The sequence below is a fragment of the Streptomyces sp. P17 genome, from assembly GCF_032436805.1.
GTDB lineage: Bacteria > Actinomycetota > Actinomycetes > Streptomycetales > Streptomycetaceae > Streptomyces.
In genome coordinates this window covers 1-53489 of sequence record NZ_JAVRBF010000053.1, presented here as the reverse complement: position 1 = coordinate 53489, position 53489 = coordinate 1, and the positions used below count along the sequence as shown (strand labels likewise).

The following is a 53489-nucleotide window of genomic DNA, read 5'->3' as shown; positions in this document are numbered from 1 at the left end:
GGAAGGACGTGTGGTGGGCAGCCGGGCCGTCCAGCTGTCCTGGTCCGCGGCGAAGGACGACCGGGGTGTGGCGTCGTACGACATCCATCAGGGCGGTACGAAGATCCACAGTGTGAGCGGGAACCAGACCGCGACCGTGGTGACGGGACTGCGCCCGGGCACCCGCTACACCTTCACGGTCCGCGCCCGCGACGCCGCCGACAACGCCTCACCGGCCAGCACGCCGGTACGCCTGACCACCCCGGGCACCGACGAAGGCCGCGGCACCGCACCGTCCGGCTTCCGCGCCACCACCCACCGCGGTGACGCGGACGGGGCCTACTACATCGACCTGAGCTGGGTCCCGCCGCGCACGGACGGGGTCGTCACGGAGTATCAGGTGCACCTCGACGGGAAGGCCGCCACGTCCGTGGTGTTCGCCGGGGACGCGCCGCGCGAGAAGGCCACCTACAGCTTCTACGCGGGCAGCGAGGCGGGGGTGAGCCATCGGGTGCGGCTCCGGGCGCGGCTGCCCGACGGGACCTGGGGCGGATTCTCGGCGGAGCGGACGGTGACGACCGGCGAAACGGAACGGTGACACAGCCCCTCGCATGGGCCGGACGATGGAATCCGTCACCTGCCCGGGGGCCGTCCGCATGCGCGGCGGGCCAAGGGGACGTTGGCTGCCCCTGAGGCAGCACGGGCGTTCCCCGACCCTCGGCGGCGCAAGGGATGTACCGCCAACCGTGCCGCCGGAGGGCAGTCCACATGCGCAACTCATCGCCACTTCTCCGCTCCGGGCTGACCGTGGCGGCCGCCGCCGCGCTTCCGCTCGTCCTGACCGCCCCGACGGCCTCCGCGCAGTCCGGGATCTCGGTGAGCACCAGCGGCAACACCGTCTCGGTCACCACCAGTGCCTGCAACCAGACCGACTCCGCCGGCAGCTGGGGCACCGCCTCACTGCTCACCAGCAGCCAGACGAACTTCGCCCAGGGCCGCCAGGTGGCGCTGTCGGGCACGACCAGCCAGCAGTCCGCCGCCTGGTCGGGCGTCAGCCCGGGCACCTACACCGTCATCGTGCAGTGCGCGTTCAACAGCCAGACCGCGGGCACCCAGGCCGTGGTCGTCTCCGCGGCCTCCACGCCCACCATCTCCGCGACGGCCTCGCCCTCACGCGGTGTCATGGGCGGTCTGGGCGGCGCCGCCAAGGACTACGGCACGCTGACGCTCGCGGCGGGCGGAAGCCTGCTCGTGATGGGCGCCGGGGCCACGGTCTGGTTCCTGCGCCGCCGTGCGAAGCCGTACCGGCTCTGACGCGGGCGGGCATGCCACCCGCCGCTGATCGGCTCTCGACCCCGAAAGGCGTGCCAGGGAGACTGGCTGATCTCAGGCCGCACACAAGGGAGTCGTGATGCAGGTAGCCGTGGTCACGTTCGACGGGTTCAACGAACTCGACAGCTTCATCGCCTCCGCGCTGATCAACCGGTGCCGCAAGGACGGACTGGAAGCCTTCATCACGACGCCGACGCCAGTGGTCACGTCGATGAACGGCGTCGAGGTGACCGGGCAGCGCCCGATGGAGTTCGTGACCGAGGCCGCGGTCGTGCTGATCGGCAGCGGGGTGAAGACGCGGGACGTGGTCGCCGACGACCGGCTGATCTCCCGGCTGCCGCTCGACCCCGCGCGGCAGTTGATCGGTGCGCAGTGCTCCGGCGCGCTGGTGCTCGCCCGGCTGGGGCTGCTGAACGGCATGCCGGCATGCACGGACATCAAGAGCCGGCCCTTCGTCGAGGCGTGCGACGTCACCGTGCTGGACGCGCCGTTCCACGCCGAGGGCAACATCGCCACGGCCGGCGGCTGCCTGGCGTCCCAGTACCTCGCGACCTGGGTCATCACGCGGATGCTCGGCGAGGACGCCGCGCGTGACGTCCTCGACTACGTGGCTCCGGTCGGTGAGAACGAGGAGACGGTCGAGCGCGCCCTGCGCGCCGTCCACGTGGGCGAGTCCGCGCTGCGCTGACCTACTGGGCCTCAGCGCCGGAAGACGGCAGCTCGGCGAACTCCTCCAGCGCGTGTGCGAGCCACCGCGTCCAGAAGGTCTCCAGATCGATGCCCGCCCGCAGCACCAGATGGCGCAGCCGGTCCTCGGGGCCGTCCTTGCCGGGCGGGAAGTCGCGCTGCTCGATCTCCTCGTACTCGGCCAGCTGCCGCCGGTGCAGGTCGAGATGGCGGCGCAGATCGGCCTCGATGCCCTCGGTACCGACCACGGCCGCCGCGCGCAGCCGCAGCAGCAGCGTGTCCCGGTGCGGCTTGGGCTCCTGGGAGGCGGCGCTCCAGCGGGCCAGTTCGGCCCGGCCCGCGGGCAGGACCTCGTAGCTCTTCTTCTGACCGCGCGCCGGCTGCTCGGACGCGAGCGCGCGGATCAGCCCTTCTGCCTCCAGTTTTCCCAGCTCGCGATAGATCTGCTGATGCGTCGCCGACCAGAAGTAGCCGATCGACTTGTCGAAGCGACGAGTCAGCTCCAGCCCCGAGGACGGCTTTTCGAGCAGGGCGGTGAGGATCGCGTGCGGGAGTGACATGACGTCATCCTAGGGACGCCCCCTACAGGGCGGCCGCGACCTCCGTGCCCTGCTTGATGGCGCGCTTGGCGTCGAGTTCCGCGGCCACGTCGGCGCCGCCGATCAGGTGCGCGCTGCGCCCTGCGGCCACCAGCTCCTCGTACAGGCCGCGGCGCGGCTCCTGGCCGGTGCACAGGACGATCGTGTCGACCTCCAGGACCGTGCTCTCCTCGCCCATGGTGACGTGCAGCCCGGCGTCGTCGATCCGGTCGTAGCGCACGCCCGGGACCATGGTGACGCCCCGGTGCTTGAGCTCGGCGCGGTGGATCCAGCCGGTGGTCTTGCCGAGTCCCGCGCCGACCTTGGTGGGCTTGCGCTGGAGCAGATGGACGGTGCGCGGCGGGGCGGGCCGCTCGGGGGCCGCCAGACCGCCGGGGCCCTCGTAGGACATGTCGACGCCCCACTGGCGGAAGTACGTCTCGGGGTCCTCGCTGGCCTTGTCGCCGCCGTCGGTGAGGAACTCGGCGACGTCGAAGCCGATGCCGCCGGCGCCGAGGATCGCGACGCGGTCGCCGACGGGCGCCTTGTCGCGCAGCACCTCGAGGTAGCCGACGACGCTCGGGTGGTCGACGCCGGGGATGTCGGGGGTGCGCGGGGTGACGCCGGTGGCGACGACGACCTCGTCGTAGCCCGAGAGGTCCTGGACCGTCACCCAGGTGTTCAGCCGGATCTCCACGCCGTGCGCGGCGAGCTGGTGGCGGAAGTAGCGCAGGGTCTCGTCGAACTCCTGCTTGCCGGGGACCTGGCGGGCGACGTTGAGCTGGCCGCCGATCTCGCTCGCGGCGTCGAACAGCGTGACGTCGTGGCCGCGTTCGGCGGCCAACACCGCGCAGGACAGGCCCGCCGGGCCGGCGCCGACGACCGCGACGCGCTTGCGCAGCCGGGTCGGGGACAGGATCAGCTCCGTCTCGTGGCAGGCGCGCGGGTTGACCAGACAGGAGGTGATCTTGCCGCTGAAGGTGTGGTCGAGGCAGGCCTGGTTGCAGCCGATGCAGGTGTTGATGGCCTCGGGACGGCCCTCGGCGGCCTTGTTCACGAAGTCGGGGTCGGCGAGCATCGGGCGGGCCATCGAGACCATGTCCGCGTACCCCTCGGCGAGCAACTCCTCGGCGAGCTCGGGGGTGTTGATGCGGTTGGTGGTCACCAGCGGGAGGGACACCTCGCCCATGAGCCGTTTGGTGACCCAGGTGTAGGCGCCGCGCGGCACCGAGGTGGCGATGGTGGGGATCCGGGCCTCGTGCCAGCCGATACCGGTGTTGATGATGGTGGCTCCGGCCGTCTCCACGGCCTTCGCGAGGGTGATCACCTCGTCGAGCGTGGAGCCGCCGGGGACCAGGTCCAGCATGGACAGCCGGTAGACGATGATGAAGTCCTCGCCGACGGCCTCGCGCACCCGGCGCACGATCTCGACCGGGAAGCGCATGCGGTTCTCGTACGAGCCGCCCCAGCGGTCGGTGCGGTGGTTGGTCTGGGCGGCGATGAACTCGTTGATGAGGTAGCCCTCGGAGCCCATGATCTCGACGCCGTCGTAGCCGGCCTGCTTCGCGAGCCGGGCGGTGCGGGCGTAGTCCTCGATGGTCCGCTCGATGTCGGCGTCGGTGAGCTCGCGCGGCGGGAAGGGGCTGATCGGGGCCTGGAGCGGGCTCGGCGCGACCAGGTCCTGGTGGTAGGCGTACCGGCCGAAGTGCAGGATCTGCATCGCGATCCGGCCGCCCTCGCGGTGCACGGCCTCGGTGATGACCCGGTGCTGCTCGGCCTCCGCCTCGGTGGTGAGCTTGGCGCCGCCCGGGTAGGGGCGGGCCTCGTCGTTGGGGGCGATACCGCCGGTGACGATGAGACCGACCCCGCCGCGGGCGCGCTCGGCGTAGAACGCCGCCATGCGCTCGAACCCGTTCTCGGCCTCCTCCAGTCCTATGTGCATCGACCCCATGAGGACGCGGTTGGGCAGCGTGGTGAAGCCCAGGTCGAGCGGGTTCAGCAGGTGCGGGTAACGGCTCATCGGGCCCCTCCGTGCGCGGTGTCGTCCTCCCTGTTGTAGAGGACCGCACCCGGTTTATGCAACTAGTTGCACAAAAGGAGAGACCCAGGTCACCGGCTTTCGAGACGGACGTGCAGCTCACGCTCCTGGTCACCGGACGCCATGCTGAGGTCGTGCACCGTGAACAGGTCGTGCAGGGTCGTGCGGAAGCGGTCGATCGCCCAGTAGCCACCCTGCACATCGGCCTCGACGGACGCGGACAGCCGGCCGCTGGGGTGAGCACCGGGGTGCGGCTCGGAGACGTCGAACGTGCCCAGCCACACCGTCGGCCGGGTCTCGTGCCACTCCTGGGGTACGTCGTCGGAGCACCGGTCCGAGTCGAAACACGCACACAGGGTGTCGAACACGATCCGGGCATCCTCCTTGCTGCATCCGCTGATCTCCACGGAGACGGATTCCGGGTGCAGTCGCTCACTGGCCATCGTTGTCGCTCCTCTCAGGGCGGCGCCGCGTCACGGCGCCGGGTTCCCCCGCGAGACCGTGTCGCACTCCCAGAAAACCACTACATTCCGGGATGTACAGCCCCGCGGCCCCACAGCCCCGAGAGGAGCGACACCGACTCAGCTGCGCGTGAGGCGATAGGTCTTGCTGTCGGTGAGGATGCAAAAGCCCGGCGACAGGACGATCACCCGCAGAGTGCCGGTCCGGCGGTCGTAATCGACGCCCTCCGTTTCGAAGGAGCCCGAGCAGCCGCTGCGCAGCGGAAGCTGACGCAGAGCGGTGACATGGCCCGTGACGTCGGAGCTGCCCGGCTGGGCGGACAGGTCGATCTGGAGCAGCGGCTTGGTCATGCCGAAGAGGGTGCCGTCCGGGTCGTCCGACGAGCAGAGCAGCGTGGTCGGGCCCGAGAAGTCGCAGCCCTGTACATCCCGTACGGCGTGGTCCAGACGGACGGTGGAGGTCTGTGGGAGGTTCGCCGACGGGGACGTGCTCGGGTTGACGCCCGGGGTCGGGAAGACCAGCAGGCGGTTCATGGTGCCCCACTCCCCCGCCAGCATCCACTGGCCGCCGGGCGCGACGGCGACCCAGGAGTTGTTGAGCGCCTCGCCGCTGCTGAGCGTGTGCACGTACTCCGACCAGGCACCGCCCGGCGCCTGCACGCGGAACATCTTCGCGGTGCCGGAGTCGGCCTGGTAGGGCTCGATGTAGTAGCCGTCGTAGGAGGCGTCCGGGTCGCCGACGTGGTTCCAGCCCCGGCTGCTCACGCTCGCCGGGATGGTGCCGATGCCGGTGTAGCGGTTGGGGCTGTTCGCCGGAACCTCCACCGAGGTCAGGCCCTGGCTCTCGGTCAGCGGGTCGGCGCGGTCGGAGCCGGCCTCGGTCCAGGTGTCGGCGGCGAAGGCGGGCGGGGCGGTGGACAGGACGGCGGCACTGGCGAGGGCGACGAGGCCGGTCAGGAGGGCATGACAACGTTGCCGGGCACGCAGGGGCATGGGCCGACTCCTCAGTGGGGGGTGGGGTGCGGGTGCTCGGCGGACAGTCTGGCGTGACGCGATGGTCATGTACAGACCAACAGAGAAACGACAGTGGTCGTCTTCGTTGCGCTTCCCCGCACGCCCGCCCTTGTGTTGAGGGATGGTGGAGGTGAGCGACGCGAGAGGTCGCGGAGACGGTTGAGCGCGGTAGAACAAGGGGAGTCGGCACGGGGGACGGCGTGCCGCGCGAAAAGGGCGAAGGCGGTGCGTGGGATGACTGCAGCCGGATCTCCCGTGGCCCGGGGCGACGAGCCGGTGCCGGGTCACGAGCCGGTGCGCCCTTCCGCGCCCGGTGAGGCGCCGACGCCCGCGGCGCCGCCGGGTGACGCGCCGGCGCCGGTGTCCGCGCCGGGCCAGGAGCCGGCGCCGGTATCCGCGCCGGACCACGAGCCGCCGTCCGTATCCGCGCCGGACCACGAGCCGCCGTCCGTATCCGCGCCGGACCACGAGCCGCCGTCCGTATCCGCGCCGGGCCACGAGCCGCCGTCCGTATCCGCGCCGGGCCAGGAGCCAGCACCGGGCTCCGCGCCGCGCGGCGAGCCGGTGCGCGGGCCCGTGCGCCCCAGCGGGCTGCTCGATGTGCTGGGCGTGGCCTCCGTCGTCCTGGACACCGAGGGCAGGATCGTGCTGTGGAGCCCCCAGGCCGAAGAGCTCTTCGGCTACCCCGCGCGGGAGGCGCTGGGCCGGTCCGCCGTCAAGCTGATGATCCACGAACAGCACTTCGACCTGGTGGTCAAGCTGTTCGCCGATGTCATGGAGACCGGGGAGAGCTGGGCCGGGGCCTTTCCCATCCGGCACAAGGACGGCAGCACCCGGCTGGTGGAGTTCCGCAACCAGCGACTGCTGGACGACCGGGGCGATGTCTACGCGCTCGGTCTGGCCGCCGACCAGTCGACGGTGCGCCGGCTGGAGCGGGACGTCGCGCTCTCCACACGAATGGTGTCGCAGTCACCGATCGGGCTGGGCGTCCTGGACACCGGTCTGCGGTACGTCTCCGTCAACCCGGCGCTGGAGCGGATCAACGGCGTACCCGCCTCGGAGCATCTGGGCCGTACCATCCCCGAGATCCTGCCGGACGTCGACGCTTCCGCGCTGGAGTCCGCGGTGCGGCGAGTGCTGGAGTCCGGGGTGCCGCTGGTCGACCAGTCCACCGTGGGACGCACCCCGGCCGATCCGGACGAGGACCATGCCTGGTCGGTGTCCATGTACCGGCTGGAGGACGCCCTGGGGACCGTACTGGGGGTGGCCTGCTCGGTCGTGGACGTCACCGAGCAGCACCGGGCCCAGGTCGAGGCCGAGGCCGCGCGCCGGCGCCTCGCCGTCATCGCCGACGCCTCCACCCGTATCGGCACGACCCTCGAACTGGACCGTACGGCGCATGAACTCGCCGACGTCGCCGTCCCGGAGCTCGCCGACATCGCCGCCGTCGATCTGCTGGACGCGGTGGTGGAAGGCAGACGCAGCAGCCTCGGTCCGGCGGAGTCCGCCGTGATCCGCGCCCTCGCGGTCCAGGCGGCGCGGCCGTCGGAGGCCCTCGACGCCGCCGATCCACCCGGGCAGATCGCCCGGTACGCGCCCGACCGGCTGGTCACCCAGTGCGTGCGCACCGGCGAGGCGGTGATGGTGCCCGAGGTCGAGCCCGCGGACCTGCCCCGGATCGCCCGCTCCCCCGAGGCGGCCGAGCGGCTGGCCCGCGCGGGGGTGCACTCGTATCTGGCCGTGCCGCTCATCGCGCGCGGCGAGGTGCTGGGCGCCCTCGACCTGAAGCGGATCGACAACCCCCTGCCCTTCGGCGACGACGACCTGCTGCTGGCAAGGGAGTTGGCGGCCCGCGCGGCGGTGCAGATCGACAACGCCCGCTGGTACCAGAACGCCCGCGACACCGCCCTGACCCTCCAGCGCAGTCTGCTGCCCAGCCATCCGCCGATGACGGGCGGCCTGGAGGTCGCCTCCCGCTACCAGCCCGCGGGCGCGACAGCGGAGGTCGGCGGCGACTGGTTCGACGTGATCCCCCTGGACGGCGGCAAGACCGCGCTGGTCGTCGGCGACGTCATGGGCAGCGGGGTCAACGCCGCCGCGACCATGGGCCGGCTGCGCACCGCGAGCAACACCCTGGCCTCCCTCGACCTCGATCCGGCCCGGCTGCTGGAGCACCTGGACAGGACCACCGAGGGCCTGGACCACTCCATCGCCACCTGTGTGTACGCCGTCCACGACCCGCATCTGCGGCAGTGCAGGATCGCCAACGCCGGGCACCTCCCGCCGGTCCGCGTCCGCGACGGACACGCCCCCGAGCTCCTCGAACTCCCCACCGGGGCACCGCTCGGCGTGGGCGGAGTGGAATTCTCGACGACCACCGTGGCGCTGGAGCCGGGAGACCGGCTGGTGTTCTACACCGACGGCCTCGTCGAAACCCGCCAACACCCCCTCGACGAACGCCTCGACGCCCTCCTCCACCTCCTCGACGGACCCGACCGCCCTCTGGAGGAGGTCTGCGACCTCCTGCTGCGCACGCTGCACCAGCCGGACAACTCCGACGACGTCGCTCTGCTCATCGCCCGTGCCGTGACGCCTGATTAGCTTCACTCCGTTACCGGCTTCTTACCGCCCCCAGCCCAGAATCACAGCGAGGCGTGGCACCGGACGGCCGGGCCGCCGTGGCCGAGGGAGCGAGCCATGAACACATGTGCCGGACACACCTGAGGTCCTCACCAACGGGCCGGAACCGGACCGCCCGCGCGGCCTGTGGCGACGGCGGTCCGCCCGCGTGCGCACCCTCACCGCGGCGACCACGATCGCCGTCCTCGCCCTCGGCGGCACCGTCGCCTACGCCGCCGCCTCGGGCAACGGAGACGGCTCTACGACGCCCTCCGCGTCGGCGTCGTCGGACGCACCGGGCCGTCCCGGTGAACGGCACCACCGTGGCCCGTTGTTCGGCATGGGCGGTGGCGCCGTCACTGGTGAGGCCACCGTCAAGGAGGGCGACAGCGACGCTTGGATCGTGCGCGTCTGGCAGCGCGGCACCGTCGAGGGGGTGGACGGCGAGCGGGTCACCGTCCGCAGCGAGGACGGCGCCGAGTGGACCTGGACGGTCGACTCGGACGCCACGGTCCACAAGGAGGGCGACTCCGGCGGCCGGAAGGACGGGGACGATGTGTATCCGGCCGGCACCCGGTCCGACGACGGCGAGCGCACGGCCGACCATGTCCTCGCGGGCACGTGGGAGAAACGCGACCCCGGCGACCGGCGCGACAAGCTGCCCTGGCACGACGACGAGGACGGCCCGAAGCCCGCCCCGCCCTGGAACGACGCGGCCGCCTGACGCTACGGCACCGTGCCCACCACCACGTGGGCGTACCGCTCCTCGCACTTGGCCAGACGGGGCGTCAGCCCGCCCCGGGTGAAGGCCGCGGCGGCGGCCGCTGTCTGGCGCTCGCTCGTCTCGACGAGCAGGCATCCGCCGGGCGCCAGCCATCGCGCCGCCTCGCGCGCGACCCGGCGCAGCAGGTCCAGGCCGTCCGTGCCGCCGTCGAGGGCGGTCAGCGGTTCGTGGTCGCGGGCCTCGGCGGGCAGGAGGGGGACCTCGTCGGTGGGCACGTAGGGGACGTTCGCGGCGAGGATGTCGATACGGCCGCGCAGGGCCGCGGGCAGCGCCCGGAACAGGTCACCGGCGTGGACCTGGCCGCCGTACGCGGCGACGTTACGGCGGGCGCAGCGCACCGCGGCCGGGTCGATGTCGGCGGCGTGCAGTTCGACCGTGCCCAGCGCCGATGCCAGGGCCGCGCCGACGGCTCCCGAGCCGCAGCACAGGTCCACCACCACGGAGGCGTCCGGGACTTGGGCGAGGGCCTGCTCGACCAGGAACTCGGTACGGCGCCGGGGCACGAAGACGCCGGGTTCGACGATGATGTGCAGTCCGTGGAACTCGGCCCAGCCGAGCACGAGTTCAAGGGGGTGACCGGCCGCGCGCCGGTCCACCATGGCGGCGAGCTCGGCCGGGGAAGCGGCGGCGGTCAGCAGCAACCGCGCCTCGTCCTCGGCGAAGACACAGCCCGCGGCACGCAGCGCCGCGACGACGCCGTCAGATGAGAAGGAGAGGGAAGACAAAGGGGGCCTTTCGGGATCCGAAGGGCGCTCCCGCGGTCACCGACGACCGGCGACCGCGCCGACACGCGAGGAGAGCACCCGACCTGGCACAGCGGTAATGGGTCTCGCCTCCTCGGTTCGGCACGTCCGGGACGATCCGCGGACGGCCGTCAGCCTACCCAGTGATCACTGCCGATGTCTGCCGAGTTGTACTCTGCAACCATGAGTGCGAGGGGCGTTTCGGACCCAGCCGTGGAGACCATCCAGCGCGAGATGACGGCCTTCGCCCGCCGGGCCCGTGCCTCGGCGGGGCGGATGCACCCGGAGCTGTCGCTGGTGTCGTACACCCTGCTCGGGCATCTGGAGGAGAGCGGGGGCTGCCGGGCCACCGATCTCGCGGCCCACTACGCCCTGGACAAGTCCACCGTGAGCCGCCAGGTGGCCGTCCTGGAGCGCGACGAGCTGATCGGGCGGAGCCTCGACCCGGATGACCACCGGGTGCAGGTGCTGCACCTGACGGACGCCGGGCGGCGGCTGCTCGCCCACGTCACCGAGCGGCGGCGGGAGGTCGTACGGGAGCGGCTGGCCGACTGGTCGCAGGAGGATCTGGAGCGGTTCGCCGGGTATCTGGTGCGCTACAACGCCGGTTAGGCGGCCGGCTCCAGAAGGTCGTCCGGGATCCGGGTGCCGAGGAAGACGGTGGTGCGGCGCTCGCGGAAGCCGAGGGACTCGTACAGCCGGATCGCGCCCGTGTTGGTGGCGCCCGTGTGCAGGAAGGGCCGCTCGCCGCGCTGCTGGATGCCGTGGGCGACGGCGAGCACCAGCCGTCCGGCCAGGCCCTGGCCGCGCACGGCGGGGTCGGTGCAGACCGCGCTGATCTCCGTCCAGCCCGGCGGGCGCAGCCGCTCCCCCGCCATGGCGACGAGGGCACCGTCACGGCGTATGCCCAGGTAGGTGCCGAGTTCGAGGGTGCGGGCCAGGAACGGTCCCGGTCGGGTGCGGGCGACCAGGTCGAGCATCTCGGGTATGTCGTCCGGGCCGAGGCGGACCGCCTCCGGGTCCGGTGCGCCGGCCACGTCCTCGCCGACGAGCTGCACACCCTCGGCGCGGAAGACGGTCTCCCAGCCCTGGGGCGTCGGGCCCCGGAAGCCGATCAGCAGGGCTTCGTTGCCGGGGCCGGCGAGAGCGGCGACGTCCGCCCAGTCGGCGGCCTCCGGCTCGTCGGGCAGGGCCACCCAGGGCGACACCTCGACGGGGTAGCGCAGCACCCGTCCGCGGCGCTCGGCGAAGCGGGCGTGTGGGCCGGTCAGCGCGGCCAGGGCCGGATTGTCGAGGACCCGGTCGTACGCCTTGGACATCTGCTCCCTCTCTCTTCTCCACCGACACAGAAGCCAAGCAAGATCGACCGACGGCTATTCCCGCACATGCCGGCCAGTACGGTTGAATGTGCAACGTACTGATCACGGCCGTCGCGCACGGCGGTCTGGAGGCACCACCCGCAATGAACGTCACCCGAGGCTTCACCGGACGCCCACGCGTCCAGAACCCCGGCCTGCCACCGGGCCAGTACGACGCGGGCGACGACTGGCCCGTCCTGTCCGCCGAGGTCACTCCGGACCTCACGCCCGGGGAGTGGACGTTCCGCGTCGACGGCCTCGTCGAGGAGCCCCGCACCTGGACCTGGGACGAGGCGCACGCGCTGCCCCCGTCGCGGTACGAGGGTGACATCCACTGCGTGACGAGCTGGTCGAAGTTCGGGGTGCGGTTCGGGGGCGTATCGCTGGACGCCTTCCTTGATGTGGTCCGGCCCCATGACTCCGCCACTCACGCCGTGGCCTATTCCCACACCGGGTACACCACGAACCTCCCGCTCGCGGACCTCACCGGCGGGCGGGCCTGGATCGCCTGGGAGTACGACGGGCAGCCGCTCGCCCCCGAGCACGGTGGCCCGGCGCGGCTGCTGGTGCCGCATCTGTACTTCTGGAAGAGCGCCAAGTGGATCGCGGGCATCCGGCTCCTCGACCACGACGAGCCGGGTTTCTGGGAGCAGAACGGCTACCACGAGCGCGGCAACCCCTGGGAGGAGCAGCGGTATGCCGGTGACTGAGACGTTCACTCCCCCGACCCGCTTCGCCGTGCCCGGACGTATCGCGGTGAACAACCGGACCGCGACGATGTGGCAGGCCGCCACCCTCACCGAGATCCGGCGCGAGACGCCGCACGCGGCCACCGTCCGGCTCGCGGTGCCCGCCTGGGCGGGGCATCTGCCGGGCCAGCACCTGATGCTGCGGCTGACCGCCGGGGACGGCTACGCGGCCCAGCGCCACTACTCGATCGCGTCCGCCCCCGACGACTCGGGGCACATCGAGCTGACCCTGGACCATGTCGAGGGCGGCGAGGTCTCCGGGTGGTTCCACACCGTGGCCCGGCCAGGCGACCGGGTGGAGGTACGCGGGCCGCTGAGCGGCTTCTTCGCCTGGCCGGGAGACCGGCCCGCCCTCCTGATCGGCGCCGGATCCGGGGTCGTACCGCTGATGTCGATGGTCCGCCACCACCGGGCGCGCGGCCTCGACGTACCGCTGCGGTTGCTGGTCTCGGCGCGCAGCCCCCGGGAACTGATCTACGCGCGGGAGTACGGCCCGGAGACGACGCCCGTGTTCACGCGCAGCGCCCCGGAGGGCGTTCCGGTGGGACGTGTGTCGGCCGCACATGTGGCTCCGCTCCTGGCCGAGCAGCCGACCGGTGGGTGGGAGGCCTACGTGTGCGGCTCCAACGGGTTCGCCGAGCACGCCTCGCGACTGCTCGTCGAGGCCGGGCAGCCGGTGGACCGGATCCGCATCGAGCGCTTCGGCTGACTTCCGACGGCGTCAGCGGGTACCCGGCGGGCGTGAGGACCCGAATACCCGGCTGGCGCCGGCGGAACAATCCGCTACGGCGCCGGTCGGACGTCGTGGAGGCCTGGACGGTACTGGTGGTGGCCGTCCTGCTGTTGCTGGCCGCGCCGCTGGCCGGTGCGGCGGCGGGCTGGTGGGCCCATGAGGACGCCCGGGCCACTGCGGCGGCCCAGCGCGCCGACCGCCACCGGGTGCGCGCGGAGGTCACCGGCTGGGGCCGGACCGCACCGCCCCCGGTGCAGGGCGTCGAGCGCAATCAGCGCGCGACCGTGCGCTGGACTGACCCGGACGGCAGCCCACGCACCGGCACGGCCCCGGTCCCGGCCCGCACCCAGCGCGGTGACCGGGTCGACGTATGGCTCGACTCCGCCGGCCGCATCGTGTCCCCGCCGCCCAGCGAGGCCACGATCTGGCAGCACACCGTGACGATCGGCGCCTGCGCGACGGCCGGCGCGGCGGGCCTGATCCTCCTCGGCCACGCCCTGGTCCGGCATATCGCCACCGCTCACCGGCTCGCCGAGTGGGAGCGGGAGTGGGCGCGCACCGAGCCTCAGTGGAGCCGACGGCAGGCCTGATTCAGCCGACGTCCTGCAGCCGCCGCGCGATCCGCCCGTGATGCCGCAGCGCCTCCGCAAGCCCCGGCAACACCGGCTCGCCCCGCTCCACCAGCACCCGCCCCCCGACCACCGTCATCCACGCGCGGGCGGGCCCACACCGCAGCCACGCCTCCACCGGATCGGTCAGCGCGCCCGCGAGGGCGACCTCGTGGAGGTCCCAGACGACCAGGTCGGCGCAGGCGCCGGGGCGCAGGTGGCCGAGTTCGTCGGCGCGGCCCAGGCAGCGGGCCGAGCCTCGGGTGGCGATGTCGAGGGCGTCGCGTGCGGTCATGGCGCCCGGCCCGCCCCGGTAGCGGCCGAGCAGCAGCGCCCCGCGGGTCTCCAGCCACAGCGAGGCGTGGTCGGTGGAGGCGGAGCCGTCGCAGCCGAGGCCGACGGGCAGGCCCAGCTCGCGCATCTCGCGCACGCGCGCGGTGCCGCCGCCGATCAGCATGTTGGAGCTCGGACAGTGCGCCACGCCGACGCCCGCCGCGGCCAGGCGGCGCAGCTCGGCGTCGTTCGGGTGGATGCAGTGCGCGACCCAGCTGCGGTCGGTCATCCAGCCCGTGTCCTCGAAGTACTCCACGGGCCGGCAGCCGTAGGTCTCCCGGCAGTACGTGTCCTCGTCACGGTCCTCGGCGAGGTGGGTGTGCAGCCGTACGTCATGGCGCTCGGCGAGTTCCGCGGTGGCGATCATCAGCTCGCGGGTCACCGAGAACGGTGAACAGGGGGCGAGCGCGACCCGGACGAGGGCGCCAGGTTCGGGGTCGTGGTGGGCCCTGATCAGCCGCTCGCTGTCGGCGAGCACCTCGTCCTCGGTCTGGGTGACGCTCCTCGGCGGCAGTCCGCCGTCCTCGACGGAGCGGGTCATCGAGCCGCGGGTGGCGTGGAAGCGGAAGCCGATGTCTCGGGCGGCGCGGATCTCGGCGTCGACGAGGAGCGGCTGGGGATGGACGTAGAGATGGTCCGACGACGTCGTGCAGCCGCCCATCAGCAGCTCGGCCATGCCGACGTACGCCGAGACGTAGACCGCTTCCTCGTCGAGCCCGGCCCAGAGCGGGTAGAGCGTGGTCAGCCAGTCGAAGAGGGAGCCGTTGACCGCGGGCCCGTAGGAGCGGGTGAGGTTCTGGTAGATGTGGTGATGTGTGTTCACCAGGCCCGGGGTGACGAGCCGTCCGGCGGCGGAGACGGTGCGCTGGGCTTCGGGTTCACCGCCCGCCGGGCCGACGGCGGTGACCCGACCACCGGAGACGGCCACCCAGCCGCCCGCGATCTCCCGCCCGTCGTCCACGACCAGCAGTTCGGCATCCCTGACCAGCAATTCCGCGGTCCCGACCGGGCCGTGGGCGGCAGACGTCATGGCGTCATCGTAGGGCCTGGGCCGGGGCAATGACCTGGCGAAAGATCCGATCACTGTCGTACCGTGTGATCATCCGCACGCCCTCCTCACAAAGGCGGTCATCCATGGCCCTGTTCGACCTTCCGCTCGACGAACTGCGCGAGTACCGCAGCGACTCCGTCGCGCCCGAGGACTTCGACTCCTTCTGGTCCAAGACGCTCCTGGAGGCCCGCGAGCACGATCTGGACGCCCGCTTCGAGCCGGTCGACACGGGACTGTCCACGGTGACGGTGTACGACGTGACGTTCGCCGGGTTCGGCGGCCACCCGGTGAAGGGCTGGCTGACGCTGCCCGCGACGGCCGAGGAACCGGTGCCGCTGGTGGTGGAGTTCATCGGGTACGGCGGCGGGCGCGGGCTGCCGCACGAGCATCTGCTGTGGGCGTCCACGGGCCGGGCGCACTTCGTGATGGACACCCGCGGCCAGGGCAGCGCCTGGGGCGGGGGCGGCGGCACCGCGGACCCGGTGGGCGGAGCACCCGCGTTCCCCGGCTTCATGACGCGCGGGATCGACGCGCCCGAGAACTACTACTACCGGCGGGTGTTCACGGACGCCGTGCGGGCGGTGGAGGCGGCCCGTTCGCATCCGTTGACCGACGCCTCGCGGACGGTGGCGATCGGCAGCAGCCAGGGTGGCGGGATCACGATCGCGGTGGGCGGGCTGGTGCCGGATCTGACGGCGGTCGCCCCGGACGTGCCGTTCCTGTGCGACTACCCGCGTGCGGTGACGATGACGGACCGTCACCCGTACCGCGAGGTCGCCCTCTACCTCAAGACGCACCGCGGCCGCAGCGAGGACGTGCTGCGCACCCTCTCCTACTTCGACGGCGTCCACTTCGCGGCCCGCGGCCGGGCCCCGGCCCTGTTCTCGGCCGCCCTGGAGGACCAGACCTGCCCGCCCTCGACGGTCTTCGCGGCCTTCAACTCCTGGGCGCACGACGACAAGACGATCGAGGTGTACGAGTTCAACGACCACGAGGGCGGCGGGCCGTACCACGACGCGGCGAAGCTGCGGTGGCTGCGCTCGTACGTCTGAGGAAAGGCTGCGGGCCACTGGCAGCCGACGGCGTTCTTCAACTGCACACGGCGCGGGCTGGTTTCGGCCGAACCAGCCGTACACCCTTCCCTGCTGGTTTAGACCAATGCTAGATCTGGTGGCGCAATGAGCCCGCACGGCTACGGCACGTCACCAACAGGAGGGCGCGGCATGGCCCGCACCACCCCGCACGACCACCCGCTTTACTGGCGCATCGCCACGCAGCTCCTGGACGAGCTGCGCGACGGCACCATCCCGCCCGGCGAACGGCTGCCGGGCGAGCGGCACTTGGCGCGGCACTTCGGGGTCAGCAGGGAGACCGTACGGCAGGCGCTGGAGGTACTGCGGCACGACGGCCTGGTCGCCACCGACCGGCGCGGCAGCCACGCCACGCTGGCGGGGCTGCCGGTCGAGAACCCCGCGGCGCTCACCTTCCCGGTCGGCGCCCGGGCGGCCGATCCGGGCGCCGTCGACCGCGCGACGGTGACCTGGGAGACTCCCCCGCCGGGCCACGCCGAGGCCCTGGGCCTGGCCCCGCACCGCCGAACCCTCGTGCACCGCTACGAGTCCGCCGGCGCCGACGGACGCGGCCGACGGACGGCGGTGACGTCGTTCTCCGCCGTGGCGCTGGCCGAGGTCGAGGAACTGGCCCGCTACCGGGACCGCGCCGACGGCTCCACCTCGGCCCAACTCCGCCGCGCCTACGACTGGATGCGCAAGGCGGGCCTGACCCTGCATCACCGGGACTCCATCACGCCGCTCGCGGGCGCGCCGTCGGTACGGGTCACGCGACGCGTGCACGACCAGTACGCCCGCCCGTTGGAGATCACCGAGCTCGTGGTGGATGCCCGACAGGACGCGCTGGTCTACGAGTTCACCCTTCCGGCGGCCGTCTGACGGCGCCCGGATCACGCCGCCGCGTAGTCGCCAAGTGAGGGCTCCAGCAGACCGAAGGCCCTCTCTGCCTCTGCGATGACAGCTGCGGAGATCCGGTCGTCGCCCTGACCGGCGAGGGTGAGGTCCTGGATGCGCTGGAACAGGATGCGGTGCACGGCGCCGAGCAGGGCGGCGGCCGCGCGGGGGGTGATGTCGTCGCGGGTCGCGCCGGTGGCCTCGGCCAGCGCGTCGGCCAGGGCCGCCTCGCGCAGGTCGTGCAGGTCGCGCGACATCGCCGCCTCGCAGGAGTTCTTCACCACCCACCTCGGCTACACCGAACAGGCCGCCGCCGACGGCTTTGCCTCGCTGACCCGTCAGGACGCGGCCGTTGACCTCGTCCTGCTCGCCCGCGGCACCGAGATACTGCCGCCCGACCAGCGCGACCAGCGTGCCTCCGGGCTGATCCTCGCCTTCACCACCACCGGGATCCAGGACGAGGAGAAGCGCCTGCAGGACGCCGGCGTGGAGATCACCATGCCGCTGCGCGAGGAGCCCTGGGGCGAGCGTGTCTTCCAGATCACCGACCCCAACGGCTTGATCGTCCAGTTCGTCGAGTGGGCGGCACCGGCCGGCTCCTGATCACTCGTCAGGCCCGCCGCGCGACGACCATCCGGACCCGTGGACTCCCGTCACGCCGTCGCCCGAAGTCGGGAAGGGGCTCCAGCGCCACGGAGAATCCGGCGCGCTCCAGCTCCGGGCACACCTCACCCAGCCGGAACGCCCGGTAGTACATGACGAACGGCGGGCGCCACACGGCGTTGCGCACCCGCATCACCGCGTCGAAGCCCAGCAGCATCCAGTACGCCCACGATCCCGGCCGCGGCGGGGCGACGACCGGGAAGACGAACGCCCCGCCGGGCCGCAGGACGGAGTGCACCTGGGCGAACAGCCCCGGCAGTTCGCGCGGCAGGAAGTGCCCGAACGCCCCGAAGCTCACCGCGAGGTCGAAGGCAGGCGTGAAGGGGAGAGCGCGGGCGTCGGCGCGGACGTACGTCACCGGCGGCTCGGCCGATCGTGTGCGCTCGCGCGCGACCGCCAGCATGCCCGCGCTGAAGTCGACCCCGGTAACCCGGTGTCGGCACACGCGCGTGAGCACCTCGATCCCGGCGCCCGTGCCGCAGCACAGGTCGAGCCCCGCGTCGAAAGGCCCCATGCGCTCCAGCGCCTCGGCGACGGCGTCGAGCACCGAGTCCGGGGTGCGGAAGGGGGTGTGGTCGAACTTCGGCGCGAGCAGGTCGTAGCCGCGCTCGACGGACGAGAGCGCCTGGACGGCGAGTTCGCGCAGGGTGGGGCCTTCGGGGCTGAACATCGGCGTCAGCTTAGGGGAGCTCGCTGCCTGAGGACCGTGAGAACGCGTTCGCACCAGCGCCGGTTCTCCTCCTCGTAGGCGATGCCGGCCAGGAGCGTGAGGTACGGGCCGACCCGGTCCGCCTCGCGCAGGTAGTCCTCCTCCGTGCGTCCGGCCAGGAGCCGGTCGCGGACCCGCTCGTAGCGGGCGAGCTTGCCGAGCGCCCAGGACAGCCGCTCCTCGATCAGCGCGATCGTCGGGCCGGGGTCCGAGTCGTCCATGGCCTGGATCTTGATCATCAGTTCGTCGCGCATCGCCGCCGGACGGCGCACCGGCTCGGCGGCGAAGGAGCCCAGTTCCTCCCGGCCCGCCTCGGTCAGCGTGAACATCCGCTTGTTGGGCCGGCGTTCCTGCTGCACCAGCCGGGCCTCGATCAGACCGTCCTGCGTCAGACGCTCCAGCTCCCGGTAGAGCTGCTGCGGCGTCGAGGCCCAGAAGTTCGCGAACGACACGTCGAACACCTTGGACAGCTCGTATCCCGACGCCTCCCCCTCCAGGAGGGCGGCCAGGACGGCGTACTTCAGCGACATATGGACACGCTAGCAGGAGGTGACTAATCTCTTCCGCACCTACTCAACAAATTGACTATGGAGCTGCGATGCAGGCGTTCCGCGAGGCGATCGAGGCATGGGACCTCGAGGCCGCCGAGGCTCTGCTGGCGGAGGATGTCGTCTTCACCAGCCCGGTGGTGTTCAAGCCGTACCCCGGCAAGGCGATCACGGCGGCGATCCTGCGCGGGGTGGCGCGGGTCTTCGAGGACTTCCGCTACGTCCGGGAGATCAACGACGTGAACGGCCGGGACCACGCGCTGGTCTTCACCGCGCGGGTGGGCGACCGCGAGATCCAGGGCTGCGACTTCCTGCACCTCAACGAGGACGGTCTGATCGACGAGTTCACGGTGATGGTCCGGCCGCTGTCCGCGGCGCAGGCGCTGGCCGCCGCGATGGGCGCGCAGTTCGAGCAGATCGCCAAGGAGGCGGAGGCGCGATCCGCCTGAGTCCCCGCCGGTCCGCGTCCGTTCGCGGTTGGATGTCCTCATGAGCACCGACGAGCACGCACGGCTGATGCGGGCCAACCAGGCGAACTGGGACGCCCGCACCCCCGTCCACCTCGCCAGCCGCTTCTACGGACTCGACCAGGACCTCGACCCCGCCCGCTGGTTCGCCTCCTTCGAGTGGACGGACCTCGGCGACCTGGCCGGCCGTGAGGTGCTCCACCTCCAGTGCCATCTCGGCACCGAGACGATCGCCCTCGCCCGGCGCGGGGCCCGGGCGGTCGGCCTCGACTTCTCCGCCGCCTCCGTCGCCGCGGCCCGCGACCTCGCCGCCGAGGCGGGCGCCGACATCAGCTACGTACAGGCGAATGTGTACGACGCCGTGGAGGCGCTCGGCCGGGAGCGGTTCGACGTCGTGTACACCGGCAAGGGCGCCCTGTGTTACCTGCCCGACCTGGACCGGTGGGCGGGTGTCGTGGCCGAACTGCTGCGCCCCGGCGGCCTGTTCTACCTCGTCGAGTTCCATCCGCTGCTCAACTGCCTCGGCCCCAAGCCCGCCCCGGGTGAGGGGCCCGAGTTGCTGCTCCGGCACGACTACCTGGGCGGCGGCGCTGCCGTGCACCGGGACGCGACGCACACCTACACGGACGGCCCCGCCGTCGAGGGGGCCACGGACAGCTTTGAGTGGATGCACGGAATAGGAGAGGTCGTCACCGCGTTGACGCGGGCCGGACTGAGCATCCGGCGGCTGCGCGAGAGCGATGAGCTGCCGTGGCCGCGCTGGCCGCAGATGGTCCGCACGCCGTCCGGCTGGTGGCGGTTGACCGAGCCGCGCATTCCGCTCCTGTACGGAATCCTCGCCACACGCTGAACCCGCGTGGTACCGTCCCGTCAGCACTTGTGTACGCCCGGTTCTGGGCGCCGGTGCCAGTTCTCCTTCAGCCAGCCGGTCCTCACCGGCTTCCTCATCACCTTGTGACCAGCGGTTTCGCCGTACCCGAGGTGGTGTTCCCCGCCGCTCGAAGGCGCTCTGTCCGCCTCGATTTCCGCGGCTTCCCCTCCCTTCCGCATGTCCCATGCCATCCGTCCGTGAAAGGACCCACTCCCATGACCACCACACTCGAACCCCCAGCACAGAAGTCCACGTCCCAGACCGTCACCGGTGTGCTCGACATCGACGTGAACGGGAAGGGCTGCCTGCGCGGCGACAGCCTGCTGCCGTCGTCCTCCGACCTCCAGGTGTCCCCCGCCCTGATCCGCCGCCACGGCCTGCGCAAGGGCGACCTCGTCGAGGGCGTACGCGGCGGCCGGCGGGACCTCACCGAGGTTGCCCGCGTGGGCGGCCGGGCTCCCGACAGGAACCGCCGCCGCTTCGGTGACCTGACGCCGCTGCACCCCAGCGAGCGGCTCCGTCTCGAACACCCGGCGGCCGGGCTGACCGGACGCGTCGCCGACCTGATCGCACCCGTCGGCAAGGGCCAGCGCGGGCTGATCGTGGCCCCGCCCAAGACCGGCAAGACCGTCCTGCTCCAGCAGATCGCCGCCGCCGTCGCCGGCAACCACCCCGAGGCCCGCCTGATGGTGGTGCTGCTCGACGAACGCCCCGAGGAAGTCACCGACATGCGGCGCTCCGTACGCGGCGAGGTGTACGCCTCGACGTTCGACCGGGCGCCCAAGCAGCACATCGCGCTCGCCGAGCTCGTCATCGAACGGGCCAAGCGGCTCGTCGAGGCGGGCGAGGACGTCGTGATCCTGCTCGACTCCCTGACCCGCCTGTGCCGGGCGCACAACAACGCGGCCGCCGCCGGTGGCCGCACCCTCAGCGGCGGTGTGGACGCCTCCGCGCTCATCGGCCCCAAGCGCTTCTTCGGCGCCGCACGCGCGGCCGAGGAGGGCGGCTCGCTGACGATCCTCGCCACCGCACTGGTGGACACCGGCTCCCGCGCCGACGACTTCTACTTCGAGGAGCTCAAGAGCACCGGCAACATGGAGCTCCGCCTGAGCCGCGACCTGGCCTTCCGCCGGGTCTTCCCGGCCGTCGACATCAACCCCTCCGGCACTCGCCGCGAAGAACTGCTCCTGAACGCGGCCGAGTTGACCGCCGTGCGGGGGTTGCGTCGGGTCCTGCAGAACAAGGACGGTCTGGAGACCCTGCTGGAGCGGATGCGCGCGACGCCGGACAACGCGACGTTCCTGCGGCGGGTACAGCCGACGCTGCCGCAGGACGACGGCCCCGGCCGCGCCTGAGCGCACTGCGGCATCCGGGTGCTCGCGGGCGACGCTCCGTCCGGGCAGCGCGGTGTGTCGGCAAGCTCTTCCTACGTTGATCATATGAAGATCGGATTCTCTTCCCGGGTGACCGTCTCGGCCTGCGCGCTCTGTGTGACGGGCCTGTTGGGGCTCGCGCCCGCCGCGGTGGCCGACCCGGGTGACACAGGCCCCGGTGGGACGGAGCGGGCGCGGGTGGCGGCGGTTCCGGAGGCGTCGTTGCTGCGTCGCTCCGGTACGCATGTGCGGTTGCGCGCGGGGGCGCCCAAGGTGCCACGGGTCTCCGCGCTGTCGTGGGTGGTCGCCGACGCCGGTACGGGCGAGGTGCTCGCCGCGCACGACGCGCACCGCAAACTGCCGCCCGCCAGCACCCTCAAGACACTCTTCGCCCTCACCGTGCTGCCCGCCCTGCCCGGCGGGATCCGGCACACGGTCGACGAGGAGGATCTGTCGGACATCGGTCCGGGCAGCAGCTTGGTCGGGGTCGCCGAGGGGCGTACGTACCGGGTCGCCGATCTGTGGAACGGCGTGTTCCTCAACTCGGGCAACGACGCCGTGCACGTCCTGGCCCGGCTGAACGGCGGCTGGCGTGCCACGGCCGGCCGGATGCAGGCCAAGGCCCGTGCGCTCGGCGCCCTCGACACCCGGGTGCTGTCGCCGGACGGCTACGACACACCGGGCCAGGTGTCCTCGGCGTACGACCTGGCGGTGTTCGGCCGGGCGGGGCTGCGCAACAAGGAGTTCGCACGGTACTGCGCCACCGTCGAGGCCAGGTTCCCGGGCCGCGGCGGATGGTCGTACCCCATCCGCAACACCAACCGGCTGCTGACCGGCGCCGACGGGGTCGCCCCCTACCCCGGCCTGATCGGCGTCAAGAACGGCTACACCAGCAACGCCGGACACACGCTCGTGTCCGCCGCCCGCAAGGGCGGCAGGACCCTCCTCGTCACGGTGATGAAACCCCAGTACGGCGGCAGCCGCGCCGTCTACGAGGAGGCTCGGCAGCTGTTGGACTGGGGCTTCGCCGCGGCGGGACGGGTCGATCCCGTGGGCTCGCTGGACGCCCTGCGGGCCAAGCCGCGGCAGGGGCCCGAGCCGGTGTCCGCGGCAGCCGTCGCGGCGCCGGTGGACGCGGGCCCGGGCTGGGCCGAGGCCGGGATGGTGGCCGGTGCCGCCGGGCTCGGTGCGGGTGCCGTCGCTGTCACGCTACGTCCCAGAAGAAGGCGCCCGGTGGGGAGTTGACCCACCGGCAGCCACACCAGCAGGCCGAGGGTGATCCAGACGTAGGTGTTGGAGCCGATGAAACCGTCGACGCCGGAGGAGTCGTCGAACCACAGCCACACCACGCTCGTGCACAGCACCGCGTACAGGGCGGCCGCGGTGCGCGGGTGCCCGGCGCGGATCAGCACGGCGAACGACGGCAGCAGCCACACCAGGTGGTGCACCCAGGTGATGGGGCTGACCAGACACGCCGTCAGGCCCGTCAGGGCGAACGCCGCGATCCACTCCCCCGCGGCGATCGCCCTGCTCGCCCGCCACGCCCACACGCACAGCACCAGCAGCACGGCGACCGCCCACAGTGCCCGGTCCGGCTCGCCGAGGCGGGCCAGGACGCCCTGGAGGGACTGGTTCGACACGTAGTCCAGGCGGCCGATCCGGGTGGTGTCCCACAGGGCCCGCGTCCAGTAGAACCGGGAGGCGTCCGGGGTCACCCAGGCCGCCAGGGCCGTCGCCCCGACGGCCACGGCCGTGGCGACCCCGGCCGCCCGCCACCGGCGGCCCAGCAGGAGCAGTCCGATGAAGATCGCGGGGGTGAGTTTGATCGCGGCGGCCAGGCCGATCCCGTAACCCACCCAGCGTTCCCGCCCGGTGGCCAGCAGCGAGGCGTCCGTCAGCACCAGGGCGAGCAGCAGGACGTTCACCTGGCCGAAGCTGAAGGTGTCGCGCAGCGGCTCGAACATGGCGAGCGCGCAGGCGCCGAGGACGCAGCCGAACCAGCCGTAGCGCCGCCAGCCCCGTCCGGCCAGGATGCGCAGGACCACGGCCAGCGCGGCGAGGTTGAGCAGCAGCGCGACGGCGATGGCGGCGGGCAGGTCCAGCAGGGCCATGGGCAGCATGGCGACGGCGGCGAACGGCGGGTAGGTGAAGCCGTACGTCGTCCCGGGGACCAGATAGTCGTAGATCCGTCCGCCGTGGTGGATCCAGCTGTCCACGGTGCCGTGGTAGACGCGCAGGTCGAACCAGTCACGCAGCAGCGGCACGGTCGCGGTGAACGCGGTCACGGCGGGCACGAGGAACAACGTCAGCAGCAGTCGTCCACGGTCGGTGGCGGGCAGTCTCATGCGGTACGCCCCCAGGCCGGCGCGAGTTCCGCCTGGTGGGCCTGCCACAGCACGACCACCGCGAGCACCCCGCCGGACACCGCGAGCACCAACTGACCGGCGTCCGCCGGACCCCCGCTGGGCAGTGTCGTGAGCGCCAGTACGCCGGTCACGGCGGCCACCCGGTGTCGTACCGAGGCGCTGGGCGCCGCGGCGGCGATGAGGAACAGGCCCCACAGGGCGTACCAGGGGCGGATCGCGGGGCCGAAGGCGGCCACGGCCGCGAGGCTGAGGCCGAGCGCGTACACCGGGCGCACCCTGAGCCGTAGCCATATGACCGCTATGGCGACCACGGCGGCGGCGATGCCGAGCGCGTGCCAGGCCGGGACGGCCAGGGGTGCCAGGTCGCTGCCGAGCCACTCCAGCAGGGCGCGGGTGGCGCGGCCGAGGAGGCTGGTGAGCGCCCAGTTGTGCGGGGAGACGGGCGTGTTGAGGGCGCCGATCCAGCCGTATCCGGTACCGGCGACGGCGGTCGCGGCGACCGTCGTGGCCGCGGCCGCCGCCGTGGTCGTCACAACGGCCCGTGCCGGGGAGCGGCCCGCCCGCACCTGGAGTACGACGACCGCGGCCAGGCCCAGCACCGCGGGCGCCTTGACCAGCGCGGCGAGGGTGACGAGTACGGCGCCCACGACTGGCCACCGGCCGAGCGCGGCGAGCAGGCCGAGGCCGAGCAGGCCGAGCATGACGGCGTCGTTGTGGGCGCCCGCGACCAGGTGCAGCAGCACCAGCGGGTTGAGGGCGCCGAGCCACAGCGCGGCGGCCGGGTCGGCACCGCTGTGCCGGGCGAGCCGGGGCAGCGCGGCCGCCATCAGGGCCACCCCGAGCAGCGCGACGAGCCGCATCCCGAAGAGGCCCGCGGGGAGTTCACCCCTGGTGAGCGCGGACAGCCCGGAGGCGAGAGCGAGGAAGACCGGTCCGTACGGGGCTCCCGTGTGCTGCCACAGCGGGGCGACCTCGTCGGCGAGCGGGCCGCCGAGCCGGGACGGCCCGTTTGCGTAGACGTCGATGTGGGCGTCCACCATGGCGCCCTGCGCGAGATAGCTGTACACGTCCCGGCTGAACAGCGGCGGGGCGAGCAGCAGCGGGGCCGCCCACAGGGCGAGGGTGACCAGCAGGGCGCGCGGTGTGGGCGGCTCGTCGCCGAGCAGGAGACGGCCCAGCAGCGCCCAGGCCGCTATCAGCAACACGACGCCGAAGTACACGCCGATCAGACCGAGGGCGGCCTCGGCGGAGGACGGCGCGAGGAGGTCCCGGACGGGGAGCGCTCCTGCGGTGCCACCGCCTGCCGCGAGGACGGCGGTACCGGCCAGTCCGAGCACCTGGCAGCGGCGGAGATCGACGGGGAAAGCCATGGCCAACACTCGGTCAGCGTGTCAACGCCGGGTGGCCGGAAATCGACGCGGGGACCTCCGGGGGGAAGCCGAAGCGTGTCCGGTGCGTGGCTGGTTTGGGGGTGTTGAATCGGAACGGCAAAACAGGCGACCGGCGTTCCAACCTGGCCGCCGACCGAAGGAGGCGGCACATGGCCGATGCCGTGGATCTCATCTGCTCGGGCGGGTGATGCTGACCATGGCCCGGTAGAGGGCGGTGGGTGTCGGGGCGTCGGGGAGTGGGGGCAGGGGTGCGTCGGGGGTGGCGAAGGAGCGGACCATGTGGCCCACCAGTCGGCGCCAGGTATCGGGGGCCGCGTCGCCGGCGGCGTTGATGACGCCGGCGTTGGCCATGAGCAGGATGGGCATGTCCCGGTCGTCGAAGTCCTCGCGCAGGTAGCCGGTGGCCCGGGCCCGGGCGATGAGGTCGATGAAGCCGTGGTACGCCTCGGCGCGGCGCTTTTCCAACGCCTTGGCGGCGGGGAACGTCATGGTGAGGACGTCGGCGAAGCCACGGTCGGCAGCCTGCATCGCGCACACGGCGGTGATGTACCCGGTGAAGCCGTGCCAGGGGTCGGGGTCGGCGAGCGCCTCGGTGACGGCGTCGGCGTAGGCGTCCATGCGGTCGGCAAAGACGGCGTTGATCAGCTCCTCGCGGCTGGCGAAGCGGCGGGAGAGGGTGGCTTTGCCGACGCCGGCCTCGCGGGCGACGGACGCCATCGAGACGCCGAGTCCCTCGGTGGCGTACAGGCGGCGGGCGGCGGCCAGGATGCGGTCGCGGTTGCGTTCGGCGTCGGCGCGCAGCCCCGTTTCGGGCGTGCGGCCTGGGGTTTCGTCGGTGGCTGCGGTATCGGTCATGCCTCCACCATATCGAAGTGGAACAACCTTCCCAGTTGTGTTGTTACGCTGGCAGAGTGAAACGGGAAGGCCGTTCCACATAGGAAAGGTGTATGCCATGCGTGCTGTCGCACTGAACGAAGTCCCCTCCGCTCCGGCTGTGGCCGAGGTCGACACTCCCCGCCCGGAGGCGGGTGAGCTGCTGGTGAAGGTGGCGGTGTCGTCGGTGAACGGCTTCGACGCCGCGACGGCGGCGGGCTACCTGCAGGGGATGATGGAGCACCGGTTCCCGCTGGTGGTCGGCAAGGACTTCGCGGGCACCGTCGAGGCGCTCGGCGAGGGCGTGGAGGGCTTTGCCGTCGGGGACGCGGTCTTCGGCGTGGTGATGAAGCCGTTCCTGGGCACCGGCTCGCTCGCCGAGTACGTCACCGTCTCCGCCGCATACGGCGTCGCCCACGTCCCCGCGGGCCTGGACCTCAAGGACGCGGGTGCGCTGGGCCTGGCCGGCACCGCCGCCTTCGACAGCCTGACCGCCCTGAACATCGGCAAGGACGAGACGGTGCTGGTCTCCGGCGCCACCGGCGGCGTCGGCGCGCTGGCCGTGCAGCTCGCCGCCGCCCGTGGCGCGAAGGTCATCGCCACCGCCCGCCCGGGCACGGAGGCCGACTTCGTCACCGGCCTGACCGGCGCCGACGTCGAGGTGGTGGACTTCACCGGCGACCTCGCCGCGCAGGTCCGCGCGCTCGCGCCCGAGGGCGTGGACGCTGTCGTGCACCTGGCCGGTGACGGCGCGGCGCTGGCGGGCCTGCTCAAGCCTGGCGGGCGGATCGCCTCCACGCTCGGCCTGGCGAAGGACGCCGTCGACGGCCAGGACGTCACCGTCCACTCGGTCATGGCCGACGCCAACGCCCAGACCCTGACCACGCTGGCCGAGCAGGTGGCCTCCGGCGCGCTGCGCGTTCCGGTCACCGCGACCTTCCCGCTGGCACAGGCCGACGAGGCGTTCGCCGCGTTCGGCTCCGGCGCGCTCGGCAAGATCGCCGTCACCTGCTCCTGATCACTCCCGCCCACCCGTTCACCCAGCTTCACGGAGAGAAAAGACAGATCGTGTCCACCATCGCCATCATCGGCGCCGGCCCCGGCATGGGCCTGGCCATCGCCCGCACCTTCGGCCGCCGCGGCTTCGACGTCGCGCTGATCTCCCGCACCCAGGACAAGCTCGACGCCCTGGCCAAGCAGCTCGGCGAGGAGGGCATCACCGCCCAGGGCTTCGCCGCCGACGTCATGGACCGGCCCTCCCTGACCGCCGCGCTGGAGGCCGCCAAGGCCCGCTTCGGTGCCATCGACGTCCTGGAGTACTCCCCGGCCCCGCACACCCCGAGCCCCGGCATCACCCTCGCCGCCCCCTCCGAGGCGACCGTGGCGAACCTCCAGCCACAGATCGAGTACAACCTCTACGGCGCCGTCGAAGCCGCGCGTGCCGTGCTGCCCGCGATGCGTGCGGCCGGCGCCGGAACGCTGCTGTTCACCACCGGCGGCGGCTCCGTCGACCCCATCCCGATGCTCGGCAACGTCAACGCGTCCGCCGCGGCCCTGCGTAACTGGGTCATCAACCTGAACAAGGAACTGACCGGCAGCGGCGTCTACGCGGGCCACATCGCGATCGGCGTGTGGATCGGCGACGGCGGCCCGGAGGGCATCCCCAGCGCGACGCCCGAGCAGATCGCCCCCCTGTACTGGGAGCTGCACGAAGCCCGCGACCGCGCCGAGGCCGTTTTCACCGGCTGACCACAGCCGCACCCCCTGGGAAGGGGCCGCCTCACGGCGCCCCTCCCGGCACCTCTCCCTCCTCTTCGGATCTCTTAAGGACCTCGTGCTGTGAACGTCTTCCTGTGGATCGTGCAGGCCGTGCTCGCGCTCATGTTCGCGATGGCCGGTGTCATGAAGTCCACCCAGCCCAAAGCCAAGCTCGCCGAGAAGCTCCCCTGGGTCAGTGACTACTCCCCCGGCACCGTCCGCTTCATCGGCGTCGTGGAGCTCGCCGCCGCGCTCGGGCTGATCCTGCCCGCGGCCACCGGCATCGCCCCGGTGCTGACTCCGCTGGCCGCGACCGGTCTGGCCGTGGTCATGGTCCTGGCCATGGTCGCCCATGCCCGCCGCAAGGAGCCGCAGGCGATCGGTTTCAACGCCGTCCTGCTGATCCTGGCCGCCCTGGTGGCCTGGGGCCGCTTCGGCCCCTACAGCTTCTGACCCGCCGCTCACCGTTCCCTGCCCCCGGTTCTCTGCCCCCGACATCCCGCCTGCCAAGGAGGCTTGACGTGAAGATCCACGCTCTGGGCTACGTCGGATTCGAATCCCCCCGCCACGAGGACTGGCTGGCCTTCGGCCCCGAGGTCCTGGGCCTGCAGACAGGCGAGCGCGGTGCGGACGGCACCGTGCACCTGCGCATGGACGACCGCCACCGCCGCCTGTCCGTCCACCCCGGCGAAGAGGACCGCCTGGCCTACGTCGGCTGGGAGCTGGCGGGCAAGGCCGCCTTCACCGACGCCGTCACCGAGCTGGAAGCCAGGGGCTACGCACCTCGCCTCGGGTCGGCTGAGGACTGCGCGGAGCGCCAGGTACAGGGGCTGGCCCGCTTCGAGGACCCGTTCGGCTTCCCGCACGAGATCTTCTACGCCCCCGTCTTCACCGTGGGCTCGTTTCCTGCCGTGCAAGCCGGTGGCCGGCCACTTCGTCGGCGGCACCGACGGGGTGGGGCACGTCGTGTTCGTCGTCCCCGAGATCACGCCCGAACTGGAGACCTTCACCACCGACGTGGTCGTGTTCGTGCAGGATCTGTCCGGGCGTCCGCTCGAAGAGCCGGCCGCTGATCTCGGGATCCACGTCGTTCAGGTCGTAGGCCACGACCACGGTGTCCGCCCGCTCGGGATCGAAGGGCAGTGCGGGCAGGGCCAGCACCTCAGCCGCGGCCAGGCCCAGGACGTGGCTGCCGCGGTCGGGCAGCACGGACACGGACGTCGGCTGCACTCCGGCGGCTTCCAGCACCGTCTTCAGGCGCAGCAGACCGCGCAGGCACTGGTCGTGGGTGTCCTGGAGCCAGGCGTACCGGCCGTCATGCCCGCGCCGAAGCCGTACGGCGACAGCGTGCCGAGGACGGTGCCGCCCAGGACGTACTGCCAGCCCCGCAGAGCCGTCCGGTCCAGCGCGCTGACCGCCTCCGCGCTCGCCGCCCGCTCCAGCATGCGGCTCTGACGCGCCTGCGCGGACAGCCACTGCTCGTCCTCCGGATCCGGCAGCAGGGCGTGCTGACGGCGTGCCAGGGTGAGGTCGCCGGACATAAGGGCGTTGCAGACGAGGAGATAGCGGTCCGGCCAGTCGGCGAGGTCGCCCTCGTACGCGGTCAGTGCCTCTACGGCCTCGCTGTGCCGTCCCTCGCGCTCGTAGGCGGAGACCAGCTCGCGCAGCGCCGCCGTGGAACCCGGCACCAGGCGCAGCGCCTCCCGCAGGGCGGGGATCGCCAGATAGGACACGCCGCGCTCCACGCACGCGTACCCGAAGTCGTAGAGCTCCTGCGGCTTGTCGGGACGGGAGGCGAGCGCCTCGGCCGCCTGCTGGAGGTCTTCGAATCCGGCGGCACGGGCCGCGCGGGCCGCCACCAGGGCTATCTCCCCGAGGGGCAGATCGTCGGTTCCGGACCGCAGCTGGCGCAGGGCGCCGGGGATGTCCCCGGCGTCCAGGGATTCCCAGGCCTTGAGGAGTTCGGGGGACTTTGGGGCGGCGGGGCTTGCGCGAGAACATGGGAGCGATCTTCGCCCGGGACGGGCACGCTCTCAACCGTATTAGGCGTTGGCCGACGGCTCAGCCGCTCAGGCCCAGCTCACCCGCGCGCATCCCGGCCTGGAACCGCGAACCCGTGTCCAGGGTGTCGAGCAGTTCGGCGACCCGTCGGCGGTAGGTCCGCAGGGACATGCCGAGTTCGCGTGCGGCTGTCGCGTCGGTGACGCCCGAGCCCAGCGCCCGCAGGACTGTCCGGCTCTCCGCGTCGAGTTGGGGACGTTGCGCGCGCGGGAATCCGTCGAGGTCGGTGGCCGCCTCCCAGGCGGCTTCGAACAGGGCGTGTACTCCGCCGACCAGGGTGGGCGCGGTGGTCACGGTGTACTCCCGGCCGCCGGGGGCGTCACGCCGGCGAGGATCGCGTACCGACGGTCGATGATGATCGTCTCGTGGGGCAGGGCGGTAGCCGCGATCCGCACCCGGGCGCCCAGCTCGCCCTGGCCTGGCTGCTCGCCCGCTCTCCCGTCGTCCTGGCCATCCCCGGCACCGGCTCCCTGTCCCACCTGGAGGAGAACACCGCCGCCGGGTCGATCGTCCTCACCGACGAGGATCTCGCCGACCTCACGGCGGAGTAGGCCTCGCCGTTCAGAACACCGACAGGCCCGTGAGCGTGGTGAAGCGGTCCAGGGCCGCCACACCCGCCACCGAGTTGCCGCGCTCGTCCAGGCCGGGGCTCCATACGCACAGCGTGCAGCGGCCGGGGACTACGGCGATGATGCCGCCGCCCACGCCGCTCTTGCCGGGCAGGCCCACGCGGTAGGCGAAGTCGCCCGCCGCGTCGTACGTCCCGCAGGTCAGCATCACCGCGTTGACCTGCTTGGCCTGGCTGCGGGTCAGCAGACGGGAGCCGTCGGCGCGGACGCCGTGCCGGGCGAGGAAGCCGGTGGCCAGGGCGAGGTCGGCACAGGAGGCGCGGATCGAGCACTGGCGGAAGTACTGGTCGAGGAGGACCGGAACCGGGTTGTCGATGTTGCCGTAGGACGCCATGAAGTGGGACAGGGCGGCGTTGCGGTCACCGTGCGCGGACTCCGACGCGGCGACGTCCTTGTCGAAGTCCAGGGTCGGGTTGCCGCTCTCCTCGCGCAGGAAGGCGAGCAGTTCACCGGCCGCGTCGCCGGTACGGGTCTGCAGGCGGTCGGTGACGACCAGGGCGCCGGCGTTGATGAACGGATTGCGTGGGATGCCGTTCTCGTACTCCAGCTGCACCAGGGAGTTGAAGGGGTTGCCGGAGGGCTCGCGGCCCACGTGCTCCCACAGTTCGTCGCCCTCGCGGGCCAGGTCGAGGGCGAGGGTGAAGACCTTGGTGATGGACTGGGTGGAGAAGGGCTCACGCCACTCCCCCACCCCGTACACCGTGCCGTCGAGCTCGGCGACGGCCATGCCGAAGCTGCGCGGGTCGCAGGCCGCGAGCGCCGGGATGTAGTCGGCGGCGCGGCCGCTGCCGGGGGTGCGCCCGATCTCGTCGGCGATGCGCTCCAGGACCGGCTGGAAGGTCTGGGACGACGGTGCAACACTCATGATCACCATTGTGCCTCCGGGCCGGTCCTGGCGCGCATTCGCAGGTCGGGCGAGCGGGTCAGGCGAGCAGGTCAGACGAGCGGAGAGCCGCTGCCCGCGAGCACCTCGGGACGCAGCAGGCCGGCGAGCGTCTCGGCGGGCAACAGGCCCTTCTCCAGGACGAGTTCGGCGACTCCGCGGCCGGTGGCGAGGGCCTCCTTGGCGATGTCGGTGGCGGCCGTGTACCCGATGTGCGGGTTGAGGGCGGTGACCAGACCGATGGAGTTCTCCACGGTCCGGCGCAGCTCCTCGGTGTTGGCGGTGATGCCGTCCACACAGCGCTCGGCGAGAGTAAGACAGGCCGCACGCAGATGGGTGATGGACTCCGACAGGGAGTGCAGGATGATCGGCTCGAAGGCGTTCAGCTGGAGCTGTCCGGCCTCGGCGGCCATGGTGATGGTGACGTCGTTGCCGATCACCTCGAAGGCGACCTGGTTGACGACCTCGGGGATGACCGGGTTGACCTTGCCGGGCATGATCGACGAACCGGCCTGCACGGGCGGCAGGTTGATCTCGCCGAGGCCCGCGCGCGGGCCGGAGGACAGCAGCCGCAGGTCGTTGCAGCTCTTGGAGAGCTTGACCGCGATCCGCTTGAGCACACCCGACATCTGGACGAACGCGCCGCAGTCCTGGGTGGCTTCGACCAGGTTGGCGGCGGTGACCAGGGGCAGTCCGGTGATCTCGGCGAGGTGGCGGCGGGCCGATTCGGCGTAACCGGCCGGAGCATTGAGTCCAGTCCCGATGGCTGTAGCGCCGAGGTTGATTTCATGGATCAACTCGACAGCCTCGTCAAGACGGGACCGGTCCTCGTCAATCATGACGGCATACGCCGAGAACTCTTGACCCAGTGTCATGGGGACCGCGTCCTGCAACTGTGTACGGCCCATCTTGAGCACATCACGGAACTCGACGGCCTTACGGGCGAAGGCGTCCTGCAGTACAGCCATCGCCTTGAGCAGTCCATGTACCGCGAAGACCGTCGATATCTTGACCGCCGTCGGGTAGACGTCATTGGTTGACTGGCCGAGGTTGACGTCCTCATTGGGGTGCAGGTACTGGTACTGCCCCTTCGCGTACCCCAGCAGCTCCAACGCCCGGTTGGCGATGACCTCGTTGGCGTTCATGTTGGTCGAGGTACCGGCGCCGCCCTGGATCGCATCGACCACGAACTGCTCGTGCAGCTTGCCGTCACGGATCTCCCGGCAGGCTTCGACAATGGCGGCGGCCTTCTTCGCCTCCAGCAGACCGAGCTCCTCATTGGCAAGGGCAGCGGCCTCCTTCACGGCGGCCAGGGCATCGATCAGATGCGGGTACGCGGAGATCGGGGTACCGGTGATGGGGAAGTTCTCGGTGGCACGCAGGGTGTGCACACCCCAGTACGCGTCGGCGGGGACGTCACGGTCGCCGAGCAGATCGTGTTCGCTGCGGGCAGCGGCGGCGGTCATGGAAGAATGTCCACTTTCTGAGAAGGGTGAAGGTGAGCTACGTAAGGGGCGCGGGGCGTTATCGATTTGCGGCTACCGCCGCGTGGGCGCGACCAGCCAAGACGGACCAGCAGCCGCATGACGGAATGTGCGGCACATCCTTAGGCGCACGGAGCAACAGCAACGGGCTCCAGCGAACGAACCGGCCGCACGAAACCGACCGGCTGCCCACCTCCGAGCAGCGCCTCTCCCCGGAACTCGGTGAGCAACGACGGATCGACCCCGGCCCAAGCCAACGCCGCCGCCCCGACAGGGATCCGCGCCCGATTCGCCCCGTCCGCGATCTTCACGGCAACGGAACGCCCATCAGCCAGCGCAGCAACCTGCACCCCCTCGAAGCCGTCCTTCGCGAGCAACCCCGGCACGGCCCGCATCAGTGCAGCCACATCCCGCCCGGACCCGGAGGCCATCTCGGCGTGCTCCCGCATCGCGTCGGCCACCCGGGCCTCGGGCGTACCGGGCGCGGCGGTGGTGATGCGGGCCGCGGCCCGCGCAAGCCCATGCAGCGAGACGGAGAACAACGGAGCCCCGCACCCGTCAACGGTCACCTGCGCGATGCGCTGCCCCGTAAGGTCCTCAACGATCTCGGCGATGGCCTGCTGGAGAGGGTGGCCGGGGTCGAGGTAACCGTCCAGCGACCACCCGTTCAACCGGCAGGTGTACAGCATCGCCGCATGCTTGCCGGAGCAGTTCTGGGCGAGCCGGGAGGGAAGACGCCCCTCCCGCACCCACGCGTCCCGGACGACGGGGTCGTACGGCATGTCGGTGACGTTGCCCAGATCGTCCTCGGAGACACCCGCCAACTCCAGGATCCGCCGGGTACCGGCAAGGTGCCGCTCCTCGCCGGAGTGGCTGGCCGCGGCGAGGGAGAGGAGTTCGCCGTCGAGCGGCAGCCCGGCGCGGACCATGGCGACGGCCTGGACGGGCTTGAGGGCCGAGCGGGGGTAGAACGCGGCCTCGATGTCGCCGAGCTGGAACTGGACCTCGCCCTCGGTGCCGAGGACGACGACCGAGCCGTAGTGGATCCCTTCCACGACCCCGCCGCGTATGAGGTGGGCGACGGGGGCGTGGAGGGGTTCACGGACGAGGGGTGCCGCCGCGAGCGAACTGCTGTACATCACTGCCTGATTCTTGGGGTGGTGGGTGTGAGCCGGGCGCGGTTCACGCGTCGGCGTTACTGGATTGCGTGCGTGCGGCCCGGCTGCGGATGGCGTACCAGCCGGCGACGAGCGCGGCGACGATCAGCGGCAGGCACAGCACGGTGGTGCGGCCGGCGCCTCCGTCGGCGTACATGAGGACCAGGACGGAGGCGAGGAAGGCCAGCGTCACGAGTTCGGTCCAGGGGGAGCCCGGCAGTCGGTAGCCGGGGCGGGTGAGTTCGCCGTTCTGGGTCTTCTGCCAGAAGAGCAGGTGACAGACCATGATCATGCCCCAGGTCGCGAGGATGCCGATCGCCGCGAAGTTCAGGACGATCTCGAACGCGTCGGCGGGGACCACGAAGTTGAGGCCCACGCCGAGGACACAGATACCGCTGGTGAGCAGGATGCCGCCGTACGGGACCTGGCTGCGGCTCATCACGCCGGTGAACTTCGGGGCGGAGCCGGACATGGCCATGGAGCGCAGGATCCGGCCGGTGGAGTACAGGCCGGAGTTGAGGGAGGACATCGCCGCGGTGAGGACGACCAGGTTCATCACGCCGCCGGCCGCCGGGATTCCGATGTTGGACAGCACGGTGACGAAAGGGCTCTCGCCCGCCTTGTACGACGACCAGGGCAGCAGCATCGAGAGCAGGACGACGGAGCCGACGTAGAACAGGCCCACGCGCCACATGATCGAGTTGATCGCCTTCGGCATGATCTTCTCGGGGTTCTCGGTCTCGCCCGCCGCGACGCCGACGAGCTCGACGGAGGCGTAGGCGAAGACGACGCCCTGGATGATCAGGAGCATGGGCAGCAGGCCGTTGGGGAAGAGGCCGCCGTGATCGGTGATCAGGGATGGGCCGGGGGTCGTGCCGTCGACCTCGTGCTGCGTGACCAGCAGGAAGATGCCGATACACATGAAGATCACGAGTGCGCTGACCTTGATGATGGCGAACCAGAACTCCAGCTCGCCGAACATCTTCACCGAGATCAGGTTCACGGTGAGGACGATGGCCAGGGCTATCAGGGCGAGCACCCACTGCGGGATGTCGGAGAAGATGCCCCAGTAGTGGGTGTAGACGGCAACCGCGGTGATGTCGGCGATGCCGGTGGTGGCCCAGTTGAGGAAGTACATCCAGCCCGCGGTGTACGCGCCCTTCTCCCCCATGAATTCACGCGCGTACGAGACGAAGGCGCCGGACGAGGGCCGGTACAGGACGAGTTCGCCGAGGGCGCGCACGACGAGGAAGGCGAAGATTCCGCAGACCGCGTAGGCAATGAACAGGGAGGGGCCCGCGTCGGCGAGGCGGCCGCCGGCGCCGAGGAAGAGGCCGGTGCCGATGGCGCCGCCGATGGCGATCATGTTGACGTGCCGGGACTTCAGGGACTTGCTGTAGCCCGCGTCTCCGGCATCGACATGGCCGGAACGTTTCTGCACGCCTTCGTTCTGCACGCCGTCGTGCAGGGACTGCTCGCTCACGCCTCGGGTCCGCCTTCCGTGGTGGTGCTCGTGCGCGCGGGGCGCACGATGTCGGTGAGGGTGGTCTCGACGCGGTCGAGGTGATGCGCCATGGCCTCGGTCGCGTCGTGCTCGGAACCGTCGATCAGCGCCTCGACGATCGCCCGGTGCTCGCGGTTGGACTGCTCGCGGCGGCCGCCCAGTTCGTTGAGGAAGGCCGACTGACGCGCCAGCGCGTCCCGGATCTCCTCGATGACCCGGCGGAAGACCGGGTTCTGGGCGGCTTCGGCCACGGCGAGATGGAAGAGGGTGTCCATCGCGACCCACGCGGTGGTGTCCGTCTCGCGTTCCATACGGTCGAGCAGATGAGCCAGGTGGTCGAGGTTCTCCGGGGTGCGGCGCACCGCCGCGTATCCGGCGACCGGGATCTCGACGTGCCGGCGCACCTCCAGCAGGTCGCTGGCCGCGTAGTCGCCGAAGGTGGGGTCCTCGACGGTGCTGGCGACGACGAAGGTGCCCTTGCCGGTCTTGGAGACGGTCAGGCCCATGGTCTGCAGGGCCCTGAGGGCCTCGCGCAGCACCGGTCGGCTGATCTCCAGGGTGCGGCACAGCTCCGCCTCGGAGGGGAGCTTGTCGCCCACGGCGTACTCGCCGCGTTCGATGGCGGCGCGCAGGTGCGCGAGCACCGCTTCCATGGCGCTGATGCGCCGGGGAGGCTGTCCGGCTGTCCGGCTGTCTGACAGGTTCACGGGAGTGATACTCCGGGTGCCGGGAGGTGCTGTCAAGGCGGGTGAAACGAAAGTTTCAGCCGGTGCCCGGAATGAAAGCCGCCCTCACCTGGTCAGCTGTTCAGCGCGCCGCTGCCGAGCAGCGCGAACAGCAGCAGACCCACGACGATGCGGTAGACGACGAAGGCGTTGAAGGTGTGCTTCGCCACGAACCGCAGCAGCCAGGCGATCGAGGCGTAGGCGACGACGAAGGAGACCGCCGTACCGGCCACGAGCGGCGCCACGCCCGCCCCGGCGCCGAGGGCGTCCTTGAGCTCGTACAGTCCAGCTCCGGTCAGGGCGGGGATGCCGAGAAAGAACGACAGGCGGGTGGCGGCGACCCGGTCCAGGTCGAGAAGGAGGGCCGTGGACATCGTGGCGCCCGAGCGCGAGAAACCGGGGAAGAGCAGGGCGAGGATCTGGGAGCCGCCGACGAGCATCGCGTCCTTGAAGGAGGTGTCGTCCTCTCCCCTCTTGTGCCGCCCGAACCGGTCCGCCGCCCACATCACGCCGCTGCCGACGATCAGCGAGCCGGCGACCACCCACAGCGAGGCGAGCGGCCCCTTGATCAGCGGCTCGGCCGCCAGACCCACGGCTACCACGGGGACCGTCGCCCAGATCACCCACCAGGCGAACCGGTAGTCATGCACGTACCGCTGCTCGGGGTGACGCAGCCCGCGCACCCACGCCGAGACGATCCGGACGATGTCCTTGAAGAAGTAGACGAACACGGCGGCGATGGCGCCGACCTGGATGACGGCGGTGAAGCCGACGACGGCGTGGTCGTCGACGGGGATGCCCATGAGCCCCTCGGCGATCTTCAGATGGCCGGTGGAGGAGATGGGCAGGAACTCGGTCACCCCCTCGACGGCTCCGAGGAGGACGGCCTGACCGACGGTGATGGCGCTCATGGGATCCCGTTCCGGGGAGGGGCAGTACGGTGCACTGTCCTACCGCGCGTGGGTGTGGACCGCCCTAACCCCACACCGCTTCGGCGAGCCATACGCCCGTGAAGGCGGCGCCGAGTCCCGCGGTCACGCTCCCGACGACGTTGCCGAGGGCATACAGCCCGGCCCCCGTCTCGGCCAGCCGCAGGGTCTCGTAGGAGAAGGTCGAGTACGTCGTCAGGGCCCCGCACAGACCGGTGCCGAGCAGCAGTTGGACGTGGGAACTCGCACTGCCGGTGAGCAGGCCGAGGATCAGACAGCCGGTGACGTTGACCGCGAAGGTGCCCCGGGGGAAGACGGAGTCGTGCCGGGACTGCACCGCGCGGTCGGTGAGATAGCGCAGGGGCGCGCCGACCATGGCGCCCGCGACGACGAGCAGCCAGTTCACGGCGAATTCTCACCTTCCTCGCGGCCGACGTACCTGATGACCTCGCAGTCGTCGAGGATCACCAGGCCTTCGGTGACGAGTGCGTCGAGCCGCGGCAAAAAGGCCCGCACCCGCTCCTCGGTGTCGACGATCACGATCGCGACCGGGAGGTCCTCGCTGAGGGACAGCAGCCGCGAGGTGTGGATCAGGGAGGAGGCGCCGAAGCCCTCGATACCGCGGAAGACGCTGGCGCCGGCGAGCCCGGCGGTGTGGGCGCGGTGCACGATCTCGCTGTACAGGGGCTTGCGGCGCCAGGTGTCGTGCTCGCCGACGAATACGGTCACGCGCAGGGCTCTGCCCGTCAGTCGCGTCATGACTGTCTCCACTTCAGAACGCGGCGGGTCGCGGTCGCGGCGAGCCACACCGCCGTAAGGGCCGCGAGGAGGGTGGCTGTGAGGTAGGCGAGGCCGGCGCCGGGGTGGCCGGAGTCGACCAGCTTCTGGATGTCGACGGCGTAGGTGGAGAAGGTGGTGAAGCCGCCGAGCACGCCGGTGCCGAAGAAGGGGCGGACCAGGCGGTGGGCCGCCCATACGTCCGTGATGACCACCATGAACACGCCGATGACGGCGCAGCCGGTGACATTGGTCCAGAAGGTCGCCCAGGGGAATCCGCCGGGCTGGAGGGGCCACCACAGGGAGAGCGCGTAGCGGGCCGTGGCTCCGAGGGCGCCGCCGACTGCGACCGCGGCGACGACGGGTGCCTGGCCGCGCAGGACGGGCGGTCTCGGGGCGCGGGTGCGCGCGGTCTCGGTGTCCGAGGCTGACATGGTCGTACGTCTCCTGCCGGCACGGCCTGATCACGGCCGGTCAACAGGGTAACGCCGGGGCTATTTCGCGGCGGGCGGCTCACACAGGGCGACCCCGTGCTCCCAGAGGCTGCCGAGGACGAGATGCCCGGCGGCCTCGCAGACGCTGGTGACCATGCGGAAGCGGGAGTGGCGGCGGGCCAGGTGGTGGACGATCGCGCCGGTGTCGTCTACGGCGAGGACACCGATGGTGCCGGTGGGGCGGAAGGGGGCGCGCACGGCGACGCGGGCGGCGGCGCGGCGGACGGCGGGCGTGGCGCGGTGCAGCAGGTCCAGGGGTGGGACGCGCGGGCCGGCGAGGGCGACCCAGACGGGGCCGTCGGGGGCGGCGCGCCAGAGGTTGTCGGGCATGCCCGGGAGGTTCTCGACGAAGGGTTCGGACCGGCCCGACCTGGGCCCGGTGAGCCAGTAGCGGGTGAGGCGGCAGGCGCCGGTCTCGGCGATGACAAGGAAGGACTCGTCTGCGCTCGGTGCGAGGCCGTTGGCGAACTGGAGGTCCTCCAGGAGGACTTCGGGGGTGTCCGCGCCGGGTGCGAGGCGCAGGAGGCGGCCCGTTGCGGTGTGCTCGGCCAGATCGCCGATCCACTGCTCCAGCGGGTAGCGGCGGCTGGAGACGGTGAAGCAGACGCTGCCGTCGGACAGCGCGACGGTGTTGCTGCAGAACCGCAGCGGCTCCCCCGCCACCGAGTCGGCGAGGATGCGCACGGTGCCGTCGGTGAGGTCGACGCGGAGCAGTCCGCGCTCGGCGTCGCACACCAACAGGGCGTTGTCCGGGAGGAGTTCGAGGCCGAGGGGGCGGCCGCCGGTCTCGGCGAGCACCTCGACGCGGGCGTCGTCGGGTTCCGTCAGGCCGTCGAGGCGCAGGATGCGGCCGTCCTCGACGCCTGTGAGAACCCGGCCGCGGGCGTCGGCCACCACGTCCTCGGGGCCGCGGCCGCCGATCGCGACGTAACGGTGCGGGACGAGAGTCTGTTCCACAGCTACCAGCCCTTCTCAAACATGCGCGCGACCTCGGCGATGCGCACCTCGTCGCGCCGGTAGTAGACGCGCCGCCGGATCCGCCGGGTGCGCAACACGCCGATGGCGGCGAGCAGGTTCAGATGGGTGTCGGCGACCTGACGGGGCACGCCGAGCTTCTGCGCGACGGCTTCGGAGGCGACGCCGTCCTCGACGAGGTCGCCGTGGCGCTGGGGCGGGAAGTGCGTGGCCGGATCCTTCAGCCACTCCAGGATGTCCAGACGCCTCTCTCTCACAGGTGTCCTCAACATCGGGTCCCCTCCGTCCGAATCCTCCTCGGTACGCGTGTTCCCCACTGTCCCGCAGTCGATGCCGACATGTCCGGCACTCTCCGCGTCTTGGCCGGTACCGAACTGCCTTACGACAAAGGGCCGTTCGGATCCGGGGGACGAGGGGATGCCCCGGGCGGCGACGTGATGCGCATCACCACCTGGGTTCTTCGGATCGGGTATGCGTGATCACGACCGGATGGACGCTCGTTTCCTTGGCATCCCTGAGCTGGCCGAAGCCCCGTCCGTGGCGGTCGTGGTCGACGTCATGCGTGCGTTCACCGTGGCTGCCTGGGCCTTTGCCCAGGGGGCGGAGAAGATCGTGCTTGCGGAGTCGCTGGACGGAGCCCTGGCGCTCAAGGCTCGCCACCCGGATTGGGTGGCGCTCAAGGACGGTCCGCCGGCGCCCGGGTTCGACGCCGTCAACTCGCCGGGCCTCCTGCGGTCCGTTGACCTTGGCGGCCGGACCGTCGTGCAGAAGACCACGGCAGGAACGGTCGGCGCCCTCGCGGTCAAGGACGCGTCGCTGGTGCTGTGCGCCGGCTTCGTGGTGGCGGAGGCAACGGCTCGGCTCTTGCGGACGCGCGAGTGCGACAGCGGCACCTTCGTGGTCACCGGCGAGGATGGGCAGGCCGACGAGGATCTGGCGTGCGCGCAATACATCGCTCGCCGGGTCACCGAGGCCGGTACGGACGCAGCTCAGTTCCTCCGCCGCGCCGCCGAGTCGCGCGCCGCCGCCGAGCTGGCGGAGGGTGTGCGGCAGGGAGTCCATCCTGATGACGTCGCACTCTGTCTTGAGCTCGACCGGTTCGCCTTCGCCATGGTGGCGACCTCGGAGGACTCGCTCATGGTCCTCCGCCCGTGCGCGGCGCCTCCGCGGACAGCCTGAGGAACTGAACGCCCTCTCCGAACGACAACGCCGGCCTCCGAGAACACGAGTCTTGGAGGCCGACGTCACTGTTCATCTCAGCGGTGGCTGAACCACGCCATCGCCGGGAGCGCCCTGTCGTCGTAGCCGAACAGGGCCTGGTTCTCCCAGCCGTTGCCGGAGGAGGAGTCGGTCGGGTCCCAGCCGTTGCCGGTGACCGCGGTCCAGGTCGACTCCCAGTAGAAGACGCCGAGTCCACGGCCGTTCGGCACGGCCTCCACGATGCTCGCGATGTCGTTCATCCAGCGGGTCTGGCCGGCCGTGGTGGCCGGGTAGCCGGAGACGAGCTCGCTGTCGAGGTTGATGATGTTCTCGTGCGAGTCCTCGCTGTCGAGACGGAAGGGGTAGGCCGTCTCGGCGACGAAGACCGGCTTGCCGTAGCGGGCGGCCGCGTCGTCCAGGGTCGTCTGGAAGTCGTAGAGCGTGCCGTGCCAGTAGCCGTAGTACGACAGACCGATGACGTCGAACTTCACGCCGTTGGCCACCGCGTTGTCGAACCACCAGCGGGTGCCGGACAGGTCGCCGCCCTTGGCGAGGTGCAGGGCGACGGTCGTCGACGAGTTGACCGCCTTGACCGCGTCATAGCCCGAGTTGAGCAGGCCCGCCAGCTGTGACCAGTTGCTCGTGGAGCCCTCGTTCCAGAGCATGCCGCCGTTGATCTCATTGCCGACCTGGACCATGTCGGCGGTGGTGCCCTGCGCCTTCAGCGCGTTGAGGACGTCGTACGTGTGGTTGTAGACGTCGCTCTTCAGCTGGGTGTAGCTGTGGCCCGCCCACGCGGCCGGCTTGCTCTGGGCGCCCGGGTCGGCCCAGGTGTCCGAGTAGTGGAAGTCGACCAGCAGCTTCATGCCCTGCGCCTTGATGCGCTTGGCCATGGCCAGGACGCGGGTCTTGTTGTTGTAGCCGTCGGCCGGGTTCACCCAGACCTTCAGGCGGGCGTAGTTCTGTCCAGCGGACTTCAGCACGGCGAGCGGGTCGGCGGTCGTGCCGGAGCTGGTCCTGTAAGTGCCGCCCAGCGCTTCGCTCTTGGCGATCGAGGAGACGTCGGAACCCCTGATCGATGTACCGGACGTACCGGACGCGAAGGTCAGGTCGTCAACATTGATCCAGTTGCCCGCGTTCGCGTCACTGTTGATGCTGATCGTGCACTGGTTGTTCGTCACATTGATCGGCACGACGATCCGGATCCACCCACTGGCGGACACCGGCAGATTCGTGCGCTGCTCCGCGCTGCCGCAGTTCTTGAGGGCTATGTAGGCGGAGTTCTGCCCGCCACCGGAGCGGACCCAGGCGGTGAGCTTGTAGTTACCGTTGGTGAGCCCGGACAGGTACTGGTACGTCTCCACCTTGTAGGCGGAGGACGACCAGTGGCTCAGGCGGTAACTGCCGCTGTGCCCACCGGACTCGGCGAACGAGGCGGCGGTCGTGCCGTACTCGGACCAGCCGGCGGGCAGGGCGGCTCCCGCGCCGTCGGACTCGAATCCGCCGTTGGTGAGCGTGCTGGCCGCCTGGGCGGTCTGCGCGGGCAGGGCGGTGAGGGCGAGCCCGGCCGCGAGCGGCAGCAGCAGGGCCCTTAGGGTGCGTCTGGGATGGAACATCTTCGTCCGTCGTCCCTTCGACGTGAATGGGGATGGGGGTTCCCTCGCCCGGGATCAGCGGGCGAGGGGCCCCTCCGCCCACGGCTCTCGTGGCACGCGCGGGCGGAGGGGAGTCGGTTCAGCCGTCGAGCCGGACGACCCGGACGGCTCCCGCGGGAACTTCGAGGCGGCCCGCGGCTCGTTCGCCCGTGAGGAGCTCGGTGCCGTGCGCCTCCAGCGGCACCTTGGCGTCCGACGGGCTGTGGTTGATGGCGAAGAGGTAGGTGCCGGACTCGCCGGTACGGCGGACGACTTCGACGTCGTGCGGCAGGTCGGCGCGCGGCGCGATGCTCGCGTCCTCGGCGGCCCAGCCGAGCAGGGCGTCCAGGCCGTGCGCGTCGAGGCGGGTCGAGACGTACCAGGCGGTGCCCTCGCCGAGGCGGTGCCGGGTGACCGCGGGGTGGCCCGCGGTGAGTCCGTCGGCGTACGTCCAGACGGTCTCGGCCTCGCCCGGCGTCACGAACTCGGTCCACACGTCGCCGGTGAGCTCGGAACCGTCGGGGCCGGTGATACGGACCGTGTCGCCCTGCAGCAGCGGGGAGAACTCCTCGACGGTCAGGCCGAGGACGTCGCGCAGGGGGCCGGGGTAGCCGCCCTCGTGGACGGCGTCGTGCTCGTCGACGATGCCGGAGAAGTACGACACCACGAGGGTGCCGCCGCCTGCGACGTACTCCTTGAGGTTGTTCCCCGCCGTCTCCGTCATCAGATACAGCGCGGGCACGACGACAAGGGGATAAGCCGACAAGTCGGCTTCCGGGTGGGCGAAGTCGACCGTGAGGTGGCGGTCGTAGAGGGCCTCGTAGAAGGCGTCGGCGCGTTCGCGCGGGTCGTGGTCCTCGCTGGGGCGCCAGTCGAGGTTCTGCGCCCACCAGGAGTGCCAGTCCCACAGGACGGCCACGTCGGCCCGGGTGCGGGTGGCGCGGATCGGGCTCAGCGAGTCGAGGGACGCGCCGAGTTCGACGACCTCGCGCCAGACGCGGGTGTCCGTGCCGCCGTGCGGGACCATCGCCGAGTGGAACTTCTCGGCGCCGCGCCGGGACTGGCGCCACTGGAAGAACATGGCGCCCTCGGAGCCGCGTGCCACATGGGCCAGGGAGTTGCGGGCCATCTGGCCGGGGGCCTTGGCGGGGTTGCGGGGCTGCCAGTTGACCCCCGAGGTGGAGTGCTCCAGCAGGATCCAGGGCGCTCCCCCGGCCACCGAGCGGGTGAGGTCGGCGGCCATGGCGAGGTTGACGTGGGTGCGGCGGCCGTCGGTGATCAGGTAGTGGTCGTTGGTGACGATGTCGACCTCACGGCCCCACGCCCAGTAGTCGACCGAGTCGCACTGGCTGAGCGCGGTCATGAAGTTGGTCGTCACCGGGACGCCGGGGGTGAGGCGGTGCAGGATGTCCCGCTCCATGACGAAGTTCTCGCGCATGGTGGCGTCGGCGAACCGCTTGTAGTCCAGCGCCTGGGCGGGGTTGCCGACGGTCGGTGTGGTGCGCGGCGGGTTGATCTGCGCGAAGTCCGTGTAGCGCTGGCCCCAGAAGGCGGTGCCCCAGGCCTCGTTCACGCCCTCGACCGTGCCGTACGTCGTGGCCAGCCAGCGGCGGAAGTGGGCGGCGCAGGAGTCGCAGTAGCAGGCCGAGACGGGGACGCCGTACTCGTTGTGCACGTGCCACATGGCCAGGGCCGGGTGGTCGCGGTAGCGCTCGGCGAGCCGGGTGGTGATGTTCGCGGCGGCGGCGCGGTAGTCGGCGTTGCTGTGGCAGATGGCGCCGCGGGAGCCGAACTCGTAGCGCACACCGTCGGCGGTGACCGGCAGGGCCTCGGGGTGCTCCCGGTAGAACCAGACCGGCGGGACCACGGTGGGGGTGCCGAGGTCGACGCGGATGCCGTTTTCGTGCAGCAGGCCGAGCAGGCGGTCCAGCCAGCCGAAGTCGTACACCCCGCGTGACGGCTCCAGCAGCGCCCAGGAGAAGATTCCGGCACTCACCATGGTGACACCGGCCTCCCGCATCAGCCGGACGTCCTCGTGCCAGACGCTTTCCGGCCACTGCTCGGGGTTGTAGTCCCCCCCGAAGGCGAGCCTGGTGAGGCCCTTGGGGCTGGTCTCCGGCATGGAATCTCTCCCGGGTAATCGATCATTTGGGAACGTGCACACACAGCGACGGCGGTGCGAGCCCAACATAACCGCACAGCAACAACCATTGACAAGTGTCCGGGATGTTTCTCTACTGTGAACGCTCACAGAAGCATGGCAGGTTCTCGCAGCAGGCGGGAACCCCAGGTCAGGGGAGAGATCCATGCCCATCACGAAGCGCAGCCGAGTCGTGGCATCCACCATCGCTGTCGTCCTCGGAGCCACCGCCCTCGCCGCGTGCGGCTCGTCCGACGACGACACCGAGGCCGAATCCGGACCGGTCTCGCTGACGTACTGGACCTGGACGCCCGGCATGGACAAGGTCGTCGACCTCTGGAACAACGGCCCGGGCAAGAAGGACCAGATCAAGGTCACGGTGAAGAAGCAGGCGTCCGGCGACACGCTGGTCACCAAGATCCTCACCGCGCACAAGGCCGGCAAGGCCCCGGACCTGGTCCAGGCCGAGTACCAGGCGCTGCCCACGCTGGTCAGCAATGACGCGCTCGCGGACATCTCGAAGGAGACCGGCGACGCGAAGACCAAGTTCGCCGACGGTGTGTGGCAGCAGACCACGCTGGGCACGGACGCGGTCTACGCGGTCCCGCAGGACATCGGCCCGATGATGTTCTACTACCGCGAGGACCTCTTCAAGAAGTACAAGCTCGACGTCCCCACGACCTGGGACGAGTTCGCCGAGACCGCCCGCAAGCTGAAGAAGGCGGACCCCGCGACCGACCTGACCACCTTCTCCGCCAACGACTCCGGTCTCTTCGCGGGCCTGGCCCAGCAGGCCGGCGCCCGGTGGTGGACCACCGAGGGCCAGAAGTGGAAGGTCGGCATCAACGACGCGGCGACCCAGAAGGTCGCGGGGTTCTGGGGTGACCTCGTCAAGGAGGGCGCCATCGACAACCAGCCGATGTACACCCCGGCCTGGAACAAGGCGCTCAACACCGGCAAGCAGATCGCCTGGGTCTCCGCCGTGTGGGCCCCGGGCACCCTGACCACGGCCGCGCCCGACACCAAGGGCAAGTGGGCCATGGCACCGCTCCCCCAGTGGTCCCAGGGCGAGAACGTCACCGGCAGCTGGGGCGGCTCCTCCACCGCCGTCACCACGGACTCCGAGCACCAGGCCGCCGCCGCCAAGTTCGCCGCCTGGCTGAACACCGACGACGCCGCCCTGCAGGCGCTGGCCAAGGAGAGCGGCATCTACCCCGCCGCCACCAACGCCCAGACGTCCGGCGCGTTCACCAGCCCGCCGGAGTACTTCTCGAACCAGGCCGACTTCTACACCCAGGCCGCCGGGATAGCCAAGAGCACCGCTCCCTCCGCCTGGGGCCCGAACGTGAACGTCGCCTACACGACCTTCAAGGACGCGTTCGGCAAGGCCGCCAAGGACAAGTCGGACTTCGTCGCCGCCCTGAACACGATGCAGGACGACACCGTCGCCGACATGAAGAAGCAGGGCTTCGAGGTCTCCGAGTGACCAGCGCACGCCGGAAGTCGTACGGGGTCAAGGGGGCCCCGTATGCCTTCCTCCTCCCCGCGACGATCCTCTTCGCCCTGTTCTTCGCGCTGCCCATCGGCTACGCGATCTGGCTCAGCTTCCGCAAGGTGCAGGTCTCCGGGCTCGGCCTCGGGTCCGGCGCCCGCTCGGAGGTCTGGGCCGGCTTCGAGAACTACACCGACGCCCTCACCGACAGCGAGCTCGTCGACGGCGCGCTGCGGGTGCTCGGCTACGGCTGCATCGTGGTGCCGGTGATGCTGGGCCTCGCGCTGCTGTTCGCGCTGATGCTCGACTCCGACAAGGTGCGGCTCGCCCCCTTCACCCGGCTCGCGATCTTCCTGCCGTACGCCATTCCCGGCGTGGTGGCGGCGCTGCTGTGGGGCTTCCTGTATCTGCCGGACGTCAGTCCCTTCTACTTCGTGCTCGACAAGCTGGCCCTGCCGCAGCCGGACCTGCTGGACGGCGGTCCGCTGTATCTGGCCCTGTCGAACATCGCGGTCTGGGGCGGCACCGGCTTCAACATGATCGTCATCTACACCTCGCTGCGGGCGATCCCGGTCGAGGTGTACGAGGCGGCGAAGCTGGACGGTGCCACCCCGCTGCAGATCGCGCTGAAGATCAAGATCCCGATGGTGGCGCCCTCGCTGGTGCTGACCTTCTTCTTCTCGATCATCGCGACGCTCCAGGTGTTCAACGAGCCGACCACCCTCAAACCGCTCACCAACTCCGTGTCCACGACCTGGAGTCCGCTGATGAAGGTGTACCAGGACGCCTTCGGCAAGGGTGACATCTACGCGGCCGCCGCCCAGGCCGTGATCATCGCCCTGGCCACGCTGGTGCTGTCCTTCGGCTTCCTGCGGGCCGCGAACCGTCGTCAGAAGCAGGAGGCAGCACGATGAGTTCTCTTGCCGTCCGCAAGGCCGAACCGGATGGGGGTCCCCCCGGTCGAGCGAAGTCGAGACCGGGGGAGGGCACCACGCCCGGCACCGCCCAGGGCCCGCCGCTGCGCAGCCGGATCGCCCTGCTGCCGACGATCACCCTGCTGCTCGGCGCCATCTACACGCTGCTGCCCGTCGCCTGGGTGGTGATCGCGTCCACCAAGTCCGGCAGCGAACTGTTCTCCACCTTCACCTTCCTGCCGGGCTCGGGATTCACCGACAACCTGAGCGAACTGAGCGCCTACCGCGACGGCGTCTACTGGCAGTGGATGAGCAACTCCGCTCTCTACGCCGGTCTCGGCGCCCTGTTGTCCACGGTCGTGTCGGCGTTCAGCGGCTACGCGCTGGCGATCTACCGCTTCCGCGGCCGGGAGACGATCTTCAACGTGCTGCTGGCGGGCGTGCTGATGCCGCCGATCATCCTGGCGGTCCCGCAGTACCTGCTGCTGGCCGAGGTCGACCTGACGGACTCCTACCTGTCCGTGCTGCTGCCGCAGATCCTGTCGCCGTACGGCGTCTACCTCGCGCGCATCTACGCGGCCGCCGCCGTGCCCTCCGACGTGGTCGAGGCCGGGCGCATGGACGGCGCGAGCGAGTGGCGGATCTTCAGCCGGGTCGCGCTGCCGATGATGATCCCCGGCATGGTGACGGTGTTCCTCTTCCAGTTCGTGGCGATCTGGAACAACTTCCTGCTGCCGTACATCATGCTCAGCGACGACGAGAAGTTCCCGATCACGCTCGGTCTGTACACACTCCTCGAACAGGGCGCCAACACCCCCGCGCTGTACACCCTGGTGATCACCGGCGCGTTCCTCGCGGTCTTCCCGCTCATCGCTCTCTTCCTGGTCATCCAGCGGTTCTGGAGCCTTGATCTGCTCTCCGGAGCCGTAAAGTCATGACCATGAGCAATACGGGGGGCCGACGCAGACCGCCGACGATCCACGACGTGGCGCGCGTGGCCGGAGTCTCACGGGGCACCGTCTCGCGCGTGCTCAACGGCGGCCACTACGTCAGCCCGGCGGCCCAGGAGGCGGTCAACGCCGCGATCCGCAAGACGGGTTACGTCGTCAACCGGCACGCCCGCTCGCTGATCACCGGACGGTCGGACTCGATCGGCTTTCTGCTGACCGAGCCGCAGGAGCGGTTCTTCGAGGACCCCAACTTCAATGTCCTGCTGCGCGGTTGCACCCAGGCGCTGGCCGCGCACGACATCCCGCTGCTGCTGATGCTGGCCGGGACCCAGGACGAACGGCGGCGCATAACGCGCTACATCACGGCGGGGCACGTCGACGGCGTGCTGCTGGTGTCGAGTCACTCCGGTGATCCTGTCGCCGAGGAACTCCGCGAGGCGGGCGTCCCGCTGGTCGCCTGTGGCAAGCCGATCGGACTGGGCTCCAAGGTGAGTTACGTGGCGGCCGACGACCGGGACGGCGCCCGGGACATGGTGCGCCATCTGCTGTCCCTCGGCCGCCGCCGGATCGGCGTGGTCACCGGCCCGCTGGACACCCCCGGCGGTGTCGAGCGGCTGGCGGGCTACAAGGAGGTCCTCGCCGACGCGGGCGAAGAGATCGACGAACGGCTGATCGTCTCCGGCGACTACAGCCGGGCCAGCGGCGAGGCGGGCGCCGAGCAGCTGCTCGCGCAGGCCCCGGACATGGACGCGGTATTCGTCGCCTCCGACCTGATGGCACAGGGCGTGCTGACGACCCTCGAACGGGCCGGCCGCCGAGTCCCCCAGGACGTCGCGGTCGGCGGCTTCGACGACTCCCCCGCGGCCGTGGCCGCCCGCCCCGAGCTGACCACGATCCGCCAGCCCTGGGACCGCATCAGCACCGAGATGGTCCGGGTGCTGCTGGCCCAGATAGGGGGCGAGGACCCGGCCGCGGTGATCCTGCCCACGGAGCTGGTGAAACGCGAGTCGACCTGACGGAAGGCCGCCGCCGCATTCCGCGCGAGCGCGCTGCTCGGCTGTCCAGCCGACGGCGCGCTTTCGCGGTACGGGATGCGCAGCGCGAGGAGCAAACCCTGTACGGCCTGGTGCGGGCGGTTCCGCGATCGCCTTCTAGTCGTCGTCCCTGCGCTCCCCCTCCGCCTGTGACGGCTCGGTCCTGGCGACGTCCGGGTGCTGCTCCATCGCCGGACGTTCGCTCACTTCGTCGCGTTCGCCTTCGGCCTGTGACGGCGTGCGCGCGTACCACGTGTCCGAGGCTCCGGATGTCATGGCGGGCCTCCTTGGTCGGTCAGCTTCCATGCTCCGCCTCGAACGGCGTGATGGCGAGGCCATTCCTGTGAGGCCATGGGATCCGGCCGGTCGTCCGGTCGGCCGCCGTGGCTCACCGCCGGTCGAGCACCGCGACAGGCTCCGCTTCGGACAGCAGTTCACCAGTGGAGCAAGCGGTCAGTTTCGGAGAAGCGTGCGGGCAGGTCCCGCCCTAGCGTGAAAGCACCGACGACACGCGTCGGACCAGATCTCCCAAGGAGTACGCCATGACCGCCGGTGTTCAGACGATCATGTACCCCGTGAAGGACCTCGCCCGGGCGAAGGCCATCTTCGGGGCCCTGCTGGGCGTGGAGCCGTATGCCGACGAGCCGTACTACGTCGGCTACAAGGACGCCGGGCAGGATGTCGGGCTCGACCCCCATGGGCATGCGAAGGGGATGACGGGGCCGGTTCCGTACTGGCATGTCGAGGACATCCGGGTGACCCGTACGGCGCTGCTGGAGGCGGGGGCCGAGTCGCTGCAGGATGTGCAGGACGTCGGTGGCGGGCGGCTGATCGCCTTCCTGAAGGATGCCGAGGGGAACATGATCGGGCTGCTTCAGGACACGGAGAAGTGATCGGGGCCGCACCGTTGCACATGCACTAGTTGCATGGTAAACAAATGGCCACTTCGGTGCTACCGTGCAGTTATGGCAGCGAAAACGGCCGGTGCAGGGCTTGAGGAACGGTGGCGGGAGATCCTCTCGGTGCACGCGCGCACGATGTGCGAGATCGACCGCGTGCTGCATCCGCACGGCCTGGGCGCGAGTGACTTCGAGGTCCTCGACATCCTCGCCAGCGCCTCGCCCGAGGAGGGCGAGCAGTGCCGGGTGCAGAACCTCGTCGGACGGGTGCATCTGAGCCAGAGCGCACTGTCCCGGCTGATCGGCCGGCTGGAGAAGGAAGGCCTGGTCCAGCGGTCCATCTGCGTCGAGGACCGGCGCGGCGTCTACGTCACCCTCACCGCCAAGGGCCGTGACCTGCACGCCGAGGTGCTGCCGCTGCAGCGGGACACGCTGGCCCGGACGCTTCAGGGCTGACTCGGGACCCGGTGGGCCGTTCGAAATCCTGGCCCCTGGGCATCATCACTCCCACAAACCCTGTGAGGGGACGGGGAGAGACCGACTTGGCCGTGGACGAGGACGGTACCGCCGAGTTCATCACGTACACGACGCGTTCAGTGGAGGAGAGCCACGAGGCGATAGCGGCCCACTACTACGACCTCCGTCTCGAAGTGGCCGGTATCGCCTCGGAGTTCTGCACCCACCTCGGCGTCGTCGACCTCGGCTCGCTGGTCGTGGGCGATGTGTCGTTCGGCACCGGGGTGCGGATGAGCTTCGGCGAACCGGGCGTCTATCACGTGGGCGTGCCGCTGCAGGGCGGTTTCCGCCTTCAACAGGGCTGCGGCGACTCCCTGTTCGCCACCGCGCAGCGGGCCGTCTTCTTCGATCCCGGGTACGGCATCCGCGTCGACGACTGGGCGCCCGACTGTCACGCCCTGACCGTGAAGCTCGACAAGGCGGCCGTAGTGCACGGTCTGGAGAGCCTGCTGGGCAGGCCGGTGCGCCGGCCGCCGCGCTTCGAGCCGTACATCGACGTCACCCGCGGCCCCGGCCGCAGCTGGGCCCAGCTGGTGCGGTGGTTCCTGCTGGACAAGGAGGCCGCGCACGGACTGCTGCGCCGCCCGCTGATCCGCGGCCGCCTCGAACAGACCCTGCTCGAAGGGCTGTTGCTGGCCGCCGACCACTCCTACCGGGCCGAGCTCGACGGCCCGCCGCCACCGATGCGGCCGGCCGCCGTGAAGCGGGTCATGGACGCCGTACAGGAACTGCCCGCGGAGCCGTACGACGCGGCGCGGCTCGCGGCCATCGCTCAGGTGAGTGTGCGCACGCTGCAGGAGGCGTTCCGCAAGCATGTCGGGGTGCCGCCGATGGCGTACGTCAGTGAGGTGCGGCTGGATCGCGTCCACGGTCAGCTCCGGGCGTCCGCGCCGGGGTCGACGACCGTGGCCGACGTGGCCTACGAGTGGGGCTTCGCGCATCTCGGCCGGTTCGCGCGGCGCTATCGGGAGCGGTTCGGGGAGACGCCCTCGCAGACCCTGCGCGCCTCGGGCTGAGCCCGGCCGCGCTGTTCGGCCGCGTTTTGCGGACAGGCATCGCGCAAGAGGGAGCGACGCCGCCCCCGGACGGTCCTATCGTCAGGGGGTCGGCGATCGTGACGCGCGGACCGAGCGGAGTCGGTGCCACTCGGCCCTGCGCGAGCCCATCGCCGGGAGGGCCCGGCCGCTCCCCCTCCGACGCTTGGTGGCCGGGCCCGGCCCGGCCTTGGTCACCGGCCCTCAGGGCCTGGCCAGCAGCGTGCGTACGCCCTCGGAGGTGAGCGTGAGGGGATGCGGCGAGCCGGCGTCGATGGTCAGGGACAGATCGTCGGCGGGCCACTGCGCGGCGAGCGCGCCCAGCGGCACCAGACGGTAGCGGCCGACGAACGGCAGCAGCTCGGCCATCGCGGGCTCCGAGGTGAACACCGGCACCACGGGATCGCCGTCCGGCTGCTCCAGTACGGGAAGCGCGACGGCGGCCGGGTCGGTGGCGTCCTCCTCACTGGCGTCGTCCGGCACGGGCACCAGCACCTCGCTCCCGGCGAGCGTGTCCAGCGCCCCGATGTCCTCATGGTTGTCGGCCAGCGCGTCCAGCGCCTGCCTGGCCGGTGTGGCGGTGTAGCGGTTCGCGGGTGTCTCCATCACAGATCCCCTGGTAGCGGCGGCGGTCGTGCGGGCCGCGTACCCGATCCGTAGCCGGGCATTCGTGCGGGCCGCGCGGCATCGGAATCTTTCGTGATGTTCCGCAACCATTCACCCAAGGCGGGTGTCTCCCCTGATATCAGAACCACGCACACGTCGGGGGACGCAATGCGAACCATCAGGACAAGAAGGATCAGAACGACATGGGTGGCCCTCGCGGTCATCGCCGCCCTGGGGGTGCCGGCGCTGCCCGCCGCCACCGCCTCGGCCGCCACCGCGCAGACCACCGCGTGCCCGACCGGCTGGGGCAGCCTGCCCAAGGTCCGGTCCACGGCGACGGCGACACCGGTCGAGAACATCCGCACCGGCCGCCACGCCTGCTACGACCGCATGGTCGTCGACCTGCCGGGCGCCGGCAAGGCGGGCCTCGGCTACTCGGTCCGGTACGTGAAACAGCTCTACCAGGACGGCTCGGGCCGTCCCATACCCGTCGGCGGCGGTGCCGTCCTGGAGGTCAGGGTGGCCGCGCCCGCCTACGACCCCGAGACCGGTGCCCCCACCTATCCAGGCCGGGTGAGCAGGCCCCTGCCGGGCGTCGACCTCACCGGCTACCGCACCTTCCGCGACACCCGGTTCGCCGGCAGCTTCGAAGGGGAGACGCTCGTCGGGCTCGGGGTCCGCGTGCGGCTGCCGTTCCGCGTGCAGGTGCTGACCGACCGGATCGTCCTGGACGTCGCCCACAACTGGACCGGCGCCCGCTGATCGCTCATCCGGAGCCCTGACGGCCCTCCACGAGCCCGGCCAGCCTGGCCAGGGCCATCCGCGTGCCCGTCTCGTTGTCCGCGGCGGGCACCGCGTCCGGAAGCCCTTCGTGCACCACGAGGACGTCCGTACCGCCGCCGTCCGCGTCGCTGAGGGTGGTGGTCATCGTCATCGTGCCGCGCAGTCCGGGATCCGAGGTCTCGAACTCCAGTTCCTCCACCACCCGCTCGTCCGGCACCATCTCGGTGAAATGCCCGTGATAGGTGTCAGTGTGCGGATCCGACTTCCCGGTGCCGGTCGCCGTGTCATAGGTGAGCGACACCCGGAAGGCGCCGCCCACCCGGGCCTCGAACCGGTGCACCCGTGACGTCATGCCGTCCGGCACCCGCCACCGTGCGACCGCGTCCGCGTCCAGCAGCGCCCGGTACAAGGCCGCACGCGGTGCTTTCACATGCCAGGAGACCCGCGTCGAGTGCATGCCTCGACCCTACCGATCAGCCGCGGGACACCTCCAGCAGCGCCTTCTCTCGGTAGGGGGCTCGTCAGCTTGGGCGCAGGGACGCGAGCTAGGGGGTGTTTTGAAAGTCCCGCACAGCACCCACGGCGCCCGGCACGCACCCTCGCCGCACCGGCCAAAGAC

The 53489-nt window shown here is 71.0% G+C and carries 59 protein-coding genes and 3 pseudogenes (1 of these 62 running past the window's edge); 30 read left to right on the top strand and 32 right to left on the bottom strand.

Annotation, left to right across the window (positions count from 1 at the left end; all coding sequences use genetic code 11):
* From RMT89_RS29735 to RMT89_RS29725, 3 genes are all read left to right on the top strand, one after another.
* Nucleotides 1-577, top strand: partial view of a fibronectin type III domain-containing protein gene (locus tag RMT89_RS29735; RefSeq protein ID WP_315886861.1) — the 3' portion only. 422 nt of this gene lie to the left of the window's left edge; the window shows 577 of its 999 coding nt (coding positions 423-999); its start codon lies beyond the left edge, outside the window; its stop codon occupies nucleotides 575-577.
* A 170-nt stretch (nucleotides 578-747) separates the two neighbouring features.
* Nucleotides 748-1293: a hypothetical protein gene (locus RMT89_RS29730; RefSeq protein ID WP_315886860.1), complete on the top strand. Its 546-nt coding sequence runs from the start codon at nucleotides 748-750 to the stop codon at nucleotides 1291-1293.
* Nucleotides 1294-1390: 97 nt separating this feature from the next.
* Nucleotides 1391-1999, top strand: coding sequence for a DJ-1/PfpI family protein (locus RMT89_RS29725; RefSeq protein WP_315886859.1), 609 nt, complete (start codon nucleotides 1391-1393; stop codon nucleotides 1997-1999).
* Between the two features lies 1 nt (nucleotide 2000).
* On the opposite strand, the gene RMT89_RS29720 is transcribed toward RMT89_RS29725, so the two are convergent.
* From RMT89_RS29720 to RMT89_RS29705, 4 genes are all read right to left on the bottom strand, one after another.
* Entirely contained in the window at nucleotides 2001-2558 is a 558-nt protein-coding gene (locus RMT89_RS29720) for a PadR family transcriptional regulator (protein WP_315886858.1), read from the bottom strand.
* A 22-nt stretch (nucleotides 2559-2580) separates the two neighbouring features.
* Nucleotides 2581-4596 carry an NADPH-dependent 2,4-dienoyl-CoA reductase gene (locus RMT89_RS29715; protein WP_315886857.1) on the bottom strand — a complete coding sequence of 672 codons (2016 nt, stop codon included), beginning with the start codon at nucleotides 4594-4596 and terminating at the stop codon, nucleotides 2581-2583.
* A gap of 89 nt (nucleotides 4597-4685) precedes the next feature.
* Nucleotides 4686-5057 (bottom strand): hypothetical protein, encoded by a 372-nt coding sequence (locus RMT89_RS29710; RefSeq protein WP_315886856.1) that lies wholly within the window; start codon nucleotides 5055-5057, stop codon nucleotides 4686-4688.
* A 138-nt stretch (nucleotides 5058-5195) separates the two neighbouring features.
* Nucleotides 5196-6068 (bottom strand): hypothetical protein, encoded by an 873-nt coding sequence (locus tag RMT89_RS29705; protein ID WP_315886855.1) that lies wholly within the window; start codon nucleotides 6066-6068, stop codon nucleotides 5196-5198.
* 630 nt (nucleotides 6069-6698) lie between these two features.
* Here RMT89_RS29705 and RMT89_RS29700 point away from each other — a divergent pair.
* The gene (locus RMT89_RS29700; protein WP_315886874.1) at nucleotides 6699-8690 is read left to right on the top strand and encodes a SpoIIE family protein phosphatase; all 1992 of its coding nucleotides are present in this window, start codon (nucleotides 6699-6701) and stop codon (nucleotides 8688-8690) included.
* Nucleotides 8691-8796: 106 nt separating this feature from the next.
* Entirely contained in the window at nucleotides 8797-9432 is a 636-nt protein-coding gene (locus RMT89_RS29695) for a hypothetical protein (protein ID WP_315886854.1), read from the top strand.
* 2 nt (nucleotides 9433-9434) lie between these two features.
* Here the strand turns inward: RMT89_RS29695 and RMT89_RS29690 are convergent, their stop codons facing one another.
* Nucleotides 9435-10217 (bottom strand): putative protein N(5)-glutamine methyltransferase, encoded by a 783-nt coding sequence (locus RMT89_RS29690; RefSeq protein ID WP_315886853.1) that lies wholly within the window; start codon nucleotides 10215-10217, stop codon nucleotides 9435-9437.
* Nucleotides 10218-10418: 201 nt separating this feature from the next.
* Here RMT89_RS29690 and RMT89_RS29685 point away from each other — a divergent pair, with 201 nt between their 5' ends.
* On the top strand, nucleotides 10419-10847 hold the full coding sequence (locus tag RMT89_RS29685; RefSeq protein ID WP_315886852.1) for a MarR family winged helix-turn-helix transcriptional regulator: 429 nt from the start codon (nucleotides 10419-10421) through the stop codon (nucleotides 10845-10847).
* On the opposite strand, the gene RMT89_RS29680 is transcribed toward RMT89_RS29685, so the two are convergent.
* On the bottom strand, nucleotides 10844-11554 hold the full coding sequence (locus RMT89_RS29680; protein ID WP_315886851.1) for a GNAT family N-acetyltransferase: 711 nt from the start codon (nucleotides 11552-11554) through the stop codon (nucleotides 10844-10846). The genes RMT89_RS29685 and RMT89_RS29680 overlap by 4 nt on opposite strands.
* 143 nt (nucleotides 11555-11697) lie before the next feature.
* On the opposite strand from RMT89_RS29680, the gene RMT89_RS29675 reads away from it, so the two are divergent.
* Genes RMT89_RS29675 through RMT89_RS29665 form a run of 3 tightly spaced genes read left to right on the top strand, consistent with a single transcriptional unit; the run spans nucleotide 11698 to nucleotide 13665 of the window.
* Nucleotides 11698-12303: a sulfite oxidase-like oxidoreductase gene (locus RMT89_RS29675; RefSeq protein ID WP_315886873.1), complete on the top strand. Its 606-nt coding sequence runs from the start codon at nucleotides 11698-11700 to the stop codon at nucleotides 12301-12303.
* Nucleotides 12296-13051 carry a ferredoxin reductase gene (locus RMT89_RS29670; protein ID WP_315886872.1) on the top strand — a complete coding sequence of 252 codons (756 nt, stop codon included), beginning with the start codon at nucleotides 12296-12298 and terminating at the stop codon, nucleotides 13049-13051. The genes RMT89_RS29675 and RMT89_RS29670 overlap by 8 nt, the downstream gene beginning before the upstream one ends.
* Before the next feature lie 32 nt (nucleotides 13052-13083).
* On the top strand, nucleotides 13084-13665 hold the full coding sequence (locus tag RMT89_RS29665) for a hypothetical protein (RefSeq protein ID WP_315886850.1): 582 nt from the start codon (nucleotides 13084-13086) through the stop codon (nucleotides 13663-13665).
* 1 nt (nucleotide 13666) lies between these two features.
* Here RMT89_RS29665 and RMT89_RS29660 read toward each other — a convergent pair whose 3' ends face one another.
* Nucleotides 13667-15046, bottom strand: a complete 1380-nt coding sequence (locus tag RMT89_RS29660; protein ID WP_315886849.1) for an 8-oxoguanine deaminase — start codon at nucleotides 15044-15046, stop codon at nucleotides 13667-13669.
* Nucleotides 15047-15150: 104 nt separating this feature from the next.
* On the opposite strand from RMT89_RS29660, the gene RMT89_RS29655 reads away from it, so the two are divergent.
* The gene (locus RMT89_RS29655) at nucleotides 15151-16119 is read left to right on the top strand and encodes an acetylxylan esterase (protein WP_315886848.1); all 969 of its coding nucleotides are present in this window, start codon (nucleotides 15151-15153) and stop codon (nucleotides 16117-16119) included.
* 171 nt (nucleotides 16120-16290) lie between these two features.
* Entirely contained in the window at nucleotides 16291-17016 is a 726-nt protein-coding gene (locus tag RMT89_RS29650) for a GntR family transcriptional regulator (RefSeq protein ID WP_315886847.1), read from the top strand.
* A gap of 11 nt (nucleotides 17017-17027) precedes the next feature.
* Here RMT89_RS29650 and RMT89_RS29645 read toward each other — a convergent pair whose 3' ends face one another.
* Entirely contained in the window at nucleotides 17028-17288 is a 261-nt protein-coding gene (locus RMT89_RS29645) for a hypothetical protein (protein WP_399498500.1), read from the bottom strand.
* On the opposite strand from RMT89_RS29645, the gene RMT89_RS29640 reads away from it, so the two are divergent.
* Nucleotides 17227-17634, top strand: coding sequence for a VOC family protein (locus RMT89_RS29640; RefSeq protein ID WP_315886846.1), 408 nt, complete (start codon nucleotides 17227-17229; stop codon nucleotides 17632-17634). The two genes, RMT89_RS29645 and RMT89_RS29640, sit on opposite strands and share 62 nt — an antisense overlap.
* Before the next feature lie 7 nt (nucleotides 17635-17641).
* Here the strand turns inward: RMT89_RS29640 and RMT89_RS29635 are convergent, their stop codons facing one another.
* Nucleotides 17642-18364 carry a class I SAM-dependent methyltransferase gene (locus RMT89_RS29635; RefSeq protein WP_315886845.1) on the bottom strand — a complete coding sequence of 241 codons (723 nt, stop codon included), beginning with the start codon at nucleotides 18362-18364 and terminating at the stop codon, nucleotides 17642-17644.
* A gap of 5 nt (nucleotides 18365-18369) precedes the next feature.
* Nucleotides 18370-18933: a PadR family transcriptional regulator gene (locus tag RMT89_RS29630; RefSeq protein ID WP_315886844.1), complete on the bottom strand. Its 564-nt coding sequence runs from the start codon at nucleotides 18931-18933 to the stop codon at nucleotides 18370-18372.
* A 68-nt stretch (nucleotides 18934-19001) separates the two neighbouring features.
* Between RMT89_RS29630 and RMT89_RS29625 the strand changes: the two genes are divergently transcribed.
* From RMT89_RS29625 to RMT89_RS29610, 4 genes and pseudogenes are all read left to right on the top strand, one after another.
* Nucleotides 19002-19400, top strand: a complete 399-nt coding sequence (locus RMT89_RS29625) for a nuclear transport factor 2 family protein (protein WP_315886843.1) — start codon at nucleotides 19002-19004, stop codon at nucleotides 19398-19400.
* Between the two features lie 40 nt (nucleotides 19401-19440).
* Entirely contained in the window at nucleotides 19441-20268 is an 828-nt protein-coding gene (locus tag RMT89_RS29620) for a class I SAM-dependent methyltransferase (RefSeq protein ID WP_315886842.1), read from the top strand.
* A gap of 236 nt (nucleotides 20269-20504) precedes the next feature.
* Entirely contained in the window at nucleotides 20505-21644 is a 1140-nt protein-coding gene (rho, locus tag RMT89_RS29615; protein ID WP_315886841.1) for a transcription termination factor Rho, read from the top strand.
* Nucleotides 21645-21728: 84 nt separating this feature from the next.
* Nucleotides 21729-22613, top strand: a pseudogene (locus RMT89_RS29610) (D-alanyl-D-alanine carboxypeptidase family protein); the annotation flags it as partial.
* Between the two features lie 38 nt (nucleotides 22614-22651).
* On the opposite strand, the gene RMT89_RS29605 reads toward RMT89_RS29610, so the two are convergent.
* The 3 genes from RMT89_RS29605 to RMT89_RS29595 form a co-directional block, all read right to left on the bottom strand.
* On the bottom strand, nucleotides 22652-24007 hold the full coding sequence (locus tag RMT89_RS29605) for a glycosyltransferase 87 family protein (protein ID WP_315886840.1): 1356 nt from the start codon (nucleotides 24005-24007) through the stop codon (nucleotides 22652-22654).
* Complete coding sequence (gene mptB, locus RMT89_RS29600; protein ID WP_315886871.1) at nucleotides 24004-25398, bottom strand: polyprenol phosphomannose-dependent alpha 1,6 mannosyltransferase MptB; 1395 nt, start codon at nucleotides 25396-25398, stop codon at nucleotides 24004-24006. The genes RMT89_RS29605 and mptB overlap by 4 nt, the downstream gene beginning before the upstream one ends.
* A gap of 189 nt (nucleotides 25399-25587) precedes the next feature.
* Nucleotides 25588-26274: a helix-turn-helix domain-containing protein gene (locus RMT89_RS29595; protein ID WP_315886839.1), complete on the bottom strand. Its 687-nt coding sequence runs from the start codon at nucleotides 26272-26274 to the stop codon at nucleotides 25588-25590.
* A 97-nt stretch (nucleotides 26275-26371) separates the two neighbouring features.
* Here RMT89_RS29595 and RMT89_RS29590 point away from each other — a divergent pair, with 97 nt between their 5' ends.
* The 4 genes and pseudogenes from RMT89_RS29590 to RMT89_RS46095 form a co-directional block, all read left to right on the top strand.
* A complete protein-coding gene (locus RMT89_RS29590) occupies nucleotides 26372-27310 on the top strand; it encodes an NADP-dependent oxidoreductase (RefSeq protein WP_315886838.1) in 939 nt (312 codons plus the stop codon).
* A gap of 50 nt (nucleotides 27311-27360) precedes the next feature.
* Nucleotides 27361-28041 (top strand): SDR family NAD(P)-dependent oxidoreductase, encoded by a 681-nt coding sequence (locus RMT89_RS29585; protein WP_315886837.1) that lies wholly within the window; start codon nucleotides 27361-27363, stop codon nucleotides 28039-28041.
* Between the two features lie 90 nt (nucleotides 28042-28131).
* Nucleotides 28132-28503 carry a DoxX family protein gene (locus tag RMT89_RS29580; RefSeq protein ID WP_315886836.1) on the top strand — a complete coding sequence of 124 codons (372 nt, stop codon included), beginning with the start codon at nucleotides 28132-28134 and terminating at the stop codon, nucleotides 28501-28503.
* A 68-nt stretch (nucleotides 28504-28571) separates the two neighbouring features.
* Nucleotides 28572-28679: pseudogene (locus RMT89_RS46095) on the top strand (hypothetical protein); the annotation flags it as partial.
* A gap of 259 nt (nucleotides 28680-28938) precedes the next feature.
* On the opposite strand, the gene RMT89_RS29570 reads toward RMT89_RS46095, so the two are convergent.
* The 3 genes and pseudogenes from RMT89_RS29570 to RMT89_RS29560 all read right to left on the bottom strand — a co-directional run.
* A complete protein-coding gene (locus RMT89_RS29570) occupies nucleotides 28939-29298 on the bottom strand; it encodes a hypothetical protein (RefSeq protein WP_315886834.1) in 360 nt (119 codons plus the stop codon).
* 5 nt (nucleotides 29299-29303) lie between these two features.
* Entirely contained in the window at nucleotides 29304-29909 is a 606-nt protein-coding gene (locus tag RMT89_RS29565; protein WP_315886833.1) for a hypothetical protein, read from the bottom strand.
* A gap of 202 nt (nucleotides 29910-30111) precedes the next feature.
* A pseudogene (locus RMT89_RS29560) lies at nucleotides 30112-30518 on the bottom strand (DNA-binding response regulator); the annotation flags it as partial.
* On the opposite strand from RMT89_RS29560, the gene RMT89_RS29555 reads away from it, so the two are divergent.
* Nucleotides 30477-30662 carry an aldo/keto reductase gene (locus tag RMT89_RS29555; RefSeq protein ID WP_399498499.1) on the top strand — a complete coding sequence of 62 codons (186 nt, stop codon included), beginning with the start codon at nucleotides 30477-30479 and terminating at the stop codon, nucleotides 30660-30662. The pseudogene RMT89_RS29560 and the gene RMT89_RS29555 sit on opposite strands and share 42 nt — an antisense overlap.
* Before the next feature lie 10 nt (nucleotides 30663-30672).
* Here the strand turns inward: RMT89_RS29555 and RMT89_RS29550 are convergent, their stop codons facing one another.
* The 11 genes from RMT89_RS29550 to RMT89_RS29500 form a co-directional block, all read right to left on the bottom strand.
* Nucleotides 30673-31614 carry a glutaminase gene (locus RMT89_RS29550; RefSeq protein ID WP_315886832.1) on the bottom strand — a complete coding sequence of 314 codons (942 nt, stop codon included), beginning with the start codon at nucleotides 31612-31614 and terminating at the stop codon, nucleotides 30673-30675.
* Between the two features lie 62 nt (nucleotides 31615-31676).
* Entirely contained in the window at nucleotides 31677-33089 is a 1413-nt protein-coding gene (gene aspA, locus RMT89_RS29545; protein WP_315886831.1) for an aspartate ammonia-lyase, read from the bottom strand.
* A gap of 140 nt (nucleotides 33090-33229) precedes the next feature.
* Nucleotides 33230-34246, bottom strand: coding sequence for an asparaginase (locus tag RMT89_RS29540; protein ID WP_315886870.1), 1017 nt, complete (start codon nucleotides 34244-34246; stop codon nucleotides 33230-33232).
* 43 nt (nucleotides 34247-34289) lie between these two features.
* Nucleotides 34290-35747, bottom strand: coding sequence for an amino acid permease (locus RMT89_RS29535; RefSeq protein ID WP_315886830.1), 1458 nt, complete (start codon nucleotides 35745-35747; stop codon nucleotides 34290-34292).
* Nucleotides 35744-36421, bottom strand: a complete 678-nt coding sequence (locus RMT89_RS29530; RefSeq protein WP_186284096.1) for a FadR/GntR family transcriptional regulator — start codon at nucleotides 36419-36421, stop codon at nucleotides 35744-35746. Before RMT89_RS29530 ends, RMT89_RS29535 begins: the two co-directional genes overlap by 4 nt.
* 146 nt (nucleotides 36422-36567) lie before the next feature.
* Entirely contained in the window at nucleotides 36568-37404 is an 837-nt protein-coding gene (locus RMT89_RS29525) for an undecaprenyl-diphosphate phosphatase (RefSeq protein ID WP_315886829.1), read from the bottom strand.
* Between the two features lie 64 nt (nucleotides 37405-37468).
* Nucleotides 37469-37828, bottom strand: coding sequence for a fluoride efflux transporter CrcB (crcB, locus tag RMT89_RS29520; protein WP_315886828.1), 360 nt, complete (start codon nucleotides 37826-37828; stop codon nucleotides 37469-37471).
* The gene (locus RMT89_RS29515; protein ID WP_315886827.1) at nucleotides 37825-38181 is read right to left on the bottom strand and encodes a DUF190 domain-containing protein; all 357 of its coding nucleotides are present in this window, start codon (nucleotides 38179-38181) and stop codon (nucleotides 37825-37827) included. Before RMT89_RS29515 ends, crcB (RMT89_RS29520) begins: the two co-directional genes overlap by 4 nt.
* On the bottom strand, nucleotides 38178-38633 hold the full coding sequence (gene crcB / locus RMT89_RS29510) for a fluoride efflux transporter CrcB (RefSeq protein ID WP_315886826.1): 456 nt from the start codon (nucleotides 38631-38633) through the stop codon (nucleotides 38178-38180). Before crcB (RMT89_RS29510) ends, RMT89_RS29515 begins: the two co-directional genes overlap by 4 nt.
* Before the next feature lie 60 nt (nucleotides 38634-38693).
* The gene (locus RMT89_RS29505) at nucleotides 38694-39650 is read right to left on the bottom strand and encodes an SMP-30/gluconolactonase/LRE family protein (RefSeq protein WP_315886825.1); all 957 of its coding nucleotides are present in this window, start codon (nucleotides 39648-39650) and stop codon (nucleotides 38694-38696) included.
* 2 nt (nucleotides 39651-39652) lie between these two features.
* Nucleotides 39653-39940 (bottom strand): helix-turn-helix domain-containing protein, encoded by a 288-nt coding sequence (locus tag RMT89_RS29500; RefSeq protein ID WP_315886824.1) that lies wholly within the window; start codon nucleotides 39938-39940, stop codon nucleotides 39653-39655.
* Between the two features lie 217 nt (nucleotides 39941-40157).
* On the opposite strand from RMT89_RS29500, the gene RMT89_RS29495 reads away from it, so the two are divergent.
* On the top strand, nucleotides 40158-40847 hold the full coding sequence (locus tag RMT89_RS29495) for a 2-phosphosulfolactate phosphatase (protein ID WP_315886823.1): 690 nt from the start codon (nucleotides 40158-40160) through the stop codon (nucleotides 40845-40847).
* A 77-nt stretch (nucleotides 40848-40924) separates the two neighbouring features.
* On the opposite strand, the gene RMT89_RS29490 is transcribed toward RMT89_RS29495, so the two are convergent.
* Complete coding sequence (locus RMT89_RS29490) at nucleotides 40925-42484, bottom strand: arabinogalactan endo-1,4-beta-galactosidase (RefSeq protein WP_315886822.1); 1560 nt, start codon at nucleotides 42482-42484, stop codon at nucleotides 40925-40927.
* A gap of 118 nt (nucleotides 42485-42602) precedes the next feature.
* Nucleotides 42603-44624 carry a beta-galactosidase gene (locus tag RMT89_RS29485; protein WP_315886821.1) on the bottom strand — a complete coding sequence of 674 codons (2022 nt, stop codon included), beginning with the start codon at nucleotides 44622-44624 and terminating at the stop codon, nucleotides 42603-42605.
* A 184-nt stretch (nucleotides 44625-44808) separates the two neighbouring features.
* Between RMT89_RS29485 and RMT89_RS29480 the strand changes: the two genes are divergently transcribed.
* From RMT89_RS29480 to RMT89_RS29465, 4 genes are read left to right on the top strand one after another with little or no spacing between them, the layout of a single operon-like run.
* Nucleotides 44809-46128, top strand: a complete 1320-nt coding sequence (locus RMT89_RS29480) for an extracellular solute-binding protein (RefSeq protein ID WP_315886820.1) — start codon at nucleotides 44809-44811, stop codon at nucleotides 46126-46128.
* Complete coding sequence (locus tag RMT89_RS29475; RefSeq protein WP_315886819.1) at nucleotides 46125-47048, top strand: sugar ABC transporter permease; 924 nt, start codon at nucleotides 46125-46127, stop codon at nucleotides 47046-47048. The genes RMT89_RS29480 and RMT89_RS29475 overlap by 4 nt, the downstream gene beginning before the upstream one ends.
* Complete coding sequence (locus RMT89_RS29470) at nucleotides 47045-47986, top strand: carbohydrate ABC transporter permease (protein WP_315886818.1); 942 nt, start codon at nucleotides 47045-47047, stop codon at nucleotides 47984-47986. Before RMT89_RS29475 ends, RMT89_RS29470 begins: the two co-directional genes overlap by 4 nt.
* Nucleotides 47983-49014 (top strand): LacI family DNA-binding transcriptional regulator, encoded by a 1032-nt coding sequence (locus RMT89_RS29465; protein ID WP_315886817.1) that lies wholly within the window; start codon nucleotides 47983-47985, stop codon nucleotides 49012-49014. Before RMT89_RS29470 ends, RMT89_RS29465 begins: the two co-directional genes overlap by 4 nt.
* A gap of 135 nt (nucleotides 49015-49149) precedes the next feature.
* Here RMT89_RS29465 and RMT89_RS29460 read toward each other — a convergent pair whose 3' ends face one another.
* Entirely contained in the window at nucleotides 49150-49308 is a 159-nt protein-coding gene (locus RMT89_RS29460) for a hypothetical protein (protein ID WP_315886816.1), read from the bottom strand.
* A gap of 266 nt (nucleotides 49309-49574) precedes the next feature.
* On the opposite strand from RMT89_RS29460, the gene RMT89_RS29455 reads away from it, so the two are divergent.
* The 3 genes from RMT89_RS29455 (at nucleotide 49575) to RMT89_RS29445 (ending at nucleotide 51463) form a co-directional block, all read left to right on the top strand.
* Nucleotides 49575-49925: a glyoxalase gene (locus tag RMT89_RS29455; RefSeq protein ID WP_315886815.1), complete on the top strand. Its 351-nt coding sequence runs from the start codon at nucleotides 49575-49577 to the stop codon at nucleotides 49923-49925.
* A gap of 72 nt (nucleotides 49926-49997) precedes the next feature.
* A complete protein-coding gene (locus RMT89_RS29450) occupies nucleotides 49998-50387 on the top strand; it encodes a MarR family transcriptional regulator (RefSeq protein ID WP_315886814.1) in 390 nt (129 codons plus the stop codon).
* A 92-nt stretch (nucleotides 50388-50479) separates the two neighbouring features.
* Entirely contained in the window at nucleotides 50480-51463 is a 984-nt protein-coding gene (locus RMT89_RS29445) for an AraC family transcriptional regulator (RefSeq protein ID WP_315886869.1), read from the top strand.
* Between the two features lie 222 nt (nucleotides 51464-51685).
* On the opposite strand, the gene RMT89_RS29440 is transcribed toward RMT89_RS29445, so the two are convergent.
* Entirely contained in the window at nucleotides 51686-52087 is a 402-nt protein-coding gene (locus RMT89_RS29440; protein ID WP_315886813.1) for an SseB family protein, read from the bottom strand.
* A 168-nt stretch (nucleotides 52088-52255) separates the two neighbouring features.
* On the opposite strand from RMT89_RS29440, the gene RMT89_RS29435 reads away from it, so the two are divergent.
* On the top strand, nucleotides 52256-52849 hold the full coding sequence (locus RMT89_RS29435; protein WP_315886812.1) for a hypothetical protein: 594 nt from the start codon (nucleotides 52256-52258) through the stop codon (nucleotides 52847-52849).
* A gap of 4 nt (nucleotides 52850-52853) precedes the next feature.
* Here RMT89_RS29435 and RMT89_RS29430 read toward each other — a convergent pair whose 3' ends face one another.
* Nucleotides 52854-53327, bottom strand: a complete 474-nt coding sequence (locus tag RMT89_RS29430) for an SRPBCC family protein (RefSeq protein ID WP_315886811.1) — start codon at nucleotides 53325-53327, stop codon at nucleotides 52854-52856.
* Nucleotides 53328-53489 lie beyond the last annotated feature (162 nt).

What these genes read in the sequence shown, in the direction of transcription:
- RMT89_RS29705 (WP_315886855.1), bottom strand. Translation starts at nt 6,068, where the DNA reads ATGCCCCTGCGTGCCCGGCAACGTTGTCATGCCCTCCTGACCGGCCTC.
- RMT89_RS29630 (WP_315886844.1), bottom strand. Translation starts at nt 18,933, where the DNA reads ATGTCGCTGAAGTACGCCGTCCTGGCCGCCCTCCTGGAGGGGGAGGCG.
- RMT89_RS29550 (WP_315886832.1), bottom strand. Translation starts at nt 31,614, where the DNA reads ATGGTGATCATGAGTGTTGCACCGTCGTCCCAGACCTTCCAGCCGGTC.
- rho (WP_315886841.1), top strand. Translation starts at nt 20,505, where the DNA reads ATGACCACCACACTCGAACCCCCAGCACAGAAGTCCACGTCCCAGACC.
- RMT89_RS29455 (WP_315886815.1), top strand. Translation starts at nt 49,575, where the DNA reads ATGACCGCCGGTGTTCAGACGATCATGTACCCCGTGAAGGACCTCGCC.
- RMT89_RS29725 (WP_315886859.1), top strand. Translation starts at nt 1,391, where the DNA reads ATGCAGGTAGCCGTGGTCACGTTCGACGGGTTCAACGAACTCGACAGC.
- mptB (WP_315886871.1), bottom strand. Translation starts at nt 25,398, where the DNA reads ATGGCTTTCCCCGTCGATCTCCGCCGCTGCCAGGTGCTCGGACTGGCC.
- RMT89_RS29650 (WP_315886847.1), top strand. Translation starts at nt 16,291, where the DNA reads ATGGCCCGCACCACCCCGCACGACCACCCGCTTTACTGGCGCATCGCC.
- RMT89_RS29435 (WP_315886812.1), top strand. Translation starts at nt 52,256, where the DNA reads ATGCGAACCATCAGGACAAGAAGGATCAGAACGACATGGGTGGCCCTC.
- RMT89_RS29460 (WP_315886816.1), bottom strand. Translation starts at nt 49,308, where the DNA reads ATGACATCCGGAGCCTCGGACACGTGGTACGCGCGCACGCCGTCACAG.
- RMT89_RS29625 (WP_315886843.1), top strand. Translation starts at nt 19,002, where the DNA reads ATGCAGGCGTTCCGCGAGGCGATCGAGGCATGGGACCTCGAGGCCGCC.
- RMT89_RS29440 (WP_315886813.1), bottom strand. Translation starts at nt 52,087, where the DNA reads ATGGAGACACCCGCGAACCGCTACACCGCCACACCGGCCAGGCAGGCG.
- RMT89_RS29730 (WP_315886860.1), top strand. Translation starts at nt 748, where the DNA reads ATGCGCAACTCATCGCCACTTCTCCGCTCCGGGCTGACCGTGGCGGCC.
- RMT89_RS29495 (WP_315886823.1), top strand. Translation starts at nt 40,158, where the DNA reads ATGGACGCTCGTTTCCTTGGCATCCCTGAGCTGGCCGAAGCCCCGTCC.
- RMT89_RS29720 (WP_315886858.1), bottom strand. Translation starts at nt 2,558, where the DNA reads ATGTCACTCCCGCACGCGATCCTCACCGCCCTGCTCGAAAAGCCGTCC.
- RMT89_RS29595 (WP_315886839.1), bottom strand. Translation starts at nt 26,274, where the DNA reads ATGACCGATACCGCAGCCACCGACGAAACCCCAGGCCGCACGCCCGAA.
- RMT89_RS29525 (WP_315886829.1), bottom strand. Translation starts at nt 37,404, where the DNA reads ATGAGCGCCATCACCGTCGGTCAGGCCGTCCTCCTCGGAGCCGTCGAG.
- RMT89_RS29715 (WP_315886857.1), bottom strand. Translation starts at nt 4,596, where the DNA reads ATGAGCCGTTACCCGCACCTGCTGAACCCGCTCGACCTGGGCTTCACC.
- RMT89_RS29620 (WP_315886842.1), top strand. Translation starts at nt 19,441, where the DNA reads ATGAGCACCGACGAGCACGCACGGCTGATGCGGGCCAACCAGGCGAAC.
- RMT89_RS29530 (WP_186284096.1), bottom strand. Translation starts at nt 36,421, where the DNA reads ATGGAAGCGGTGCTCGCGCACCTGCGCGCCGCCATCGAACGCGGCGAG.
- aspA (WP_315886831.1), bottom strand. Translation starts at nt 33,089, where the DNA reads ATGACCGCCGCCGCTGCCCGCAGCGAACACGATCTGCTCGGCGACCGT.
- RMT89_RS29660 (WP_315886849.1), bottom strand. Translation starts at nt 15,046, where the DNA reads ATGACGTCTGCCGCCCACGGCCCGGTCGGGACCGCGGAATTGCTGGTC.
- RMT89_RS29500 (WP_315886824.1), bottom strand. Translation starts at nt 39,940, where the DNA reads ATGTTGAGGACACCTGTGAGAGAGAGGCGTCTGGACATCCTGGAGTGG.
- RMT89_RS29490 (WP_315886822.1), bottom strand. Translation starts at nt 42,484, where the DNA reads ATGTTCCATCCCAGACGCACCCTAAGGGCCCTGCTGCTGCCGCTCGCG.
- RMT89_RS29540 (WP_315886870.1), bottom strand. Translation starts at nt 34,246, where the DNA reads ATGTACAGCAGTTCGCTCGCGGCGGCACCCCTCGTCCGTGAACCCCTC.
- crcB (WP_315886826.1), bottom strand. Translation starts at nt 38,633, where the DNA reads ATGTCAGCCTCGGACACCGAGACCGCGCGCACCCGCGCCCCGAGACCG.
- RMT89_RS29675 (WP_315886873.1), top strand. Translation starts at nt 11,698, where the DNA reads ATGAACGTCACCCGAGGCTTCACCGGACGCCCACGCGTCCAGAACCCC.
- RMT89_RS29655 (WP_315886848.1), top strand. Translation starts at nt 15,151, where the DNA reads ATGGCCCTGTTCGACCTTCCGCTCGACGAACTGCGCGAGTACCGCAGC.
- RMT89_RS29430 (WP_315886811.1), bottom strand. Translation starts at nt 53,327, where the DNA reads ATGCACTCGACGCGGGTCTCCTGGCATGTGAAAGCACCGCGTGCGGCC.
- RMT89_RS29470 (WP_315886818.1), top strand. Translation starts at nt 47,045, where the DNA reads ATGAGTTCTCTTGCCGTCCGCAAGGCCGAACCGGATGGGGGTCCCCCC.
- RMT89_RS29465 (WP_315886817.1), top strand. Translation starts at nt 47,983, where the DNA reads ATGACCATGAGCAATACGGGGGGCCGACGCAGACCGCCGACGATCCAC.
- RMT89_RS29685 (WP_315886852.1), top strand. Translation starts at nt 10,419, where the DNA reads ATGAGTGCGAGGGGCGTTTCGGACCCAGCCGTGGAGACCATCCAGCGC.
- RMT89_RS29480 (WP_315886820.1), top strand. Translation starts at nt 44,809, where the DNA reads ATGCCCATCACGAAGCGCAGCCGAGTCGTGGCATCCACCATCGCTGTC.
- RMT89_RS29485 (WP_315886821.1), bottom strand. Translation starts at nt 44,624, where the DNA reads ATGCCGGAGACCAGCCCCAAGGGCCTCACCAGGCTCGCCTTCGGGGGG.
- RMT89_RS29710 (WP_315886856.1), bottom strand. Translation starts at nt 5,057, where the DNA reads ATGGCCAGTGAGCGACTGCACCCGGAATCCGTCTCCGTGGAGATCAGC.
- RMT89_RS29450 (WP_315886814.1), top strand. Translation starts at nt 49,998, where the DNA reads ATGGCAGCGAAAACGGCCGGTGCAGGGCTTGAGGAACGGTGGCGGGAG.
- RMT89_RS29635 (WP_315886845.1), bottom strand. Translation starts at nt 18,364, where the DNA reads ATGTTCAGCCCCGAAGGCCCCACCCTGCGCGAACTCGCCGTCCAGGCG.
- RMT89_RS29515 (WP_315886827.1), bottom strand. Translation starts at nt 38,181, where the DNA reads ATGACGCGACTGACGGGCAGAGCCCTGCGCGTGACCGTATTCGTCGGC.
- RMT89_RS29680 (WP_315886851.1), bottom strand. Translation starts at nt 11,554, where the DNA reads ATGTCCAAGGCGTACGACCGGGTCCTCGACAATCCGGCCCTGGCCGCG.
- RMT89_RS29605 (WP_315886840.1), bottom strand. Translation starts at nt 24,007, where the DNA reads ATGAGACTGCCCGCCACCGACCGTGGACGACTGCTGCTGACGTTGTTC.
- RMT89_RS29590 (WP_315886838.1), top strand. Translation starts at nt 26,372, where the DNA reads ATGCGTGCTGTCGCACTGAACGAAGTCCCCTCCGCTCCGGCTGTGGCC.
- RMT89_RS29645 (WP_399498500.1), bottom strand. Translation starts at nt 17,288, where the DNA reads ATGTCGCGCGACCTGCACGACCTGCGCGAGGCGGCCCTGGCCGACGCG.